At 71.3% G+C, this 57,671-nt stretch carries 47 protein-coding genes (2 of these 47 running past the window's edge); 31 read left to right on the top strand and 16 right to left on the bottom strand.

The window, feature by feature from the left end:
- A protein-coding gene (locus ACFYW9_RS25810; protein WP_389154929.1) for an MMPL family transporter crosses the window boundary here: on the top strand, positions 1-2,117 show its 3' portion. It extends 298 nt beyond the left edge of the window; the window shows 2,117 of its 2,415 coding nt (coding positions 299-2,415); the start codon falls outside the window, past its left edge; its stop codon occupies positions 2,115-2,117.
- 58 nt (positions 2,118-2,175) lie between these two features.
- Here the strand turns inward: ACFYW9_RS25810 and ACFYW9_RS25815 are convergent, their stop codons facing one another.
- From ACFYW9_RS25815 to ACFYW9_RS25830, 4 genes are all read right to left on the bottom strand, one after another.
- Positions 2,176-3,009 carry a TetR/AcrR family transcriptional regulator gene (locus tag ACFYW9_RS25815; RefSeq protein ID WP_389154784.1) on the bottom strand — a complete coding sequence of 278 codons (834 nt, stop codon included), beginning with the start codon at positions 3,007-3,009 and terminating at the stop codon, positions 2,176-2,178.
- 9 nt (positions 3,010-3,018) lie between these two features.
- Positions 3,019-3,546 carry a thiol-disulfide oxidoreductase DCC family protein gene (locus tag ACFYW9_RS25820; protein ID WP_389154787.1) on the bottom strand — a complete coding sequence of 176 codons (528 nt, stop codon included), beginning with the start codon at positions 3,544-3,546 and terminating at the stop codon, positions 3,019-3,021.
- A gap of 5 nt (positions 3,547-3,551) precedes the next feature.
- The gene (locus ACFYW9_RS25825; RefSeq protein WP_351868483.1) at positions 3,552-3,959 is read right to left on the bottom strand and encodes a hypothetical protein; all 408 of its coding nucleotides are present in this window, start codon (positions 3,957-3,959) and stop codon (positions 3,552-3,554) included.
- 171 nt (positions 3,960-4,130) lie between these two features.
- Positions 4,131-4,556 (bottom strand): VOC family protein, encoded by a 426-nt coding sequence (locus ACFYW9_RS25830; protein WP_389154791.1) that lies wholly within the window; start codon positions 4,554-4,556, stop codon positions 4,131-4,133.
- A gap of 157 nt (positions 4,557-4,713) precedes the next feature.
- Between ACFYW9_RS25830 and ACFYW9_RS25835 the strand changes: the two genes are divergently transcribed.
- Positions 4,714-5,106 (top strand): hypothetical protein, encoded by a 393-nt coding sequence (locus ACFYW9_RS25835; RefSeq protein WP_389154794.1) that lies wholly within the window; start codon positions 4,714-4,716, stop codon positions 5,104-5,106.
- Positions 5,103-7,568 carry a DUF4132 domain-containing protein gene (locus ACFYW9_RS25840; protein ID WP_389154797.1) on the top strand — a complete coding sequence of 822 codons (2,466 nt, stop codon included), beginning with the start codon at positions 5,103-5,105 and terminating at the stop codon, positions 7,566-7,568. Before ACFYW9_RS25835 ends, ACFYW9_RS25840 begins: the two co-directional genes overlap by 4 nt.
- Here ACFYW9_RS25840 and ACFYW9_RS25845 read toward each other — a convergent pair whose 3' ends face one another.
- The 6 genes from ACFYW9_RS25845 to ACFYW9_RS25870 form a co-directional block, all read right to left on the bottom strand.
- Positions 7,569-8,180: a Uma2 family endonuclease gene (locus tag ACFYW9_RS25845; RefSeq protein ID WP_389154800.1), complete on the bottom strand. Its 612-nt coding sequence runs from the start codon at positions 8,178-8,180 to the stop codon at positions 7,569-7,571.
- A 154-nt stretch (positions 8,181-8,334) separates the two neighbouring features.
- Positions 8,335-9,114 (bottom strand): succinate dehydrogenase iron-sulfur subunit, encoded by a 780-nt coding sequence (locus ACFYW9_RS25850; RefSeq protein WP_351868494.1) that lies wholly within the window; start codon positions 9,112-9,114, stop codon positions 8,335-8,337.
- A complete protein-coding gene (sdhA, locus tag ACFYW9_RS25855; RefSeq protein WP_351868497.1) occupies positions 9,114-10,868 on the bottom strand; it encodes a succinate dehydrogenase flavoprotein subunit in 1,755 nt (584 codons plus the stop codon). The genes ACFYW9_RS25850 and sdhA overlap by 1 nt, the downstream gene beginning before the upstream one ends.
- A gap of 23 nt (positions 10,869-10,891) precedes the next feature.
- Entirely contained in the window at positions 10,892-11,383 is a 492-nt protein-coding gene (locus ACFYW9_RS25860; protein WP_329301336.1) for a succinate dehydrogenase hydrophobic membrane anchor subunit, read from the bottom strand.
- Positions 11,384-11,388: 5 nt separating this feature from the next.
- On the bottom strand, positions 11,389-11,769 hold the full coding sequence (gene sdhC, locus ACFYW9_RS25865) for a succinate dehydrogenase, cytochrome b556 subunit (RefSeq protein WP_103550164.1): 381 nt from the start codon (positions 11,767-11,769) through the stop codon (positions 11,389-11,391).
- Between the two features lie 148 nt (positions 11,770-11,917).
- Entirely contained in the window at positions 11,918-12,508 is a 591-nt protein-coding gene (locus tag ACFYW9_RS25870; RefSeq protein ID WP_389154932.1) for a 2-oxo-4-hydroxy-4-carboxy-5-ureidoimidazoline decarboxylase, read from the bottom strand.
- 409 nt (positions 12,509-12,917) lie between these two features.
- Between ACFYW9_RS25870 and ACFYW9_RS25875 the strand changes: the two genes are divergently transcribed.
- The 8 genes from ACFYW9_RS25875 to ACFYW9_RS25910 all read left to right on the top strand — a co-directional run bounded on the left by ACFYW9_RS25875 (position 12,918) and on the right by ACFYW9_RS25910 (position 21,041).
- Complete coding sequence (locus tag ACFYW9_RS25875) at positions 12,918-14,549, top strand: glycoside hydrolase family 20 protein (RefSeq protein ID WP_389154806.1); 1,632 nt, start codon at positions 12,918-12,920, stop codon at positions 14,547-14,549.
- Between the two features lie 173 nt (positions 14,550-14,722).
- Entirely contained in the window at positions 14,723-15,520 is a 798-nt protein-coding gene (locus ACFYW9_RS25880; protein ID WP_389154809.1) for a DUF4328 domain-containing protein, read from the top strand.
- Between the two features lie 179 nt (positions 15,521-15,699).
- Positions 15,700-16,272, top strand: a complete 573-nt coding sequence (locus ACFYW9_RS25885) for a hypothetical protein (RefSeq protein WP_328448990.1) — start codon at positions 15,700-15,702, stop codon at positions 16,270-16,272.
- A 176-nt stretch (positions 16,273-16,448) separates the two neighbouring features.
- Positions 16,449-16,829 carry a hypothetical protein gene (locus ACFYW9_RS25890; protein WP_328448988.1) on the top strand — a complete coding sequence of 127 codons (381 nt, stop codon included), beginning with the start codon at positions 16,449-16,451 and terminating at the stop codon, positions 16,827-16,829.
- Between the two features lie 196 nt (positions 16,830-17,025).
- A complete protein-coding gene (locus ACFYW9_RS25895; RefSeq protein ID WP_351868510.1) occupies positions 17,026-17,643 on the top strand; it encodes an RNA polymerase sigma factor in 618 nt (205 codons plus the stop codon).
- Between the two features lie 291 nt (positions 17,644-17,934).
- On the top strand, positions 17,935-18,744 hold the full coding sequence (locus ACFYW9_RS25900) for a hypothetical protein (protein ID WP_389154814.1): 810 nt from the start codon (positions 17,935-17,937) through the stop codon (positions 18,742-18,744).
- A 546-nt stretch (positions 18,745-19,290) separates the two neighbouring features.
- A complete protein-coding gene (locus tag ACFYW9_RS25905; RefSeq protein WP_326785903.1) occupies positions 19,291-19,953 on the top strand; it encodes an RNA polymerase sigma factor in 663 nt (220 codons plus the stop codon).
- Positions 19,953-21,041 carry a hypothetical protein gene (locus tag ACFYW9_RS25910; RefSeq protein WP_389154817.1) on the top strand — a complete coding sequence of 363 codons (1,089 nt, stop codon included), beginning with the start codon at positions 19,953-19,955 and terminating at the stop codon, positions 21,039-21,041. Before ACFYW9_RS25905 ends, ACFYW9_RS25910 begins: the two co-directional genes overlap by 1 nt.
- Before the next feature lie 420 nt (positions 21,042-21,461).
- Here ACFYW9_RS25910 and ACFYW9_RS25915 read toward each other — a convergent pair whose 3' ends face one another.
- Positions 21,462-22,343 (bottom strand): L,D-transpeptidase family protein, encoded by an 882-nt coding sequence (locus tag ACFYW9_RS25915; RefSeq protein WP_389154821.1) that lies wholly within the window; start codon positions 22,341-22,343, stop codon positions 21,462-21,464.
- Positions 22,344-22,629: 286 nt separating this feature from the next.
- Here ACFYW9_RS25915 and ACFYW9_RS25920 point away from each other — a divergent pair, with 286 nt between their 5' ends.
- Positions 22,630-24,210 (top strand): methylmalonyl-CoA mutase, encoded by a 1,581-nt coding sequence (locus ACFYW9_RS25920; RefSeq protein ID WP_389154823.1) that lies wholly within the window; start codon positions 22,630-22,632, stop codon positions 24,208-24,210.
- A 191-nt stretch (positions 24,211-24,401) separates the two neighbouring features.
- Positions 24,402-25,052, top strand: a complete 651-nt coding sequence (gene leuE, locus ACFYW9_RS25925) for a leucine efflux protein LeuE (protein ID WP_351868525.1) — start codon at positions 24,402-24,404, stop codon at positions 25,050-25,052.
- A gap of 22 nt (positions 25,053-25,074) precedes the next feature.
- Here leuE and ACFYW9_RS25930 read toward each other — a convergent pair whose 3' ends face one another.
- Positions 25,075-26,496 carry an FAD-dependent oxidoreductase gene (locus tag ACFYW9_RS25930; protein ID WP_389154935.1) on the bottom strand — a complete coding sequence of 474 codons (1,422 nt, stop codon included), beginning with the start codon at positions 26,494-26,496 and terminating at the stop codon, positions 25,075-25,077.
- 62 nt (positions 26,497-26,558) lie between these two features.
- Here ACFYW9_RS25930 and ACFYW9_RS25935 point away from each other — a divergent pair, with 62 nt between their 5' ends.
- On the top strand, positions 26,559-27,218 hold the full coding sequence (locus ACFYW9_RS25935) for a TetR/AcrR family transcriptional regulator C-terminal domain-containing protein (RefSeq protein WP_351868531.1): 660 nt from the start codon (positions 26,559-26,561) through the stop codon (positions 27,216-27,218).
- 40 nt (positions 27,219-27,258) lie between these two features.
- Here the strand turns inward: ACFYW9_RS25935 and ACFYW9_RS25940 are convergent, their stop codons facing one another.
- The 4 genes from ACFYW9_RS25940 to ACFYW9_RS25955 form a co-directional block, all read right to left on the bottom strand.
- Entirely contained in the window at positions 27,259-28,170 is a 912-nt protein-coding gene (locus tag ACFYW9_RS25940) for a class I SAM-dependent methyltransferase (protein ID WP_389154828.1), read from the bottom strand.
- A 430-nt stretch (positions 28,171-28,600) separates the two neighbouring features.
- Positions 28,601-29,764: an acyltransferase family protein gene (locus ACFYW9_RS25945; RefSeq protein ID WP_389154831.1), complete on the bottom strand. Its 1,164-nt coding sequence runs from the start codon at positions 29,762-29,764 to the stop codon at positions 28,601-28,603.
- Between the two features lie 242 nt (positions 29,765-30,006).
- Positions 30,007-31,341 carry an alpha-2,8-polysialyltransferase family protein gene (locus tag ACFYW9_RS25950; protein ID WP_389154834.1) on the bottom strand — a complete coding sequence of 445 codons (1,335 nt, stop codon included), beginning with the start codon at positions 31,339-31,341 and terminating at the stop codon, positions 30,007-30,009.
- The gene (locus tag ACFYW9_RS25955; protein WP_351868541.1) at positions 31,338-32,318 is read right to left on the bottom strand and encodes a glycosyltransferase family 2 protein; all 981 of its coding nucleotides are present in this window, start codon (positions 32,316-32,318) and stop codon (positions 31,338-31,340) included. The genes ACFYW9_RS25950 and ACFYW9_RS25955 overlap by 4 nt, the downstream gene beginning before the upstream one ends.
- Positions 32,319-32,516: 198 nt before the next feature.
- Between ACFYW9_RS25955 and ACFYW9_RS25960 the strand changes: the two genes are divergently transcribed.
- The 17 genes from ACFYW9_RS25960 to ACFYW9_RS26040 form a co-directional block, all read left to right on the top strand.
- Positions 32,517-33,851, top strand: coding sequence for a DUF6716 putative glycosyltransferase (locus ACFYW9_RS25960; RefSeq protein ID WP_389154838.1), 1,335 nt, complete (start codon positions 32,517-32,519; stop codon positions 33,849-33,851).
- A 76-nt stretch (positions 33,852-33,927) separates the two neighbouring features.
- Positions 33,928-35,235 (top strand): cytidylyltransferase domain-containing protein, encoded by a 1,308-nt coding sequence (locus ACFYW9_RS25965; RefSeq protein ID WP_389154841.1) that lies wholly within the window; start codon positions 33,928-33,930, stop codon positions 35,233-35,235.
- Between the two features lie 13 nt (positions 35,236-35,248).
- Positions 35,249-36,184 carry an N-acetylneuraminate synthase family protein gene (locus ACFYW9_RS25970; protein WP_351128175.1) on the top strand — a complete coding sequence of 312 codons (936 nt, stop codon included), beginning with the start codon at positions 35,249-35,251 and terminating at the stop codon, positions 36,182-36,184.
- 38 nt (positions 36,185-36,222) lie between these two features.
- Positions 36,223-37,302, top strand: a complete 1,080-nt coding sequence (locus tag ACFYW9_RS25975; protein WP_328671067.1) for a hypothetical protein — start codon at positions 36,223-36,225, stop codon at positions 37,300-37,302.
- A gap of 477 nt (positions 37,303-37,779) precedes the next feature.
- Entirely contained in the window at positions 37,780-38,766 is a 987-nt protein-coding gene (gene pstC / locus ACFYW9_RS25980; RefSeq protein ID WP_389154846.1) for a phosphate ABC transporter permease subunit PstC, read from the top strand.
- Between the two features lies 1 nt (position 38,767).
- Complete coding sequence (gene pstA, locus ACFYW9_RS25985; protein WP_389154849.1) at positions 38,768-40,063, top strand: phosphate ABC transporter permease PstA; 1,296 nt, start codon at positions 38,768-38,770, stop codon at positions 40,061-40,063.
- Positions 40,063-41,826: a phosphate ABC transporter substrate-binding protein PstS gene (pstS, locus tag ACFYW9_RS25990; protein ID WP_389154852.1), complete on the top strand. Its 1,764-nt coding sequence runs from the start codon at positions 40,063-40,065 to the stop codon at positions 41,824-41,826. The genes pstA and pstS overlap by 1 nt, the downstream gene beginning before the upstream one ends.
- Positions 41,823-44,567, top strand: coding sequence for a hypothetical protein (locus ACFYW9_RS25995; RefSeq protein ID WP_389154855.1), 2,745 nt, complete (start codon positions 41,823-41,825; stop codon positions 44,565-44,567). The genes pstS and ACFYW9_RS25995 overlap by 4 nt, the downstream gene beginning before the upstream one ends.
- A 137-nt stretch (positions 44,568-44,704) precedes the next feature.
- Positions 44,705-46,699: an Ig-like domain repeat protein gene (locus ACFYW9_RS26000; RefSeq protein WP_389154858.1), complete on the top strand. Its 1,995-nt coding sequence runs from the start codon at positions 44,705-44,707 to the stop codon at positions 46,697-46,699.
- Positions 46,700-46,819: 120 nt separating this feature from the next.
- Positions 46,820-47,728 carry a sortase gene (locus ACFYW9_RS26005; RefSeq protein WP_389154861.1) on the top strand — a complete coding sequence of 303 codons (909 nt, stop codon included), beginning with the start codon at positions 46,820-46,822 and terminating at the stop codon, positions 47,726-47,728.
- A 260-nt stretch (positions 47,729-47,988) separates the two neighbouring features.
- Positions 47,989-48,771 (top strand): phosphate ABC transporter ATP-binding protein PstB, encoded by a 783-nt coding sequence (pstB, locus tag ACFYW9_RS26010; RefSeq protein ID WP_351868656.1) that lies wholly within the window; start codon positions 47,989-47,991, stop codon positions 48,769-48,771.
- A 579-nt stretch (positions 48,772-49,350) separates the two neighbouring features.
- Positions 49,351-50,574 (top strand): M20 family metallopeptidase, encoded by a 1,224-nt coding sequence (locus ACFYW9_RS26015; protein WP_351868570.1) that lies wholly within the window; start codon positions 49,351-49,353, stop codon positions 50,572-50,574.
- Positions 50,575-50,913: 339 nt separating this feature from the next.
- A complete protein-coding gene (locus ACFYW9_RS26020; RefSeq protein WP_389154865.1) occupies positions 50,914-51,969 on the top strand; it encodes a BMP family protein in 1,056 nt (351 codons plus the stop codon).
- 351 nt (positions 51,970-52,320) lie between these two features.
- Positions 52,321-53,373 (top strand): BMP family ABC transporter substrate-binding protein, encoded by a 1,053-nt coding sequence (locus ACFYW9_RS26025; protein WP_351868575.1) that lies wholly within the window; start codon positions 52,321-52,323, stop codon positions 53,371-53,373.
- 243 nt (positions 53,374-53,616) lie between these two features.
- Positions 53,617-55,308, top strand: coding sequence for an ABC transporter ATP-binding protein (locus ACFYW9_RS26030; RefSeq protein ID WP_389154938.1), 1,692 nt, complete (start codon positions 53,617-53,619; stop codon positions 55,306-55,308).
- Positions 55,308-56,432: an ABC transporter permease gene (locus tag ACFYW9_RS26035; protein ID WP_389154869.1), complete on the top strand. Its 1,125-nt coding sequence runs from the start codon at positions 55,308-55,310 to the stop codon at positions 56,430-56,432. The genes ACFYW9_RS26030 and ACFYW9_RS26035 overlap by 1 nt, the downstream gene beginning before the upstream one ends.
- A protein-coding gene (locus tag ACFYW9_RS26040; protein ID WP_351868580.1) for an ABC transporter permease crosses the window boundary here: on the top strand, positions 56,429-57,671 show its 5' portion. It continues 23 nt past the right edge of the window; the window shows 1,243 of its 1,266 coding nt (coding positions 1-1,243); the start codon lies at positions 56,429-56,431; the stop codon falls past the right edge of the window. The genes ACFYW9_RS26035 and ACFYW9_RS26040 overlap by 4 nt, the downstream gene beginning before the upstream one ends.

A 57,671-nucleotide genomic window follows, 5' to 3' on the forward strand; every position in this document is an offset into this window, starting at 1 on the left:
TCGCGGGTCCCTACCAGGGTGAGCGGGGCGCCGCGCAGATCAGCCGGGACGGCACGATCGCGTACGCCCAGATCACCTTCGCCGAACAGGCGAACGCCGTACCCAAGGAACTGGTGCAGGACGTCGTCGACACCGCGCAGGGTGCCGAACGGGCCGGACTCCAGGTGGAGTTGGGCGGACAGGCGATCCAGCGGGTCCAGGAGCCGCCCACCGGGCTCGCCGAGATGGTCGGCATCCTGGCCGCGGCCCTCGTGCTCTTCCTCGCCTTCGGTTCCCTCTTCGCCATGCTGCTGCCGATCGGCATCGCGGTCTTCGGGGTCGGTACGGGGCTGTTCTCCACGCAGTTGCTCAGCCACACCACGGACATCCCGGACCTGGCCCCGCTGCTGGCCACCCTGATCGGCCTCGGCGTCGGCATCGACTACGCGCTGTTCATCGTCACCCGGCACCGGCGCGGGCTCCTGCGGGGCCTGGAGTCCGAGGAGTCGGCGGTCGTCGCCCTCAACACCTCGGGCCGGGCGGTGCTGTTCGCGGGCGGCACGGTGTGCATCGCGCTCGCGGGCATGCTGGTGACGAACCTGCGTTTCCTGGACGGCGTGGTCATCGGCACGTCCCTGACCGTCGTGTTCAGCGTGCTCGCCGCCACCACACTGCTGCCCGCCCTCCTCGGCCTCCTCGGCACCCGGGTGCTCAGCCGCCGCCAGCGGCGCGAACTGGCGGAGCGGGGCCCGGAACCGGAGCGGGCGAGCGGGGCCGCGGCCCGCTGGTCGATGAGCGTGCAGCGCCGCCCCCGTACGATCGCGGTCCTCGCGCTGGCCGTGATGGCGGTCCTCGCCCTCCCCGTCCTGTCGCTGCACCTCGGCGCCACCGACCAGGGCAACGACGACGGCACGACGACGACCAGGCAGGCCTACGACCTGCTCGCCGAGGGCTTCGGACCCGGCTTCAACGGCCCCTTGCAGGTGGTCGTGACCGGCGGTGACACCGACGCCCTGGCGAAGAGCATCGGCGGCACGCCCGGGGTGGCCGCGGTCGCCGCGCTGCCGCCCGCCAACGGCGTGACGGTGATCCAGGTGGTGCCGACGACCTCACCGCAGTCGGTGAAGACCGACGACCTCATCGACACCCTGCGGGACCGGGTGATCCCGGACGCCGGGGCGAGCGCCCACGTCGGCGGCGTGACCGCCGTGTCGAAGGACTTCGCCACGATCACCGGCGACCGGCTGCCCTGGTTCATCGCCACGATCATCGGCCTCGGCTTCCTGCTCCTGCTGATCGCCTTCCGCTCCCTGGTGGTCCCGCTGACGGCCGCCCTGATGAACCTGATCGCGGCCGCCGCGTCCTTCGGCGTCCTGGTCGCGGTCTTCCAGTGGGGCTGGGGCCTGGAACTGCTGGGTCTCGGCAAGGAGGGTCCGATCAACGCCTTCCTGCCCGTCATCATGCTCTCGCTGCTGTTCGGCCTCTCCATGGACTACCAGGTGTTCCTGGTGAGCCGTATGCACGAGGAATGGGTGCACACCAAGGACAACGCGCGCGCGGTGCGGGTCGGGCTGGCGGAGACCGGCCGGGTCATCAACTCGGCCGCCCTGATCATGGTGTGCGTCTTCCTCGCCTTCGTCCTGAGCGGTGACGCGGGAGCGGCGATGGCGGGCGTCGGCCTCGCGGCCGCGGTCGCCCTGGACGCCTTCATCCTCCGTACGGCCCTGGTCCCCGCCGCGATGCACCTGCTCGGCAACTCCAACTGGTGGCTGCCCGCGGCCCTGGACAAGCGGCTGCCGCATCTGGCGGTGGAGCCCGCCGAGGAGCCGTCCGGTGACGCGGCTCCGGTCCGGGGCGGGGCCTCGGCCGTGCACGGGTTCGTCCGTGACGCGGAGGGCGAGGCGGTCGACGGGGCGGTCCTCACGCTGCTGTCCAAGGGAGGCCGCCAGCTGGACCGGGTGACCTCGCTGGCCGACGGTTCCTACATCGTCTCGGTCCCAGCCCCGGGGACGTATCTGCTGTCGGCGACGGCCCGTTCGTACGGGACGCGGGCACACCACGTCGTCGTCACGGACGAGCCGCTGGTGCACGACGTGGAGCTGGTCCAGGGAGAGGTGGACGCCGACGCGGTCAACTGAGACCGCCGGACGCCGGAGCTTCCCCGGCGCGGGGGGCGTCCGCCTCGGCGGGCGCCCCTCAGTCCGTTTCCCCCGCCGGGTCGGCCGGGCCCCGGTCCGTCTTTTTCGCCGGGTCGGGCAGCGCCTTCGTCATCCCCGGCAGGAAGTCCGTGAACAGCTCGTGCACCTCGTGGACGAGGGGCCGCAGCAGACGGAAGCGGGCCAGTGAGACGCCGCGCGCCGTCAGACGCGCCCCGCGCTCGGCGAGCCGGTAGCTGCGCTCGCGGCTCTCGGTACGGTCGAAGACCCAGTACAGGACGAGCCCCATCTGGGAGAGCCACATCAGCTCGGGCAGCACCTCGCGCAGTTCCTCCGGCACCTTGGTCTTCGCCCCGGCCAGCACTTCCTTGTGGACGCTGATGGCCTCCGCGCGCGCGTGCTCCGACTCGGGGGAGAAGGGGCTGAGCGGACTGTCCGGGTCGGCGGCGTTCTTGAAGAACTGCACGGCGAACTCGTGGTACGGCGTGGCGATGTCCAGCCACACCTTCAGGACACCGCCCAGCCGGGCCTCCAGGTCCGTCTCGCGGTCCAGCACATCCCGGACCGCCTCCCGGTGTTCGGCGGCGATCCGGTCGTAGAAGCCCTGGATCAGGTGTTCCTTGCCGGCGAAGTAGTAGTACGCGTTGCCGACGGAGACCCCGGCCTCCTGGGCGATGGCGCGCATCGTCGTCTTGTCGTACCCCCGTTCCTGGAAGAGCCGCATCGCGGTCTCCAGGATCAGGGCCCGGGTCTGTTCGCTCTTCGCCGGGCTCTTCGCCTCCTTCCCCGGGGACCTGGCGGGTTCGGAGGCCGCGGTGGGCTCGTCGGGCTCGGAGGACCCGATGGGGCCGGGGCTGTCTGTCGGTGCTGGCACGGGACGAGCCTAACGAGTGGGAACGGCCGGGCATTCGCCGCTGTCGCAGGCGGGTGGCTCGAAGGTCCATCCGGCGGTCGGGTCGTAGCTCCATCCGTCGCCCCACTGGTACGCGCCGCCGCCCCATCGCGGCCGGGACGTCCGGGACGCCTGCGCCTCGCGCCACTTGGCGGCGGCGAGGGTCGCGCCCCTGGCCAGCCTCGCCCCCGTGGGAGTGCTCAGCCGATGGGCCAGCGCCCGGTACTCGCGCAGCGCCCACAGGGTGACGATCCAGGCGGCGGTTCCCTGGTAGACCTGCCCGGCGTCACCCACGACGGTGATCTCGTCCAGGGTGGCGCGGTGGTCGAGCCGTGGGTGGCTCCGGGCGGCCTCCTCCGAACCGGCCGGCACGAACCGCAGCGGTACGAGCTGCGCCTGCCCGGCGAGCCAGTTCTTCAGGAAGGCGCACAGCGAGCAGTTCGCGTCGTAGAGGACGGTGAGCCCGAGGACCGGGACGCGTGCCGCGTCCCGGTCCCGGGTGGCCGATGCGCCGGTCACCGGTCTCACGCCCCGGCCGCGGGGGCGGCCCAGTCCGTCGGCCGCACCGGCGGAGTCTGCTCGCGCTCCATGACACCCCGCCGCCGGATCTTGTTGAGGGCGTAGACGTTGCCCAGGTGCATGACGCCGAGCACCAGCAGGACGACCCCCAGCTTCGTCGACAGGGCCTCGAAGATCTCGCGGGCGTCGGTGATCTCGTCGCTCTGGTGCAGATAGAGCGCGACGAAGCCCAGGTTGACGAGGTAGAAGCCCACCACCAGCAGGTGGTTGACGGCGTCGGCGAGCTTCTCGTCGCCGTGCAGGACGTCCGACAGGAAGATCCGTCCGTTGTGGCTCAGCGTGCGCGCCACCCAGACCGTCAGCGCGATGCTGACCAGCAGGTAGATGACGTAAGCGACGACTGTGAGGTCCATGTCCCCACCCCTTCTTGAACGCGTTCAAAACGCTGTCTGGGATGAATGTAGACCTCTTTTTGAACGTGTTCAAGTCGTATCGGGAATGGGTGCCGGAGGGCTCGGGCCGCACCGCCTCCGCACGGCGGCCGGGGGCGGGACGCGAAGAGGTGCTCCGGGTGTCGCCCCCCGCTAGCGCCGGGCCCCGCGGGCGAGTTCGGGCCGCTTGGTGTAGTCCGTCAGCCCGATGACATTGCCCCAGGGGTCCGCGAACTCGACCGTCCAGCCGGTGGCGCCGGAGAAGGGCCCGTCGAGGGTCGCGACGTCCGCGGCGGCCAGCGAGCGGGCCGCCGCGCGGGCGTCCGGCACCTCCAGCCACAGCCGCGGCGACGCCCACGGCGGAGGCCGGTGGCTCAGCTCCTCGTCCAGCCGCAGCAGCACCCCGGGCGTCTCCTTGCCCACCTTCAGCACCGCGATCCCGGCCTCGTCCAGCCGGAACGCCGGCGGAAACCCGGCGCGCTCGTAGAAACCCACGGCCTCGCCGAGATCCCCGACGGACAGCAGCACGTTGTCGAGCCCGAGCAGCTCGGGCATTCCCTGTGACACGTCATCTGACATGTCATCAGGTTAGGAGCGCGCCACGCCGGGACGCCGAAGGGCTGACCGCGGGCCGAACGTGTGATCACCCGTTGAGGCGAAGCGCCGTCCGGTCCCTCCGGGCCGCCGGATCGGGGACGGCGACCGATTGTCAGTGGGGGCTCGTACTGTCGTCCGCATGGGAATGGTGATGTTCGTCGACGAGACGACCAGTGGGAGCCGGGGCGCCGGCTGGGGGCTCGAGATCGCCGAGGAGCGGCTCGCGGTGCGCGAGCTGATCCGGCGGCGGGTCTTCCAGGAGGTCGCCGAGTACAACGCGGACACGCCGGAGGTGTTCCAGGGGCTCGTGCAGCCCGAGAACACCGAGCGGGTGCTGAACGGCTACGCGCTGCGCACGCCCCGCCGGATCGACCCGGAGGCCCAGACCGGGCTGGCGCTCAGGGCCTTCGCCGGGAACGGCTTCCTGGTGCTCGTGGGGGAGCGTCAGGTGACCGACCTCGACGAGGAGATCGAGCTGGTCCCGGGCACCGAGGTCACCTTCCTCAAGCTCGTCGCGCTGGTGGGGGGATGACGATGGGCGGCACCGGACGGTGGGGGCAGCGGATCCGTGAGCGGGTGGCCGAGGGCAACATGGGAGAGCTCGCCACCGAGCTCCTCAAGATCGCCGTGGCCAACAGGAACCACTGGGGCGGGGGTTGGGACGAGGTTCTCGACGCGCTGCGGCCGCTGTCCGCCGAGCAGCGGACCAGGCTGTCCGGCGCGCTGGTGGAACGCTATGACTCGGTCGGCGGGAAACCCGCCGCGCAGATCAACGTGCTGACCCTGGTCGGCGTCGTCTCCCGCGGTCTTCCCGGGGACCCGCTCGCCGCCGAGCGGCTGCGGCACCTCGACGGACTCGGCCGGCAGTACTACTACGGGTACGGGGTGCGCATGGACGTACTGGCCGAGGCCGAGCTGGCGGCCGGCCGCCGGCTGGCCCCCGCTGTCGTCGCGGTGTTCCGCCGCGCGGGCGTGGACGCCTACCGTCCCGATCACGTCGTGGAGTTGATGAGGAAGGTCACGGAGCCCGTCCTCAACGTCGGTGAGGAATGGGCCGAGCAGGCCATGGAGGACGGCTCCGGCCCCGGCTGGCAGGCACTGCTCACCCACCTGACGACCGCCACCGCCTCCAAGCCCTCCGCCAGGTGGGACAAGCGGGCCCGCCTCCTCGTCGAACCCCTGGGCGCCGACAGCGTCCGCGCCGCCGCGGTGTCCTGGCTCGCCCTCGTCGGCCGCCCCCGGACGTTCCCGCTGGACGGCCAGGTCCACGGCTCGGACATGAACGACGTCTACGACCCCTGCAACGCCGACGCCCTGCGCGGCCTCGCCTGGCTGGTCTCCCTGCTGCCGCCCCACCCCGACACCGCACGCGCCCTCGGCGCACTCGTCGAGACCTCCCTGAAGAAGGTCGCCGGACTCGGCCCGCGCAATCCGAAGGTCGCCAACGCCGCCGTGTTCGCGCTGTCCCGCCTCGGCGGCGAGTCCGCCCTCGCCGAACTGGCCAGGCTCGCCACCCGGGTGACGTACAAGATCACGGCGAGGCTCCTCGACGGCGCGCTTCAGGACCGGGCCACCGCCCTCGGTCTGAGCCGGGAGGAGATCGAGGAACTGGCCGTCCCGGCGTACGGGCTCACCGAGGTCGGCCGGGCGCGTCACACCCTCGGTGAGATCACCGCGCTTGTCGAGGTCCAGGGCTCACGCGCCGCGCTGAACTGGCGCAACGCGAGCGGCAAGGCCGTCAAGAGCGTGCCCGCCGCCGTACGGCGCGACCACGCCGAGGAGCTCAAGGAGCTCAAGGCGGCCGTCAAGGACATCGACAGGATGCTCTCGGCGCAGACCGAGCGCCTGGACCGGCAGTTCCTCGGCCGGCGCACCTGGGCGTACGACACCTGGCGCGAGCGCTACCTCGACCACCCCCTCGTCGGCACCCTCGCCCGCCGCCTCCTGTGGACGGTCGACGGCACGCCGGTCGGGTTCGCGAACGGCGAGCTGTCCACCCTGGCCGACGCCCCGGTGACGTCGGGCCAGGAGGTCACCCTCTGGCACCCGGCCGGCCGCGAGCCCGCCGAGGTCGTCGCCTGGCGGGACTGGCTGGAGCGGCACGAGATCACCCAGCCCTTCAAACAGGCCCACCGCGAGGTCTACCTCCTCACCGACGCCGAGCGCTCGACGGGCACGTACTCGAACCGGTTCGCCGCGCACATCGTGCGCCAGCACCAGTTCAACTCCCTGGCCGCCGCCAGGGGCTGGCGCAACAAGCTCCGCCTCTGCGTCGACGACGAGGCACCCCCGGCCACCCGGGAACTGCCCCGGTGGGGGCTGCGCGCCGAGTACTGGATCACCGGTGACGGCGAGTACGGCGAGGACACCACCGAGTCCGGCAGCTATCTGCGGCTGCGCACCGACCAGGTGCGCTTCTACCCGATCGGCGCCCCGCAGAACTCGGCGCACTGCTGGGGCGGCGAGTACCGCATGCGGCTGGGCTCCGACGAGGACCCCGTCGAGCCCCTGCCGCTCACCGGGATACCGCCGCTCGTCCTGTCCGAAGTCCTGCGCGACGTCGACCTGTTCGTCGGAGTCTCCAGCGTCGGCAACGACCCGACCTGGCAGGACGGCGGCCCCGGCGGCCGCTTCCAGGAGTACTGGGCGTCGTACGGCTTCGGCGAACTGACCGAGACCGCGCAGACCCGACGCGCCCTGCTCGACCGGCTGATCCCCCGGCTGGCGATATCCGACCGTTGCACCCTGGAGGGCCGCTTCCTGCACGTGAAGGGCGAGCGCCACACGTACAAGATCCACCTGGGCTCCGGCAACATCCTGATGAGCCCGAACGACCAGTACCTGTGCATCGTCCCGAAGTCCGCCGCGGGAAGCCTTCTGACCGGCTATCTCCCCTTCGAGGGGGACCGGATGCTGGCGGTGATCCTCAGCAAGGCGATGCTGCTCGCGGACGACCTGCGGATCACGGATCCGACGATCCTGAGTCAGCTGTGATCAGGAAGCCGGCTCGTGGCCGCCCGCTGCGAGGATCTCGGCCACGTCGAGGGTCACCTTGGCGCCGAGGGAGTCGGGGAGAGTGACGATTTCGCCGGGGGCGTGGACGCGGTGATTGCCGTATCCGCCCTCGGCCGGGTCGGTGAGCACGTGGAGGCGCTGGTGCTTGCGGTCGACGATGACGTACACGGGCACGTCGGCGCCGGCGTACGCGGAGACCTTGGTGCGCAGATCGGACTGGTAGTTGCTGGACGTGACTTCCAGGACGAGGCGGAAGCAGATGGGGTCGTAGCAGTTGTTCTCGACGAGGTGCTCTTGGAAGTCGGCGTCCACCAGAGCAAGGTCCGGGACGGCGTAGTCCTCCGCGCCGGACGGCAGCCAGAGCCCGATGCCCTGGAGCACCTGTGACTCCGCTCCGTGCAATCCGGCTGCCAGGAACGGGAGCATGAGGTTGGTCAGCGCACTGGCGTGGGCACCGTCCGGCGGCGGGGACACGAGGATCTGGCCTCCGATGATCTCGACGCGGTAGCCCGGGTTGCGGTCCATGAGACGGTTCGCCTCCGCGATCAGCGGACGGTCGTCGTGGGGCCGCTCGACGGATGCTGCGGACATCGCGTGCCTCCTGTGGGCTGGTGTCGAGAGCATCATCGTAGGCCGGGCGGACCGCACGTGTCCGTTTCATGCCGCGTCACTGATCGTGGCCCGACACGCCGAAGGGCCCCGCTCCCAGGAGGAGCGGGGCCCTTCGGACACAGCGGAACGGCCGTCAGAAGCGGCGCGTGATCAGCGCGCGCTTGACTTCCTGGATCGCCTTGGTGACCTCGATACCGCGCGGGCAGGCGTCCGTGCAGTTGAACGTCGTGCGGCAGCGCCACACACCGTCCTTGTCGTTGAGGATCTCCAGGCGCTGCTCCCCGGCCTCGTCACGCGAGTCGAAGATGAAGCGGTGGGCGTTCACGATGGCGGCCGGACCGAAGTACTGGCCGTCGTTCCAGAACACCGGGCAGGACGACGTGCACGCCGCGCACAGGATGCACTTGGTGGTGTCGTCGAACCGCTCGCGGTCCTCGGCCGACTGCAGACGCTCGCGCGTCGGCTCGTTGGTCTCCTTCGTGATGAGGAAGGGCATCACGTCGCGGTACGCCTGGAAGAACGGGTCCATGTCGACCACGAGGTCCTTCAGCACCGTCAGGCCCTTGATGGCCTCGACCGTGATCGGCTTCGCGGGGTTGAGGTCCTTGATCAGCGTCTTGCAGGCCAGACGGTTCTTGCCGTTGATCCGCATGGCGTCCGAGCCGCAGATGCCGTGGGCGCAGGAGCGGCGGAAGGTGAGCGTGCCGTCCTGGTCCCACTTGATCTTGTGCAGCGCGTCGAGGACACGCTCCTTGGGGTCGATCTGGAGCTGGAAGTCTTCCCAGACCGACTCCGCCGAGACCTCCGGGTTGAACCGGCGGATGCGGAACGTGGCGGTGATGTAGGGGGAGTCGGCGAAACCGGGCTCGGGTGTGCCGGCCGCGTCCGCCTTGTCCAGAGTGGGAGTAGCCATCAGTACTTACGCTCCATCGGCTGGTAGCGGGTCTGGACGACCGGCTTGTAGTCGAGACGGATGGACTCGGTGCCGTCGTCGCCGACCTCGCGGTACGCCATGGTGTGGCGCATGAAGTTGACGTCGTCGCGGTTCGGGTAGTCCTCGCGGTAGTGACCGCCGCGGGACTCCTTGCGGGCGAGCGCGGACACGGCCATGACCTCGGCCAGGTCGAGCAGGTTGCCCAGCTCGATGGCCTCGAGGAGGTCCGTGTTGAACCGCTTGCCCTTGTCCTGGACCGAGACGTTGAGGTAACGCTCGCGCAGCTCCGCGATCTTCTCGACCGCCGTCTTGATCGTCTGCTCGGTGCGGAACACCATCACGTTGGCGTCCATGCACTCCTGGAGCTCACGGCGGATGTCGGCGACCCGCTCGGTGCCCGTGGAGTTGCGCAGGCGCTCGACCTGGGACACGACCTGGGAGGCCGGGTCCTCGGGCAGTTCGAGGTAGCCGGCCTTCGCCGAGTACTCCGCGGCCGCGATGCCGGCCCGGCGCCCGAAGACGTTGATGTCCAGCAGCGAGTTCGTGCCGAGACGGTTGGCGCCGTGCACGGAGACACAGGCGACCTCACCGGCGGCGTACAGGCCCGGAACGACGGTGGTGTTGTCCGAGAGGACCTCACCCTGGACGTTCGTCGGGATGCCGCCCATGGCGTAGTGCGCGGTGGGCTGGATCGGGATCGGGTCCGTGTAGGGCTCGATGCCGAGGTAGGTGCGCGCGAACTCCGTGATGTCGGGCAGCTTGGCGTCCAGCTGCTCCGGCGGGAGGTGCGTGAGGTCGAGGTAGACGTGGTCGCCCTCGGGACCGCAGCCGCGGCCCTCACGGATCTCCGTGTAGATGGAGCGCGAGACGACGTCACGGGACGCGAGGTCCTTCATGACCGGCGCGTACTTCTCCATGAAGCGCTCGCCGTCCTTGTTGCGGAGGATGCCGCCCTCACCGCGGGCGCCCTCCGTCAGCAGGATGCCCATGCGCCAGATGCCGGTCGGGTGGAACTGGAAGAACTCCATGTCCTCCAGCGGCAGCCCGCGACGGTAGACGGCCGCCTGGCCGTCACCCGTCAGGGTGTGCGCGTTGGAGGTCACCTTGAAGAACTTGCCGGTGCCGCCGGACGCGTAGATCACGGCCTTCGCCTGGAAGACGTGGATCTCGCCGGTCGCGAGCTCGTAGGCGACGACGCCCGCCGAGTGCTTGACGCCGTCGACCTCGACGATCAGCTGGTCGAGGACGTAGAACTCGTTGAAGAACTCCACGCCCTCCTTCACGCAGTTCTGGTACAGCGTCTGGAGGATCATGTGACCGGTGCGGTCCGCGGCGTAGCAGGACCGGCGGACCGGGGCCTCGCCGTGGTTGCGGGAGTGACCGCCGAAGCGGCGCTGGTCGATCGTCCCGTCGGGCGTCCGGTTGAACGGGAGGCCCATCTTCTCCAGGTCGAGGACCGCGTCGATGGCCTCCTTCGCCAGGATCTCGGCGGCGTCCTGGTCGACCAGGTAGTCACCGCCCTTGACCGTGTCGAAGGTGTGCCACTCCCAGTTGTCCTCCTCCACGTTGGCGAGCGCGGCGGCCATGCCGCCCTGCGCGGCGCCCGTGTGGGAGCGGGTGGGGTAGAGCTTCGTCAGCACGGCGGTGCGGCTGCGCTTCGTCGACTCGATGGCGGCGCGCATGCCGGCGCCGCCGGCGCCGACGATGACGGTGTCGTACTTGTGGATCTTCATGAGTGGTTGCCTCAGCCCCGTGCCTAGCGGATGTTCGGGTCGAAGGTGAAGATCACCAGCGTGCCCAGCAGGATCGTGAACACCGTGGCGGTGTACAGCAGGCCCTTCAGCCACAGGCGCGTGTTGGCGCGCTCCGCGTAGTCGTTGATGACGGTACGCAGGCCGTTGGAGCCGTGCAGCATGGCCAGCCACAGCATCGCGAGGTCCCAGGTCTGCCACCACGGGCTCGCCCAGCGGCCGGCCACGAAGGCGAAGCCGATCTTGGAGACGCCGCCGTCGAGGACGAGCTGGATCAGCAGGTGGCCGAGGACCAGGACGACCAGGACGATGCCGGACAGGCGCATGAAGAGCCAGCCGTACATCTCGAAGTTGCCGCGGGTCGACTTCGGGGTCTTCTTGGTGCGCTTGCGCGGCGCCTCGATGAACGGGGCCGGGTTGTCGACGCTGTAGGCCGAGTAGTCTCCGGCGCCCTCCACGGGGCCGATGCCGGAAGCGGCGGTGTCAGTAGTGGACATCTGCGTCAGCTCCCGAATACTTCGCGGAATGCGTGACCGAGGACGGGGTAGAGCGCCCCGAACATCAGCACGACCCAGATACCGACGACGGACCAGAGCATCTGCTTCTGATAGCGCGGGCCCTTGGACCAGAAGTCGACGGCGATGACACGCAGGCCGTTGAGCGCGTGGAAGAGGATGGCGGCCACGAGGCCGTACTCCAGCAGCGCGACGATCGGCGTCTTGTACGTGGCTACGACCTTGTCGTAGGCCTCGGGGGAGACACGGACGAGAGCGGTGTCCAGCACGTGTACGAACAGGAAGAAGAAGATGAGGACGCCGGTGACTCGATGAGCCACCCAGGACCACATTCCTTCCCGGCCGCGGTACAGCGTTCCAGCCGGCACGGAAGAACCCTCCGGGAGCGGGGATTGGGGCCGCGCCGGCTTCTCTGTCGGTCGGGCCCGGCCGGGTACGGTCCACCGGCCCCGGCCATCGTAGCGACGTGTTGTCGGAACGCTTGCAGCGGGCCTATCAATGTGATCAAACTGGCAATCAATCAGGCACGTTCGGGCTATTCCGGGCGCCGGACATCGGCGATTCGCGTCGGTGGGCGAACTGACGGACGAGTCGGGTCAGCCGGCCGCGGGCCAGTCTGCGCAGCTCGTCGGCGGTGATGACCCGCTCCTCCTCCGGGTCGTTCGCCAGGCGTGACCGGATTCCGACGAGCACCTGGTCGAGAGCCTCCCCCGGAGTGAATTCGTCCAGACAGATGACGAACACATGCCCGAATCTGCTCTCGTACGCGGCGTGCGCGGCGCTCAGCGCGGTGTGGGCGGCGGAGTACGCGCCCTCCGGCAGCGGTGTGAGCGATTCGCCGGCCAGGGCTTCCGCCAGGTCGGCGGGGGTCAGGTCGTACGCCGCCTCGTCGGCCGCGGCCAGCAGCGCGCCGAGGTCCGGGTACGGGCGGTGGTCGGCCAGACGGTGGACCCAGCGCAGGCTGCGGCAGCAGGTGAGCAGGGCGCGGGTGACCTCTCCGGCGGGTGCGGAGTTGAACCCGTCGAGGCGGACCGGGGACGGAACCGCGCTCTTCTGCTCGGGGAGGGCGACCTGGCCGGGGAGGCGTGGGAGACGGTGCGACGTCAGCGTGGGTCCTCGGCGTGGGGGTGGGACGCGCGACGTCCGGTGAGCGTGACGTGCGTGCGATACGTGTGTTTCGGCAGGGGCGTAAGTGAAAGCTGTGCTGCTCACGCTATCGAGGTGTGTCCAGACCTGTCCGACGGATGCCCGGATTTCACCCGCACGGGAGAGTTTCGGAGCGTGCGGTGGACGGTTGCGGTGACGGTCGGGGCAGAGTTTGCGGCGGGAGCGGGGAGCGGGGAGCGGGGAGCCGGTCCGGTGAGGTGTTCCGAAGGGGCGGAAGAGGTGGACACCTCGCGGGGGGAGTACACCTGAAGGGGATACGGCCCGGTGACGGGCCGTGGAGTGGGCGCCGCGAAGCGGGCGCTGTGACGCGAGCGCCGCGAAGCGGGCGCGGTGAGACGAGGGTGGCGGAGTGAGTGGTGGCAGGCGGCGCGCGCCGCGGCGGCGGGCAGGACGGGACGGGCGGGCCAAACTCGTCGCGAGCGGTCTGGCGGTCGCCGGTGTCGTCGCGGTGGCCGTGGCGGTCTGGCCCGACGGGGGCGGGGGGCCGGCCGGAGCGAAGGTGCCGTCCGGTGACCGGTCGGGGGCCGTGTCCGCCGCCAGCCCCTCGCCGACCCGGAGCTACCCCCTCTCCACGGCGCCTCGTACCATCCCCGCCGTACGTGAGCACACCGCGGCCCGCGGTCCCGGCTGGCGCCCGGCCTCCGGTGCCCGGGTGGTCGTGAACGACGAGAACCTCGCCGACGAGGGCAAACTGCTCGCCGGCGAGCTCAAGCTGACGTACGCGGGGCGGACCGCCGCCAGGGCCGGCGACGTGCGGCTCGGCCTCGACAAGGGGAACGCGGGCCCGGAGTCGTACACCCTCACCGTCGAGAACGGCCGGGTCACCGTCACCGGGCCCGCCGAGGCCGGGGTCTTCTACGGCACGCGCACCCTCAAGCAGGAGGTGCACGGCGGCGGTACGGCGCCGGAGGGCGTCGTACGCGACCGGCCCGCGAAGCCGGTCCGCGGGTTCATGCTCGACATCGCGCGCAAGCACTTCACGGCGGCCTGGATCGAGGACCGGGTGCGCGAGCTCGGGGACCTGAAGTACAACCAGCTCGGCCTGCACTTCTCCGACGACCAGGGCTTCCGCATCCAGTCCGACACGCACCCCGAGATCGTGTCGCGGCAGCATCTGACGAAGGCGGAGGTGCGCCGGATCGTCGCCCTCGCGAAGAGCAGGCACATCACCGTCGTGCCCGAGATCGACTCGCCGGGCCACCTCGGCGCGGTCATCGCGGCGCACCCCGACCTCCAGCTCCGCAACGTCTCGGGCGTTCCCGTTCGCGGCGCCGTCGACATCTCCGAGCCCGCCGCGGCGGAGATCGTCGACGACCTGCTCGACGAGTACGCGGGTCTGTTCCCCGGCACCGACTGGCACCTCGGCGGCGACGAGTACCAGGCCCTGACGGTGGCGAACCCGGCGGCGTCCTTCCCGCAGCTGGTCACCGCGGCCAGGAACAGGTACGGGGCGGGCGCGGGCGTCACCGACCTCACGACCGGCTGGCTGAACGACCGCGCCAAGGTGGTCCAGGGGCACGGCCGGACGGCGCGGGCCTGGAACGACGGCTTCTTCCGCGGGGGCACCGTCCAGGCCGACGGCAGCCTCCGGGTGGCGTACTGGACCGGCAAGGAGATCGGGGCCCGGCAGCCGGTGGAGTACCTGAGCACGGGCCGCAAGGTCGTCAACTACAACGACGAGTACCTGTACTACGTCCTCGGCGAACCCCAGACCTTCGTCTACCCGACCGGGCAGCGCATCTACGAGCAGTGGACCCCCCTCGTCCTGCGCGGAACCACCCCGGTCCCCGCGAAGTACGACCCCCAGATCCTCGGCGGCTCCTTCGCCGTCTGGTGCGACCTCGCGAACTCCCAGACCCAGGACCAGGTCGCGGCGGGCATCCGCATGCCGCTCCGCGCCCTGACCCAGAAACTGTGGGACCCCCGTACCCCGTCCCTCTCCTGGACCCGGTTCAGGACACTGGCGGACCAGCTGGGCTGAGCGGGTCACCGGCGACCGGCGCGGTCGGAACGGGTCTGGACGCGGTGACGTGCGGATCCGTATCTTCCGTACTTCTGTTCGCGTGCCTGTTCGCATGCCGGGCGTGACCCCGGGGAGGGGCGCGCCCGGCTTTCCGTGCCGCCGCCGCGGCGCCGTGCATCCGGGGGGATCTCATGACCATGCCGTCAACGCCGCAGCCCGCGCCGGAGGGGCCCGTCTCCGCGCGGCCCCGGGCACGAGCCGCGACCTCGGGGCCTCCCACGCCCTCGCGGCGTCCCCTGCCCCCGCTGCCCCCGCTCCCGTCGCCGCACGGCCCCGCCTCGCTGCGCTCGCCGGTCGCCCTCGGAAGGGCCACCGCGGCGCTGCTCGGCCTGGTGATCGCGGCCGACCTCGGCGGCCTCTGGGCGGACCGCGCGGTGTACGAGGCGACGCGCGTCCTCGTCGGCGGTGTGTCCGACGTCGTCGTCCGGCAGCGCATCGATCACGCGGCCTCGCTCGACACCCTCGCCGTGCGTGCGTACGGGATCGCCCTCGTCGCGGCCGTCGTCGTGTACCTGGTCTGGTTCCGGCGGGTCCGCGTGAACGCCGAGGTCTTCAGCCCCTACGGGCACACCATGTCCCGTGCCTGGGCGAGCTGGTGCTGGTTCGTTCCCTTGGTGCAGCTGTGGTTCCCTCGCCGGATCATGGGAGAGATCTGGGACGCGAGCCGCCCCGCGGGTGCCCGGAACCGGCACGCGCTCCTCAACGCCTGGTGGACGTTCTGGGGGCTCAGGCTGCTGACCGCCCGGCTCTCCTCCGTCGCGGTCGGCGGGGCCGAAACCGCCGAGGAGATACAGAACGCCGCCGTCCGGGCCGCGATCGCCGACGGCGTCGACATCGTGGCCGCCGCCCTCGCCATCGTCGTCGTGCTCAAGCTGACCTGGATGCAGGACCGTAAGGCGCAGGCCGACCCGGTCGCGGTCGAGGGCTGACGCGCGCAGAATGTATGCCGGTTCCGGTGCGAGTGTTTGGCCGAAAACCTGTTCATTCGGCTCCTCGACCGGCAAGGTGGGCTCGCACTGTGACACTCCTGGTCCGTTGCACGCAGTAAGGGGAAGTGCGGGCTCCGTAAGGCAAGGGCGCCCTGTCGAGGCATTTCGAGGGAGTCGTGATGAGTCTGGTGGAACTGATCGCTCGGGCCGACGAGCGAGGTCTGGCAGCCAGTGGTCTGGCTTGTTTGGATCGGTGTGTACCGCTGCTCGGCGGTGACGACGACGTCCTGCGGCCCCTGTGGGCCAGCCTGGCGGAGGCGGACACCTGGGCCGAGTGGGGAACGCGCCTGGAGGAGGCGCGCGCCAAGCTGGACACGGAGGACCCCGAGCCGGCCGTGACCGACGAGGACCACGCCGCCGAACTCGCCCGCGGGATGCTCGAAGCGGTCCCCGCGAAGCCCTCCGAGGACGAGCTGCGGGCCTGGTCCGACGCCTGCTCGGTCGCGGCGCTCCAGGTGCACCGGTTCCTCGACCACGCCGACGACGCCGAGGCGTGCGTGACGGCACGCCGTGAGGGGCGCACCGAGGGAATGTCCCCGCTCGTCGCCGCCGAACTGCGCCGCCAGGTCTCCGTCCTGGAACTGCTCGCCGAGCACGGCAAGGGCGGACTGAGGTTCGCGCTGGACGCGTCGACGGAGGGGCGACGCGTCCTGCGCGCGGTGGTCTCGCGCAGGGCACGCGGACGGGCTTAGTCCCGGGACGAACGCGCGAGGGTGCGCCGGAGGCGGTATGGCTCCGGCGCACCCCAAACCTTGTTCCTGAGGGGTTTGTGTGATCGTTCCGGGGTGGAGATGGCGGTCCTGGGCCGGTGTCGCGAACCCCGGCCCGAACGCGTGACGAATCCGGCCGCCGTCGCGCTCTATCGGGTGTGAACGCAACTCAAGCAACGCGGCCCTCGGCTGCGACGAAGCCCGTTCGCTGGGCGGCCGACACGGTCGCGGTCATGCGCGAGGGCGCCCGGCTGCGCCTCGACTACTCGGCACAGAGCCTGTGGCGCGTGGACCGCGTGATCGACGAGATACGCCGGGACGGCGCCCCGTACGCCGCCGTCGAGAGCGTGCTGCGCGGATTCGGGGCGTACGCCGGTGAGGTGGTCGCCCGTCACGGCGGCGCCGAGTGGTGGGAGACCGGCGGCGAGCACTGGCTCCGTACGCCCGACGGACGACTGTGGGACCCGATCGAGGAGGCCCGCCGCTGCTACGCGGGCGACGGCTCCCTGCGCCTGCTGTGCCGCGAGGCCACCCGCTGAGGGGTGCCCGGGGTCCCGTCGGCCGGGCGGCGAGGGCCCGCGGTGTCCGGCCGCCGGTGCCCGGCCGGTCCGGGCGGAACGCCTGACGGGCTGTGACATTTCCGTGGGGCCCGACGCTGATGACCATGAGGGTGTCGGCGCGGACGGCCGCGCCGGCAGGCACATTCGGGCGAACTCGGTGCGAACGAGGACAGTGTTGGGCCAGGGAGGGGAACCCCGCCGCGCGCGGCCTTACGACGCGGAACTGGGCGTGGCCGTGGCACGGGCGCAGGAGGGGGACGAGGTCGCTTTCGCGGCCGCGTACCGGATCGTGCAGCCCGGACTGCTGGGCTACCTGCGCGGCATCGTCGGCGACGACGCCGAGGACGTGGCGTCCGACGCCTGGCTGGAGATAGCCCGGGACCTGGGACGTTTCCGGGGAGACGGCGCGGGGTTCCGCGGCTGGACCGCGACCATCGCCCGGCACCGGGCGCTGGACCATCTGCGGCGGCTGCGGGTACGGCCACGGGGAACCGCCCTGGAGCAGGACGCGCTGGACCTGCCGGGCAGGCACAGCACGCAGGACGAGGCGCTGGAGAGCCTGTCCACCGAGTACGCCCTCGAACTGCTCGCGGGGCTGCCGCGCGACCAGGCCGAGGCCGTGCTCCTGAGGGTGGTCGTCGGCCTCGACGGGCCGGCCGCGGCGCGGGTGCTCGGCAAGCGGCCCGGCGCGGTGCGCACCTCCGCCCACCGGGGTCTGAAGCGGCTCGCGCGCCAGCTCGGCGTCGCGGGTGTGACGGATGGGGAGTCCCGGACGCTGGGGGAGTCGGGATGAGCAGTACGTCCGGAACGGCCGGCACCGCGCCGTCGTCCGGAACCGAGTCGTCGTACGGCGGAAGGAAGTCGACCGGTGTACGGATGGTGCACGGCGGACGGGCGTCGCGCGGAGGACGGCTGCCGTACGGCGCCGGGCCGCGGTCCGCGGCCGGGGCGCCGGACGGGGTGTCGTCCCGCGGGCGCGGGACGTCGTGCGGAGCACGGGTGCCGTACGGCGTGGAGCGCGGAGCGGAGTCCTGGTACGGCGAGGGGTTGCAGGGCGCAGCGGCAGTTGGAGAGGGAACCGGACGTGGAACCGCACAGGGAACCGGACGCGCAACCGGGCATGGGTGAACGGCACGTCGGCGACGGCGCGGCCTTCGGACCTCGCGTCGCTCCTCCGGCGGACCCCGGCGGCGGAGCGAGCCCACTGGAGGGGCTCCTCGCCGCGGCGGTGCGCGGCCGGGCGGACGACAGGGAGGCGCGGACGCGGGCCGTGGCCGCCTTCCGCGCCGCGCGGGACGCCGGCGCGCACGCCGTGCGCACCCGGCGGCGGGACGACTGGCGCCCCAAGGAGCAGGGGCGGCCGAGCCGTTCGCTGCGAGCCGTGTTCGCCGTACTGCTGGCCGGTCTGACGCTGGGCGGCGTCGCCGTCGCGGCCATCGGACCGATGTCCCACGACGACGCCGGGCAGCGGGACCGGGCCGTGGCCCGTCCCTCGGCCGGCGTCCCCGACCGGTTCCCGGAGGCCGCGGCGCCGGTCGGTCCCGGTGCTCCCGGTGCCTTCGCCCCCGGCGGCTCCGTGAGCCGTCCGCCGCGGGACCGGGACACGGAGGCCCACTGCCGTGCGTACGCGTCGGTGAAGGGCAGGGGCGACGCCCTGGGCGCTCGGGCCTGGCAGCGGCTTGTCGCGGCCGCCGGCGGTGAGGACAGGGTCGAGGCGTTCTGCGCCGAACAACTGGCCGCGCGCGCCGGGACGAAGGGCGCGCGGGGGACGGGGAGCGCGGAGAACGCCGAGGACGCGGGGAAGTCCGGCAAGTCCGGGAAGCCGGACGGGACGTCGGCTCCGCGGAGCCCGGCCGCGACACCGAAGCCGGCGAAGACCAGGAGCGGGCGGTAGGCGCGGAGCGGCCGAGACAGGCGGGGCGGGCGGGGCCGGAAGGCCACCGGGCCGGGCGCCGAGGGCTTCGGCGGGGCGGGGCGGCCGCGAGGGCGACGGGCGCGTCCGCCGGGTGGCGGCAGGCGTTCCCGCCGATGGCAACGGCCGGGGCCGCCACCCCCCACAGGAGAGGCCCCGACCGTCGCGCGGCACGGGCCGCGCGGCGACCCGTACTCTCTACAGCGCCGTGACTGCGTTTTGTGTCACACCTCGCACGGTCACCGCGTAGTTGCAGGTTGTACGAACATGGACGGGGAGCTGTTTCAGGCCGTAACGTGCCTTTCGCGCCGGTGCGGGGAGAGGACGACCGCAACCACGAGGGACCTGGGACCACGACCGTGTGGGCTCGGGAACCACGACCACGTGGGGCCTGGGACCAGAACCGCGTGGGGCAGCAGACCACCACCACGCGGACCTGAGACCACAACCGTCCATCGAGGAACGCACGACGGCGAGAACCCGGTCCGCGAGAGCGGCACCGGTCGAGGCGCAAAGAGGGGCGCGGGGGTGCTGGGGGACGACGCGGAGCTGACCGCCGCGGTACTTGCCGCACAGGACGGGGACGAGACCGCGTTCCGGACTGTGTACCGAGCTGTGCACCCACGCCTGCTCGGATACGTTCGAACGCTGGTCGGTGAGCCGGACGCGGAGGACGTCACGTCCGAGGCCTGGCTCCAGATCGCCCGTGACCTGGACCGCTTCAGCGGGGACGCGGACCGATTCCGCGGCTGGGCGGCGAGGATCGCCCGCAACCGCGCGCTGGACCACATACGGATGCGCGGACGCCGGCCCGCGATAGGCGGCGACGAGACCGAGCTGACCGGCAAGGCGGCCGACTCCGACACCGCGACCGAGGCCATGGAGGCGCTGTCCACCGGCAGCACCCTCTCGCTCATCGCCCAGCTCCCGCAGGACCAGGCGGAGGCCGTCGTCCTGCGTGTCGTGGTCGGCCTCGACGCCAAGTCGGCCGCCGAGACCCTGGGCAAGCGCCCCGGAGCCGTTCGGACGGCCGCGCACCGGGGTCTGAAACGGCTCGCGGAGCTGCTCGGCACCGATCCGGAATCCGTCGGCGCGCTCGACGCCGTTCCCCCGCAACGAGGTTCCCGCACCCGTGCGGTGACGTCCGCCGGTGTGACGCATACGCGTTCGCGGGCGCAGAAGGACATGTGATGGCCGACGAGCAGTACAGGTGGCTGGACCGGGACGCCGCGGAGCGTCTGCTGAACGGGGAGCCGCCGAAAGCCGTCGACCCCGGCACGCGTGAGCAGGTGGACCGCCTCGCCGCGGCCCTTGGCGCACTCACCGCCGGACCCGAGCCGACCAGCGACGAACTCCCGGGCGAGGCGGCCGCGTTGGCCGCGTTCCGCAAGGCGCGCGCGGACGGCGACGGCGCCGCCGCGCAGCTCGGCCACCGCCGCGCGCGCTCCGGCGCGCACGCCGCGGACGCCGGTCTCGTACGGATCGGACGCCCCGCCGCGCACGGACGCCGGACGCGCTGGGGACGGCCCACCCGGTTCGGGCTCGCCGCGGTGCTGGCCGTCGGGATGCTCGGCGGGGTCGCCGTCGCGGCCGGAACCGGAGTCCTGCCGACCCCGTTCACCCGTGAACACCCGGGCCCGGCGGCGACGGTCACGGCGGTACGGACCCCGGACCGTCCGCTCGCCTCGCCCTCACCCTCGCCGTCACCCGGGGTCTCCGGCGGGAACGGCGCCGTGGTGCCGGTGCCTGACGGTCCGTCGGGCACGCCGTCCGAGGCCGCCTCCTCGCCCGCGGGATCCGGCTACGCGAGTGGTCTGCCACGTCCCGACGACACCGGGAACGCCGACCGCACCCGCGAATGGTGGTCCCGGACGCGTTCGTACTGCCGTGACATCCTCGACGGCAAGGACCTCGGCGCGGACCGCAGACGCGTCCTGGAGCATGTGGCGGGCGGCGGCGCCCGGGTGAGGCTGTACTGCTCGGGCGTCCTCGGCCGCGGATCGGGCGGAGGCGCCGGCGGCGACGGTTCGGACGACGGCGGCGAGCAGGGGTCGGGGCACGACTCCGGCCAGGGCGATCAGGGGGACTCGGGCGGCGGTGACGACGACGGCCACCACATAGGGTCGGGCGGCAACCATCCCCGGGACAACGGTGTCAGCGCCCCGTCCGTACGGCGTCCGGGACTGACCCCGCTCCTGCCGGCCGCTCCGACGCGGCCCCCGCTGCCGAGCGCGACGCCGAGGACGACGCCCGGCACGTCGGCCGGCACGTCTTCGTGAACGGCCGTTCCCGCAGGCACTGATCGGGCGACGGACTTCCCGGCCGGCACCCGCTGGCGTGTCGTCAGCCCTGTCGCCGACACGCTGCCGCGCCGTCAGCTCCGCGGCGGACGCCCCGTCACGCTGCCGGCCCCCTCCGGCCCGGCATGCCGTCACGCTGTCAGCTCTCCGGCTCGACACGCCCCGACATGCCCCGGAACCTCTCTGACCTGCGCTTTCGTGTTTCGTTGAAAATTTTATTGGCTGGGTGTGACGTTTTCGGCCGCCGCGACGCAGTACGTGATGAGCCGACTGGTCATCGGCCGTAGCACGGAGCCGGGGTTCCCCCCGTACCCATGGCTCTGTGCAACTGGCGCGGGCGGGACACGTTCCCCCGGTCCCGCCCGCGCCCCACTCCCTCTCCCCTCGCGCAGGGGCCCGTCACCAGTAGACGACGACCTTGTCGCCCGTGCGGACCTGCGCGAACAGCGCCGCCACCTTGCCCTCGTCCCGCACGTTGACGCAGCCGTGCGAGGCGCCGTAGTAGCCGCGGGCCGCGAAGTCCGAGGAATAGTGCACCGCTTGGCCACCGCTGAAGAACATCGCGTACGGCATCGACGTGTGGTAGATCGTCGACACGTGGTGGCGCGACTTGAAGGAGACGCTGAACACCCCTTCGCGGGTGGGCGTGTACTGCGAGCCGAACCGGACGTCCATCTCCGAGACCGTCCTGCCGTCGATCATCCACCGCAGGGTGCGGCTCGTCTTGCTGACGCACAGCACACGGCCCTTCATGCAGCGCGGGTCGGGCTTCGCGGCCGGCTGCCCGCCGTAGGGATACAGCTCCCAGGCGGCCGGTTCGTGCGTCATCCTCCGCAGCCGCTGCCAGGTCACGGCGTCCAGATCACCGGTGCGCGGCAGCCCCCGCTTGCCCTGGAACCCCTTCACGGCCGCGACCGTCCGGGCGTCGTACGTCCCCGTCGGCGGGGTGATCAGCCAGGCGACCTGGTGCAGCCGGGCCTGCGCCCCGCGGACGTCGTCGCCCCGGTCGCCCCGGGACCAGAGGACCTTGGCCGGCTCGGCGGCGGGCCGGTCCCCGTCCTTCCCCCCGCCCGTGGAGCCGGACGTGCCGTCCTCGCCCTTCGAGGGGGAGGCGGGCTTGCCGTCGTCCTTCCCCCTCGCACCGGGAGGCGAGCCGGCCGAACCGTCGACCCTCACCGGCGGCTTCTTCCCCTCCGCGTCCACCGCGTGCGCCGTGCAGCCGCTCACCACGGCGAACACCGCGAGCGCGGCCAGCGATCTCTTCAAGCCGGTCGTACGCATCCGTACCCCTGTTCCACCCGTCCTGTCGTACACGTCAGGCCCCCGTCCCGCCGTCGTGTCACCTGAGATGCTCCCCGCGGGTGACCGGTTGCGAACTGGGCGGCATGTTGGAAGAGAACCACGGAACGAGCCGCCGTACGGCGGAAGGACGGCGGGAAACGAGCTCGCGGACGAGTACCTGGGCGACGTCCCGGCGCGGGTCCCTCCACCAGGTGCGTCCCGGCCACTACAGTCCGTCGCCGAGGTCGTATTCCTGTCATCGGGCCACTCCACGGGAGGCACAGCAATGACGCGCGAATCCGAGTCCGGACTGCCCATCGAACCGCTCTACGGCCCCGAGGCCCTGGACGGCTGGGACCCGGCCGAGAAACTCGGCGCGCCCGGCGGGTACCCCTTCACCCGCGGCGTGTACCCGTCGATGTACACGGGCCGCCCGTGGACCATGCGCCAGTACGCGGGATTCGGTACGGCCGTGGAGTCCAACGCCCGCTACCGGCAGCTCATCGCCCACGGCACGGCGGGCCTGTCGGTCGCCTTCGACCTGCCCACCCAGATGGGCCACGACTCCGACGCCCCGCTCGCGCACGGCGAGGTCGGCAAGGTCGGTGTGGCCGTCGACTCGGTCGACGACATGCGTGTCCTGTTCGACGGGATCCCGCTGGACAAGGTCTCCACCTCGATGACGATCAACGCGCCCGCCGCGCTGCTGCTGCTCATGTACCAGCTCGTCGGCGAGGAACAGGGCGTCCCCGCGGACCGGTTGACGGGCACGGTCCAGAACGACGTCCTCAAGGAGTACATCGCCCGCGGCACGTACATCTTCCCGCCCAAGCCGTCCCTGCGGCTGATCGCGGACATCTTCAAGTACTGCGGGGCCGAGATCCCGAAGTGGAACACGATCTCGATCTCGGGCTACCACATGGCCGAGGCGGGGGCCTCTCCCGCACAGGAGATCGCGTTCACGCTCGCCGACGGCATCGAGTACGTCCGTACGGCCGTCGCCGCCGGCATGGACGTCGACGACTTCGCCCCCCGCCTCTCCTTCTTCTTCGTCGCCCGTACGACGATCCTGGAGGAGGTCGCCAAGTTCCGTGCCGCCAGGCGCATCTGGGCCCGGGTGATGCGGGACGAGTTCGGCGCGAAGAACCCCAAGTCGCTGATGCTGCGCTTCCACACCCAGACGGCGGGCGTCCAGCTCACCGCGCAGCAGCCCGAGGTGAACCTCGTCCGGGTCGCGGTCCAGGGCCTCGCCGCGGTCCTCGGCGGCACCCAGTCGCTGCACACCAACTCCTTCGACGAGGCCATCGCGCTGCCCACCGACAAGTCCGCGCGACTGGCCCTGCGCACCCAGCAGGTGCTGGCCTACGAGACGGACGTGACGGCGACGGTCGATCCCTTCGCTGGCTCGTACGTCATCGAGAGCATGACCGACGACGTCGAGGCGGCGGCCGTCGATCTCATGACGCGGGTCGAGGACCTGGGCGGCGCCGTCGGGGCCATCGAGCACGGCTTCCAGAAGGGCGAGATCGAGCGCTCCGCCTACCGGGTCGCCCAGGAGACCGACTCCGGCGAGCGCGTGGTGGTCGGCGTCAACCGCTTCCAGCTCGACGCGGAGGAGCCGTACGAACCGCTGCGCGTCGACCCGGCCATCGAGGCACAGCAGGCCGAACGCCTCGCCCGGCTCCGCGCCGAGCGCGACCAGGAGGCCGTCGACACCGCCCTCGCCGCCCTGAAGAAGGCCGCCGAGGGCACGGACAACGTCCTGTACCCGATGAAGGACGCCCTGCGCGCCCGCGCGACGGTCGGCGAGGTCTGCAACGCCCTGCGCGAGATCTGGGGCACGTACGTACCGTCGGACGCCTTCTGACCTGGGTATTTCCTTCGTGCGGATGAACGGGGACGGAAGCGGCGCCCGAGCGTTCCGAGCGGGGCCGGAGCGTTCCGGTCCCCGAATCCGCCGGCGTCGCTCCCGACCCCTCCGTGGACACGTTCCTCTACGGTGACTGACCGGCGAGACGCCCCTGCCCGCTGTCGTGACCGCGTGCGACACTCGCTCTCATGCTTGGTGTCATCGATCTCCCCACCTATCTCGCGGGTCTTGTCCTGATCGTCCTCCTGCCGGGGCCGAACTCGCTGTACGTGCTGTCCGTCGCCGCCCGCAAGGGCATCCGTACGGGGTATACCGCCGCCGCCGGTGTGTGGTGCGGGGACACCGTGCTGATGACACTGTCCGCCGCCGGTGTGGCGTCGCTGCTCCAGACGAACGCGGTGCTGTTCAGCATCGTGAAGTACGCCGGTGCGGGATATCTGACCTGGCTGGCGGTCGGGATGCTGCGCGCCGCGCGGGCGATGTGGCAGGCCCGGCGGGAGCCGGTCGCCGAGAGCGCGGAGACCGAGGCGGCGGCGGGGGAGCGGCCGTTCCGGCGGGCGCTGGTGATCAGCCTGTTCAACCCGAAGGCGATCCTGTTCTTCGTCGCCTTCTTCGTCCAGTTCGTCGACCCCGCCTATGCCTACCCGGCCCTGTCGTTCGTCGTGCTCGGCGCCTTCGCCCAGCTCGCGAGCGTCCTCTACCTGACCGCGCTGATATTCGGCGGTACGCGCCTCGCGGCCGCCTTCCGCCGGCGCAAGCGCCTCTCCGCGGGTGCCACGACGGCCGCCGGCGCCCTCTTCCTCGGCTTCGCGGTCAAGCTCACGCTCGCCAGCGCCTAGGACCTGTCCGGTCGGGGACCGGTCAGCCGGCGCTCAGTCCCACCCGGGCCGCGTACTCCTCCAGGTCCCGCGCGTCGGTGCCCGCCCAGCCCACGTACCCGTCGGGGCGGACGAGGAAGACCCCGGTCCCGTACGGCTCGTACGACCCGATCCGCGCGGTGCGGACACCGGGGAGCACCGGTGTCCCCGCGTCCGTGCCGACCGTCAGCAGGGTCCAGTGCGGTCCCCGGAACACGTCGAAGAGGCGTACGCCGTCCACGGTTCCGTCGGGGGCGCGGTCGCCCGCCCGAAGGGCCTCGTCCGACAGGCCCGTACGGGTCTCCACCGCGAGGTAGGAGTCGCGGTAGCCGAGCCCGAGCTGCCGGGTCGCACCGCCGCGGCGGGCCTCGCCGCGGTGGATCCGGGTGGACAGGCCGAGCATGTCGGCGGCGACGGGGAGCCGCTCCTCCTCGTAGGTGTCGAGGAGGGACGCGGGAGCCTCGCCGCGCAGGACCGCGCCGAGCTTCCAGCCCAGGTTGTAGGCGTCCTGGACGCTGGTGTTGAGCCCCTGTCCGCCGGCCGGTGAGTGGATGTGCGCCGCGTCCCCGGCGAGGAGGACCCGCCCGGCGCGGAAACGCTCCGCCAGCGCCGTGCGCGGCCGGAAGTCCGAGGCCCAGCGCACCTCGGTCACGGCCTCGGGCGCGAGGTGGGACCGCGAGGCGACGGTCTTGCGGATGCCGTCGAGGGACAGGTCGACGTCCGCGCCCTCCGGGAACTGCGCCACGACCTGGAAGTCCTCCGTACCGGCGAGCGGGCAGATCGCCAGGAAGCCGCCGGTGTCCTCACGCGGCGGGAAGACGTGCCAGTTGTCGCGGTCCAGCCCGGTGATCCGTACGTCCGCGACGAGCATCGGGTGCGGGTCGACGGCCTCTCCGTCCATGGCGATCCCGAGCGCGCGCCGTACGGCTGAGCGGCCACCGTCGGCGGCGACGACGTACCGCGCGCGGACCGGCGCTCCGGAGGCGAACCCCACGGTCACGCCGTTCTCGTCCTGGGCGGCCGTGACGACCTCACGGCCGAAGGCGACCCGGCCCCCGAGCTCCTGAAGCCGCGCGAAGAGGATCTCCTGCGTACGCCACTGCGGCACCATCCACGGCGCGTTGTACGGCGAGTCGTCGCTCGGCTCGGCCGGGTCGAACATCTGGTGCTCGCCCACGCGTTCGCCGTCCTGCCAGATCATCCCGACCGGGTAGCCGCCGCCCGCCGCGTGGATCGCGTCGAGGACGCCGAGGTCGTCGAAGACCTCCATCGTGCGGGGCTGGATCCCCTTGCCGCGGGAGCCGGGGAACAGTCCGTCGGCCCGCTCGACGACGAGCGCGTCCACTCCGTGGCGGGCGAGATCGGCGCCGAGGGCGAGACCGGTCGGGCCGGCGCCGACGACGAGTACGTCCACGTTCACGACCATCTCCTTAACGTTGTTAAGTTCCATGCGACGAGCATGCCCTTAACGGCGTTAAACTGTCAAGCGTGGTTACCCAGAGACCCCAGCGGTCCCCCAGGCTGGACAAGAAGCAGGTCGTCGAGACCGCCCTGCGGCTGCTCAACGAGACGGGCCTCGACGGCCTGACCCTGCGGGCCATCGCCAAGGAGCTGAACGTCCAGGCGCCGGCGCTCTACTGGCACTTCAAGAACAAGCAGGAACTGCTCGACGAGATGGCCACGGAGATGTACCGGCGGATGGTCGACACCCCCGGAGCGGCGGAGGACGACGGCTGGCGGGAGCGGCTGCTCGCCGCCAACCGGGGGCTGCGCGCCGCCCTGCTGAGCTACCGCGACGGCGCCAAGGTCTTCAGCGGTTCACGCTTCACGGGCACGCTGCACGCCGTCGAGATGGAGCGGACGCTGACGCTCTTCACCCGGGCGGGATTCACCCTGTCGCAGGCGGTGCGCGCGACCTCCACCGCGTACGCGTACACGATCGGCTTCGTCACCGAGGAGCAGGGCGTCCAGCCGCTGCCGGGCGAGCGCCGCGAGGGGTACGACATGGACGAACGCGCCCGCCGCATGGCCGACTTCCCCCTGTCGGCCGCGGCGGGCGCGGAGATCTTCGAGGACTACGAGCGGCACTTCGAGGAAGGGCTCGGCCTGATCGTCGCGGGCATCGGGGCCCGCTACGAAATCGGCTGAGCCGGCGTCACCGCGACCCGCCGGGCAACCGCGCCGCCGCTCACCGGGAGGCGCGGGCGCCGCGGATCGCGCGGGTGAGGACCGGCGGCAGCAGGTCGGCGGCGATCCGCTTGGTGCGGCGGCGCCATGTGACCGGACGATGGGAGGCCGGCTCCCTCCCGGTGCTCGTCCCGTCGCCGTCGGCCTCCCCGGTGTGGTGCCGCGAGAACGGGAACGGCGGCGCCTCCATGTTCTTGCTCTTGAGACGGACGATCGGGTGCCCTGCCGCCTGCTGGACGCTCAGGTGGCAGTCCTGCCGCCCGCGCACCATGCCGAGCAGCTCCTCCTGGACGGCCGCGGGGTCCCCCCAGGTCCCGTAGAGCTTCTGGGTGCTCAGGCATATGGGGCGCAGCCCCCGGTTGAGTACGGCCTCCCACGCGGCTATGGAGACGCCCGGTGTGTGCTCCGAGCGGAAGTCGTCCAGGACGACGATGCCGTCGGGCCGCAGGAGGTCGTGGGCGGCGCCGATGTCCCCGTACACGTGCTCGTACAGGTGCGAGGCGTCGATGTGGACGAACCGGCAGGAGCGGGGCTCGACTTCGTCCGGCACCCGCGAGCTGGGGCCCGGCAGGACGCGGGGCAGCTCGTCGTGGAAGGAGAGGTAGTTCTCCTCGAAGGCCCGCTGGGTGAGCGTGCTGTACGACTTCGTCGACTCCGCCCGGTTGGCGCCGTCGGGAGCGTCGCCTTCGAAGAGGTCGCACACGGTGTACCCCTCTCCGGGCCGCCGGTGGTGCCCGAGCAGGATCGCGCTCTTGCCCATGTACACGCCGACTTCGAGGAGGTCGCCCCGGACGCCGGCGGCCTTCTGCCGTTCCAGGAACCACGTGAACAGCATCTGATCGAGAACGGGAAACCACCCGGGGACGTCGTCGAGTCGGCGGGGTGGTCGTTTCGTTTCCTGTGCGGCAGTCATGAGGAGAGATCGCTCCTTTGCGCTGACGGGCGGAAAGGCGACCCCGGTCTGTGAGGCGCCTGTGGTTCAGTCGTGAACTGTCCAGCATCTGCCCGAAGGGCCCTGGGCAAACCCGGGCCCGAATGAACTGCGGGCCAATTTCAGGTTGAGCGGGACCGGCACGGGACCGGGTCGGGTCCGGGTCGGGCGGCGGCTCGTACAGGTCCAGGTTGAGCGGAGATCGGTACGGGCGCATGTCGTCCCTCCTCCCGGCGGAGCGTCGGAGGAAGAAGGCCCACCGGATCCCCGCTCCGAGACCGTGGAGATGACGGCCGCCCCCGGTCATGGGTGACCGGGGGCGGCTGCGTTCGGGGTGCGGGCGGTTTTCGGCCGGGGACGGGCGCCGGACGTTCGGCTGTCACGGGCGCGTCGGCGGCCGCCGGAGGGCCGGCTACGGGCGAGGCCTGGCCAGCGCCGTGCGGAGCTTCGGGGTGAGCCGGTTCTCCACGAACCGGTTGAGCAGCCAGGCGAGCAGCAGCATCGTGGCGACCGTGGCCAGGAAGGTTCCGTACGACGGGAAGTGCAGGGTCTGGTGGTAGGCCTTGATGGCGACCCAGCCGAGATGCTCGTGGACCAGGTAGAACGGGTACGTCAGCGCGCCGGCGACCGTCAGCCAGCGCCAGTTCGCCCAGCGCAGCCAGCCCAGCGCGATCGCCGCGACGGCGACGTAGCCGAAGGTGACGACGAGGACGATGACGTAGGCCGAGCGGGTGGAGAAGAACGCCGGGTTCGGGGCGTGCCACAGGTCCTGGACCGCCTCGTGCTGGCCGATCAGCCAGCTCACGCCGACGATGCCCCAGGCGTACGCGTCACGCCGGTCGCGGTGGACGAGGTAGAGGCCGACGCCGCCGATGAAGTACGGGGCGTACTCCGGCATCAGGACCATGTTGAGCAGCGGCTCGTTCACGCCCTGGGCGATGGCCGCGGCCAGGGTCCAGCCGGCGCAGAACAGGATCACGCGCTGCCGGTTCGCCCCCGGCAGCACGATGCACAGCGCGAAGAGGGCGTAGAAGCGGACCTCCGCCCACAGGGTCCAGCACACGCCGAGCACCCGGTCGACGCCCAGCGGCTGCTGGAGCATGGTGAGGTTGACCAGCGCGTCGCTCGGGGAGACCGTCTTGTACGCGACCACGGGCAGGGCGAACACGGCCGTCACGATGATGATCGCGGCCCAGTACGCGGGCAGCAGCCGCGAGGCGCGGGACGCGAAGAAGGAGCGCAGCGACCTGCCCCAGCCGCTCATGCAGATGACGAACCCGCTGATCACGAAGAAGACCTGCACGCCCAGGCAGCCGTAGGCGAACAGATGGTGCAGCGTGGGGAACTGATGGCTGGGCGAAGTGCCCCAGGCCTGAACCACCTCGCCGTCCCGGCCGCCGTAGTGGTACCCCGCGACCATCAGGGCCGCGACGAGCCGGAGCCCGTCGAGGGCGCGCAGCCGGTTCTCCCGGGGCGCCGGGGGCCTGGGCGCGGCAGTCGTCTCGGCAGGTGGCAGGACGGTACGGACCACGGTGCCGTTCAACGTCCCGCGGGCCTCCTCGGGCGTGTCGATCACAAGGTTCCCCTCAATGGGACTCAGCTGGCCCACAGCACGTTAGTCCGATAGTCGGGGATACTTACGGTCTGGCGAGGCCGGTTCGTCGTCCCGCCCACGGGAGTTCATCTCTGTGATGCCCCCGCGTTGAGGACTCTTCCGAATCATGGCAAATCGCCCTCGTCCGTGAAGGCCCGGAAAAGGGGCGGGGCCCGGTCGTGTTCGACCGGGCCCCGCCCCTGTGTCCCGCGTGGGAAGCGGCTCTAGCGGCCCACCGCCCGCCTCAGCGAGCGCGCCCTCCGGGCGACCCGGCGCACGGTCGCGTTGCGCGGGATGAAGGCGAGCTGGGCCGGGACCGCGCCGGGCAGCGCCAGCGAGGTCAGGCGCTTGCGCTTGAAGTAGCGCCAGGTGCCCTCGGTGAGCTGGTGCGTCAGATAGCTCTCGGCCGCCGGACGCAGGTCCGGGTAGATCTTCGGCTGCATCGCGAAGCCGACGGCTCTGAGGAGTCTCGTCAGGTCCTCCACGCCCATGTCGGGGCGCTGCCCGGTGACCGCCGCGCCGTCCGCCAGGTCGGGCAGCAGCGCGTCGACGATGGTCACCGGGACGCGGTTGCTGTTCTCGTAGGGGGTGAGCCGGTCCAGCAGCGGGCCGGTCCCGACGCGGGCGACCGGCAGGCCGTACAGGGCGGACGCCGTGAGCAGCGCCGTGGAGAAGCAGCCGACGACCAGCGCGGGACGCATCCGCTGGTAGAGCACCTCGGCGAGCACCGGGGTGTCGAGGACGGTGAGGTCCGCGCCCAGCTTCTCGGCCTCCTTCTCCAGCAGCCGCGACCAGCGTGCCGGGGCCGAGGGGTGCGGCTTGAACACCACGCGGGTGTGGCCGAGCGCGAGGGCCCCCTTCAGCATCCGTACGTGGAGCTGCTCCTCCTCCTCGGCGGTGAGGATCTCCAGCGCGGAGAGGTACTGGCCGAGCAGCAGCGCCGGCTCGTCGATCGACGGCAGTTCGTCACCGGTGTCGACGAGTTCGGCGAGCACCTTCACGAACGCGTCCGTGGGCACGATCTGCGGTTCGACGTCGAACTCGGTGAGCAGCAGCGGCTTCAGACCGGGGACCAGGTCCAGATGGAGGAGGCGGGTCACCCGCGTGCCGACCAGCGGGTCGATCTTGTTGCGGGTGGGGCCGTAGCTCATCAGGCCGTCGGCGTACACCGTGACCGGCGCGCCCATGAAGATCTGGGAGACGCCGAGCGCCGGGTTGACCTGGATCGACTCCACGGCCAGTTCGACGTCGTCGTCGCCGAGGTTCCAGGCGAGCCGCAGATGCCGCTCCCACAGGGGGACGTCGTCCGGACGCGGAGCCCAGCCGCCCGGGTGGAACGGAGAGATGGTCTCGTTCCACGAGATGACGTCGTCGAAGCGGCCGCGCAGCCGCTCGAAGCCGGGCATCTCGTCCACCGCGGACGTCGTCTCCGGCGTCGCCGTGTTGTTGGAGACGAGGAGGATGCGCCGGTCGGCGGGCCCGAAGCTGTCGGTGTCGAGGGCCGCGGCGAGCGTGGCCGTGCCGTACAGCGTGGACGCCATGAAGATCTGGGTGGTCACGCGGCCACCCCCGTGGCGGGCGCGGGCCGTCGGCGCAGCCGGCGCAGCCGGGTGGCGCGCTGGACGTCCATCGAGTCGAGGGCCTCGTCGAGCACGGCCTGGGGCATTCGGCGCAGCGCGACGGCACTCATGGACTTCAGTTTCCGTGCCACTGCCGGCTCGAACCTTTCGATGGATCCCAGGTGGTGGGAAATAATCGCGCAATAGGTGCGCACGGCCTTGGGCAGGAGCTTTTCCGCGTCCCGGTCCTCGGCTGTTTCCGCCACGACCTGGTCGAACGCACGAATGAAATCGAGTTGGCGCACGTCCCCGATCTGGGTGAGGGAGGAGGCGACGCCACGCCGGTAGAACACGCCGAGCAGGCCCACCGTGGCGAAGGATTCCGCCTCCCGGTGCAGCTTCCAGATCCACGGCCGGTCCTCGGCCGTGCGCAGCCCGTCGGTGAAGTGGAGCAGGCCCCGGTCGACCAGCCGGCGGTGGTAGATGCCCGCCCAGGCGTAGGCGTAGTCGACGGAGGTGGAGCGGTCGGAGGGAAGGATGGCGTCGCGGGGGTCCATGACGACTCCGCGGCGGCCGTGCGGAACACGGTGGACGCTGCGGGCCCGCGCGGTGCACTGGACATGGTCCGTACGGACGAAGTCACAGCCCAGGTCCTCGATGGAGGAGACGAGTTGTTCGTAGTAACCGGGGGCGATCCAGTCGTCCCCGTCGAGGAACGTGAGGTACTCGCCACGCGCTGCGTCGATCCCGGTGTTGCGGGCGGTGGCCAGTCCTCCGTTCTTCTCGTGTCTGACATACACCGCACCCGGGAGCTCGCGCTCGGCGCGCGCGAGGATGTCCGGTGTCTCGTCGCGCGAGCAGTCGTCGACGAGAATGAATTCGAAATCCTGCCGCGCGTTGGCACGCAGGCTCTTCAGGGTGTCGGGCGCGTATTGCTGCACGTTGTAGAACGGCACGATGACGGAGAGCTTGACCACCCCTGTGACGTTAGGGGGCGGCCCGGCATTCGTCTTTACCGTTGGTGAGATGCAAGGTGAACGACGCGTGGCGGTACCGTGAACCACGTCGTTTTCTCAGCCGTTCCCTGGCTGATTCCCCATTCGTCGACGCGCTGTTAACCGTTTGTTGTATTCAGGTTGGGCCGTTCCTCGGAATGGCTTCCTAGCGTCTAGGACGTGCCAGCAAGTACCTCGAAGTCGCTGCGAGTGGCCGTCCTCGCGGATTCCGACACCCGGTGGAAGTGGGGATCGCTCACCGCGAACCGCGTCTCCCCCGCAGGATCGGACATCCGCCTCGACGGATTCCTCCTGCGCGGCCGTGCCACCCCGACCGCCCGCCAGCTCGAAGAGGTCGGCGTCCGAGCGGACTCCCTCCGCGAGGTCACCGCCCTCGAGTTCCTGCGCGAGCTGGGCAAGGAGGACGACGTCTACGACGTGGTCGTCCTCGCCCTGGTCGGCGGTGCCGTCCAGGCGGTCCTGCACGGTCTGTCCCGCGCCTGGGACGGACGGGCGAAGCGGCCCCTGGTCGTCACCGGCTATGTCGGCGTCGTCTACGAGAAGCTCGCCGACGGGCTGCTCCTGCGGCACGGCGCGGACCTCGTCCTCGCCAACTCCCGCCAGGACGCGGACCGCTTCCGGGCCGTGTACGAGGGGGTCGGAGCGGACGCCGGGTCGGTGACCGAGGTCGCGCTGCCCTTCCTCGGCGGGGCCGCGTACGCGGAGCACGACCCGTCCGCGCGGCCGGGACGGCCCTACACGGTCGTCTTCGCCGCCCAGCCCTCCGTGCCGGAGAGCCGCAAGGACCGTACGTACCTGCTGGACCGGCTCATCGGCCACGCGCGGCTGCACCCGGACCGCGAGGTCCTGCTCAAGCTGCGCTCCAAGCCGGGCGAACACACCACGCACATCGAGGAGCTGCCGTACCAGAAACTGGTGCAGAAGGCGGATCCGCCGGCCAACTTCCGGCTGGTGTACGGGCACATGGGTGACGTCCTCGACCGCACCGACCTGCTCGTCACCATCAGCTCCACCGCCGCCCTGGAATCCCTGCACCGGCGCATCCCCACCGTCGTCCTCAGCGACCTCGGGGTGCGCGAGGCGCTCGGCAACCACCACTTCGTGGGCTCGGGCTGCCTCGCCTCCTGGGACCAGCTCGACGCGGGGCACCGGCCGGTGCCCGACCCGGAGTGGGTGGCCCGGCAGGGCGTCGCCGCGGACGGATCGTACGAGACCGCCTTCGACGCGGCGCGACTGCGCATCACCGGGCTGCTGGCGGCGGACGAGCTGCCGCCCCTCGCTCCCTACTACACCCCCGTCACCGCGCCCGGCTACCTGCCCGGCATCCTCGCCCGCCACCACCTCGGCCCGGACGGCGGCCCGCTGCCCGGTGCCCCGGCTGCGGACCGGGAACCCAGCCCCGTACGGCAGTTCGTGCGCCGGGCCGCCCGCGGCGCCTACCGCCACGGCGTCCAGCGCGTGGCACCGGTGATCCGGCGGATGGGCGAACTGTGAGCGCCCCGACAGCGGGCAGCCCGCGGCCCTCCGCCCCCCACGACTCCCTCGCCTCCCTCGTCAAGGAGAACAGCGCATGACCAACTCCGAAGCGGGCCAGGCCGCGCCGGTGCGCCGCGTGCTCGCGGTGATCCCCGCGCGCGGCGGCTCCAAGGGCGTGCCCGCCAAGAACCTCCTGCCCGTAGGCGGTGTGCCGCTGGTGGCCCGCGCGGTGCGCGAGTGCCGCGCGGCCCGCCTCGTGACGGACGTCGTCGTCTCCACCGACGACCAGGCCATCGCGGCGGCCGCCCGCCAGGCCGGCGCCGAGGTCGTGCTGCGCCCCGCCGCCATCGCCGGGGACACCGCCACCTCCGAGGCCGCCGTCCTGCACGCCATGGACACCCACGAGGCGCTGCACGGCTCCCCGGTCGACGTGGTCCTGCTCGTCCAGTGCACCAGCCCGTTCATCATCCGCGAGGACGTGGACGGGGTCGTGGACGCGATTGTCGAGAACGGCGCGGACACGGCGCTGACCGTGGCCCCCTTCCACGGCTTCGTGTGGCGCGACGGCGACGACGAGCCCACGGCCCCGGTGGCCGCCGGGACCGAGCGCGCGACCGTCGACGGCGGCACCGGCGTCCTGGTCGCGGAGACCGCCGTCAGCGGCGGCTACGGCGTCAACCACGACAAGTCCTTCCGCCCGCGCCGCCAGGACCGCCCCCAGGACCTCCTGGAGACCGGTGCCGTCTACGCCATGGAGGCCGCCGGCTTCCGCGTCGCGAAGTACCGGTTCTTCGGCCGCACCGAACTCGTGCGCACCGACCCGGCCCGCGTGCTGGAGATCGACGACCCGCACGACCTCGCCCGCGCCCGGGCCCTCGCGCCGCTCTTCGACGCGAACCGGCCCGGCACCCTCCCGACCGCCGAAGACATCGACGCGGTCGTCCTCGACTTCGACGGCACCCAGACCGACGACAGGGTGCTGATCGACTCCGACGGACGGGAGTTCGTCTCCGTGCACCGCGGGGACGGACTCGGTATCGCCGCCCTGCGCAAGAGCGGGCTGACGATGCTGATCCTGTCCACGGAACAGAACCCGGTCGTCGCGGCCCGGGCCCGGAAGCTCAAGATTCCGGTCCTGCACGGCATCGACCGGAAAGACCTCGCACTGAAGCAGTGGTGCGAGGAACAGGGCATCGCGCCCGAGCGCGTGCTCTACGTCGGCAACGACGTCAACGACCTCCCCTGCTTCGCCCTCGTGGGCTGGCCGGTGGCGGTCGCGAGCGCCCACGACGTCGTGCGCGGCGCCGCACGCGCGGTCACCACCGTCCCCGGCGGCGACGGCGCGATCCGAGAGATCGCCAGCTGGATCCTCGGCCCTTCTCTCGACTCCCTCGACAAGTAAGGAACGTTTCACCATGAGCAACTCCCGTCTGCGCACCTTCGGTTCGAAGACCGCCGGCCCCGGCCACCCCGTCTACGTCGTCGGCGAGATCGGCATCAACCACAACGGTGAGCTCGAGAACGCCTTCAAGCTCATCGACGCCGCCGCCGAGGCCGGCTGCGACGCCGTCAAGTTCCAGAAGCGCACCCCGGAGATCTGCACCCCGCGCGACCAGTGGGACATCGAGCGCGACACCCCCTGGGGCCGCATGACCTACATCGACTACCGCCACCGCGTGGAGTTCGGCGAGGACGAGTACCGCCAGATCGACGAGTACGCCAAGAGCAAGAACATCGACTGGTTCGCCTCCCCGTGGGACACCGAGGCCGTCGCCTTCCTGGAGAAGTTCGACGTCCCGGCCCACAAGGTCGCCTCCGCCTCGCTGACCGACGACGAGCTGCTCCGCTCGCTGCGCGCCACGGGCCGCACGGTCATCCTCTCCACCGGCATGTCGACGCCGAAGCAGATCCGCCACGCGGTCGAGGTCCTCGGCAGCGACAACATCCTGATGTGCCACGCCACGTCGACCTACCCGGCGCAGGCCGAGGAGCTCAACCTCCGCGTCATCAACACCCTCCAGGCCGAGTACCCGAACGTTCCGATCGGCTACTCCGGCCACGAGACGGGCCTGCAGACCACGCTGGCCGCGGTCGCCCTCGGCGCCACCTTCGTCGAGCGCCACATCACCCTCGACCGCGCGATGTGGGGCTCCGACCAGGCCGCCTCCGTCGAGCCGCAGGGCCTGACCCGCCTCGTCCGCGACATCCGCACCATCGAGGCCTCCCTCGGCGACGGTGTCAAGAAGGTCTACGACTCCGAGCTCGGCCCGATGAAGAAGCTGCGCCGCGTCACGGGCGTCGTCGCCGAGGCCGAGATCGCCGCGGCCGCGGGCGAGCCCGTCTCGGTCTGAACACCCTGAATTCCTTACGACGGGACGGTCGTACGTCGATGAGCCCCCGCGCCGGTTCCGCCGGCTCCACCACTCTCGCCTTCGTCGAGAGTCCGGTACAGCTCCTGAACGTGCTGGAGTGGGCGCACGCACACGCCCACAACGGTGCGGCGCCCGGCGCGGGGCTCACCCTCGTCGTCCTGTCTCCCAACGACCCGATGACCCGCGGTCAGCTCCGCCGGATGGCGGAGCTGGCCCGCGACGAGGGCCACGCGGTCCGCTGGGAGGAGGCGCGCGGCGGCACCACGGCCCCCTTCCACACCATCGGGGGACTGGCGCCGATGCTGCGCCGGGCCCGGCGCATCGTCATGGGGGACCCGTTCTCCCGCTATGTGCAGCTCCTGCTGACCATCACCAGGGCGCGCGACCTGGTCGTGGTCGACGACGGCACGGCGACGATGGAGTTCGTCGCCCAGCTCGCCCGCGGTGAACGCCTGGTGCGCTGGCACCGGCGCGGCGGCCGCCCCGGCCCGCGGGACGTGCTCTTCGCTCCCGTGTCCGCCTCGGCCCGCCGCCGGCTGACGCCCAGCGAGCGCCGTACGGTCGAGGTCTTCTCCTCGATGCCGATCGAATCGGCGCCGGACGGCGTCACGATCACCGCCAACGACTTCTCCTGGACCCGGGCCCGGTTCGGCCCGCCGCGCATCACCAAGAGCGCGGACATGGTCGGCACCTCGCTGGTCGAGACCGGCGTGGTCGACCCGGACCGCTATCTGGACGCCGTCCGCGCGCTCGCCAAGGCGCACGGCGCGACCCGCTACTTCGCGCACCGCCGGGAGAGCTCCGACAAGCTGCACCGGCTGGCCGTCGAGACGGGTCTGGAGATCGTCCGTCCCGACCTGCCGCTCGAACTGATCGCCCGGCGCGGCCCCATAGGCCGGACGATTCTGAGCTTCCCCTCCACGGTCGTGCACACCCTGCCGCTCGCCCTGGCCGGCACCGAGGTGCGCGTCGCGGTCTGCGACATCGACCCGAGCTGGCTGACGGAGAACGCCTCTCCGCGCGCCCAGGGTTTCCTGTCCGGGGTCACCGGGACCGCCCGGGACGTCCACCGTCTCTCGGCGGTATCCACCATCTAGTGCCCCGACAGGGCGAACGTTGCCTGTCGGGGAACCAGTTCAAGCCACACGTACATTCAGGCGTTCAGAGCCCGGCGCACCGCGCCGGGCTCTTCCGTTGGTCCATACCGCGATCTATGCGCATCATCGGGCAGCCCTCCGCCCATCCTCCACGACGAACGCACCGAACAGCCGTGTGCTGTTCACCGGTTCTCCACAACGCACGCGTTGGGGCGACACGATCCGGCCATTGAATCGCAGCGCGCGGTACCGGCCGTCGGTCGCGCGGGGATTCCGTTTCGGAGTGGGGGGCAGCACGTGGCGTCCGCGCAAGAGGAGTCCGACAGACCGGAGTCCGACAGACCGGAGTCCGACAGACCGGAGTCCGGAAGAACCGAGTCCGGGAGATCCGAGTCCGGGGGATCCGAGTCCGGGGGATCCGGGTCCGAGGGATCGACGTCCGGCAGACCGGAGCCGGCCGGGCCGGGGTCCGAGGCGGTGGGCCGCGCGCCTGTTCCCCGGCGGCTCGACGCGGCCCGCGGGCTCGGTGACCGCGTGTTCCGCTACCAGCTCACCGCCACCGGCATCGCCGTCCTGGCCGTCATGGCGGGGGTCGGACTCTTCCTCCTCCTGAGGGCCGGTCAGGCGCTGCGCGCCCGGGGCTTCGCCTTCCTCACCACCGCCGCATGGCAGCCGGACGTCCACAACTTCGGCATCGCGGCCGTCATGACCGGCACCGTCCTGATCGCCCTGGTCGCGGTGTCGATCTCCGTGCCGCTCGCCGTCGGGACCGCCCTGTTCATCACCGACGTGGCCCCGCCCAGACTGCGCCGCACCCTGGTGTCGATGGTCGACCTGATGGCGGCCGTCCCCTCGGTGGTGTACGGGCTGTGGGGGCTGTTCTTCTTCCAGCAGCACGTGATCGGCCTGTCGCGCTGGCTCTCCACCTGGTTCGGCTGGATCCCCCTGTTCCAGGTGGACGGTGCCCAGCCGGGCGAACCGCTCGCGTCGGAAAGCGTCTACACGGCTTCCACCTTCATCGCCGGGATCGTCGTCGCCCTGATGGTCGCGCCGATCCAGTGCTCGGTGATGCGCGAGGTCTTCTCGCAGGCCCCGGCGGGCGAACGCGAGGGCGCCTACGCGCTCGGCGCCACCCGCTGGGGAATGATCCGCGCGGTCGTCCTGCCGTACGGCAAGGGCGGAATCATCGGCGGCACGATGCTGGGGCTCGGCCGGGCGCTCGGCGAGACGATCGCGGTGTACATGATCATCTCGCCGGTCTTCACCATCCAGCTCCACGTCCTGCAGACCGGCTCGAACTCGGTCTCCTCGCTGATCGCCCTGCATTACGGCGACGCCTCCACCTTCGGTATGTCGGCGCTGATGGCGGCCGGCCTGGCGCTGTTCCTGCTCACCCTGGCGGTCAACTTCACCGCCTCCTCCGTGGTGGCCCGCAGCCGCTCCGGCGCGCAGAGCGAGGCATGAGATGACCGTCATCGAGGAAACGTCCCCGTCCGGCGTCCACGACCCCGCGCCGGCGCCCGCGGACATCGCGGTGGAGCCGGCGCGGCACGCGCCGGAGCCCCTCCGGCCGCGCCGCATCGGCGGCGTCAGCCGCTCCGGGGTGCTGGCCCTGTGCGGCGCCGCCGCCTCCGGACTCTGCGCCACCGTCCTGCTGTTCGGCCAACTCGCCCCGTTCTCGGGCACGCTGGGCTTCACCGTCACCGCCTACCTCGTCTTCCTGGCGATCTACGCGGTGCTGACCGGCCTGGAGGAGGACGGCCAGGCCGTACGCGACCGGGTCATGACGGTCGTGCTGTGGACGGCGGCCTCGCTGCTGTTCTCCGGCCTGTTCATGGTCGTCGGCTTCACCGGCTGGCGCGGCAAGGACGCCCTGCCGCACGGCAACTTCTTCACCGAGGACATGCAGGCCTCGGGCCCGCTCGACCCGCTCACCCACGGCGGCATCGCCCACGCGATGCTCGGCACCCTCACCATGATCGCCATCGCCCTCGCGATCACCGTGCCGCTGGGCCTCGCCTGCGCCGTGTACCTGAACCAGATCCCGGGCCGGTTCTCCCGGTTCGTCCGGACGATCGTCGAGGCGATGACCGCGCTGCCCTCGATCGTCGCCGGTCTGATGGTGTACGCCACCTGGATCCTCGGCCTCGGTATGCAGAAGTCCGGCCTCGCGGCCGGCTTCGCGATCAGCGTGATGATGCTGCCGATCGTCATCCGGGCCTCCGACGTGGTGCTGCGTCTGGTGCCGGGCAACCTCACCGAGGCGGCCGAGGCGCTCGGCGCGCCGCGCTGGCGCACGGTGTGGCACGTCGTGCTGCCCACCGCCCGGTCCGGCCTCGCCACCGCCGTCATCCTCGGCACCGCCCGCGGAATCGGCGAGACCTCGCCCGTCCTGCTCACCGCCGGCTTCACGGCCGCGCTCAACGCGGACCCGACCAGCGGGCCGATGGTCTCGCTGCCGCTCGCGGTCTTCAACTTCGTCAAGTCGCCCGAGCCCACGATGATCGCCCGCGGTTTCGGCGCCGCCGCCGTCCTGATGGCCCTCGTCCTGGTGCTGTTCGTCGTCGCCCGGGTGATCGGCGGGCGCGGCCCCGGTCACCAGACCAAGCGCCAGGCCCGCCGTACCGCCCGCGCCTCACGGCAGGACGTACAGCGCTTCGAGGACCTGCACGGGCCCGGCCTGTCCCTGTTCGACGGCCCCGGGGGACCGCCCCCCACGGGAACCGCCCTGTCCGCCCCCGCCACCGGAGAGACCGACTGATGCGCAGCCACCTCCACTCCGCCCTCGGGCGCCTGCGGGCACTCGGGACGTTCGGCGCGCTGCTCGGCGTGATCGCCGCGCTGCTGGCCGGTCCGCTGGCGGCCCCGGCCGCCGCCGACAGCTACACGCCGATATCCGGCGCCGGCTCCACCTGGGCCGAGAACGCCGTCGACGAATGGCGCCGTGCCGTCAACCAGTACGGCATGCGGATCAGCTACGCCGGCACCGGTTCCTCCGACGGCCGCCGTCAGTTCCTCAGCGGCACCGTCGACTTCGCGGTCTCGGACATCCCGTTCCAGACCCACCCGACCGACGGCTCGGCCGCCGAACGGCCCGCGTCCGGCTCGTACGCCTACATGCCGATCGTGGCCGGCGGCACCGTCTTCATGTACCACCTGACCGTCAACGGCAAGCGGGTCACCAACCTGCGGCTGTCCGGCGACGTGGTCACCAAGATCTTCACCGGCGTCATCAAGACCTGGGACGACCCGGTCATCAAGGCCGACAACCCGGGGCTCCAGCTCCCGCACCGCACCATCGTCCCCGTCGTACGCTCCGACGGCTCGGGCTCCACCGCCCAGTTCACGATGTGGATGGCCAACCAGCACAAGTCGCTGTGGCAGGCCTACTGCCGCAAGGTCGGCCGCTCCGGAGCCTGCGGGCAGACCTCGTACTACCCGACCGTCTCCGGCATGATCGCCCAGTCCGGCGACCTCGGCGTCGCGGGCTACGTCGCCCAGAACTACGGCGAGGGCGCGATCGGGTACGTCAACTACTCGTACGCCCTGAACGCGCACTATCCGGTCGCCAAGGTCCTCAACCACGCGGGCTACTACACCGAGCCGACCCCGCAGAACGTCGCGGTCTCGCTGCTCAAGGCGAAGATCAACACCGACAGGAACTCCGCGGACTACCTCACCCAGAAGCTCGACGGTGTCTACAACGACTCCGACAAGCGCAACTACCCGCTGTCCAGCTACTCGTACATGATCCTGCCCCTGAAGGTGCAGGGCACCTTCACCAAGGCCAAGGGCAAGACGCTCGGCGCGTTCTCGTACTACTTCATGTGCCAGGGCCAGCAGCAGGCCCCCTCGCTCGGCTACTCGCCCCTGCCGATCAACCTGGTGAAGGCGGGCTTCGACCAGATCCGCCGTATCCCGGGCGTGCAGGCCCAGAGCATCAACCTCAAGGGCTGCAACAACCCGACCTTCTCCAACGACGGGCACAACAAGCTCGCCGACACCGCTCCCTACCCGGCCGCCTGCGACAAGAAGGGCGCCCCGGCCTGCACGACCGGCAGCGGCGGCGCCAAGGCGGGCGGCGGCACCGGCGGTTCGGGCTCCACGGGCGGCGGCTCCGCCTCGGGCGGTTCCACCAGCGGTGGTTCGGCCGACGGCGGCACCACCGGCGGAAGTACGGGCAGCGGTGGCACAGCCGCGACGGGCGGTACCGGCGGCACCGGCGGCAGCGCCGAACCGGTCGTCGACCCGGACACCGGACAGACCCTGTCGCCCGGCACCGGCGGTGGCTCGGGAACCGGCTCCCCGGGCGGCGGAAGCGGCGGCACCGGCGCGGTGAACGACACCATCGCGCTCGCCCAGCCGGTCTCCGTGGCCGGCAGCCAGGGCTGGACCGGCACCCAGACGCTGATGCTGATCGCGGCCTTCCTGGTCCTCGGGCTCGTCCTGCTGCCCTCCGTGGTGTCCCGGGCGATCGCCGGGCGAGGCGCGGGCAAGGACGCCGGAGAGGGGCGCAAGCGATGAACTCCCGCAGCACAGGACCCCGCACCCCGAGACCCGCGGCCACGAGCCCGCGGACACGCGGGAGAGCACTGCTCCGCGTACGACGGCTGCTCCTGCGCGTCGTCGCCGGAGCCGCCGTGGGCGCCCTCGCCGGCCTCGGCGTGGCCCAGACGGCCGCCCCCGCGTCCGCCGCGGGCAGCGCGGACGCCACCTCCTCGGCCGTCACGGTCTCCGGCCGCGGCGAGTTCGAGGACCTGAGGTTCACCGTCGACCAGACCACCCACCTGACCAGTCAGGCGATCACGGTCTCCTGGTCCGGAGGCACCCCGACCACCTTCGCGGGCACGTCGTTCAACACCGACTTCGTGCAGATCATGCAGTGCTGGGGCGACGACGACGGCACGGTGCCGTCCAACCCGGGCCCCGCGCGCACCCAGTGCCAGTACGGCGCCTCCCCGACCACCGACCGGGGCAGCTGGCCGGGCAACGACTACGACGACACCCGCAAGGTCTTCTACAGCGCCGACCCCACCAACTACGGCCAGGACAACCGGTACGGGGCGGCCAACCCCAACGCCCCGGGCGAGGTGCCCTTCAAGTCCGTCGACGGCACGGTGATCACCTCCGGCACCCAGAACAACGCCTTCTTCAACCGCAACACCACCAACGAGGTCGACTTCGCCCGCACCGGCGCCGACGGCACCGGCAAGGAGTACTTCGAGGTACAGACCGCCAACGAGGCCCCGCACCTGGGCTGCGGTCTGCCGGTCACCGCCAACGGCGGCACCAGGCCCCGCTCCTGCTGGCTGGTCATCGTCCCGCAGGGCCACCTCGACCTGGACGGAGAGCCGTACGCCGACCACAGCCAGGTCAACGCCGGCTCCCCGGTCTCCTCCACCAACTGGCGGAACCGCGTCGCGATCCCGCTCGGGTTCAACCCGGTCGGCACCAACTGCGCGCTCGGCGCGAAGGAACGCGCCACCACCGGCAGCGAGCTCGCCGCCGACGCCATGACCAGCTGGCAGGCGGCCCTGTGCCCGACCGGCACGGTGTACGGCTACACCGAGCTGGGGGAGCCGGACACCCGCGCCCGCCTCACCGCCGACGGCTCATCCGGACTCGCCTTCACCACCCGCGCCCTCGGAGCCGACACGGGGACCACAGCTCCCTCGGACCCGACCGTGTACGCGCCCGTCGCGCTCTCCGGAACGGTCATCGGCTTCACCGTCGAACGCAGACCCAAGGCGGGCGCGCCGGACTCCGTCCGCAGACTCGCGGGCACCAAGGTCGAGTCCGTCGACCTCACCCCGCGGCTGGTCGCCAAGCTGCTCACCGAGTCGTACCGCAACTCGCCCTGGGGGGCGGTGCTCGGCGACAACACGGCCACCGGCTACGGCTGGGCGAGGACCAACCCCGCCGGCCTGGCCGGCGACCCCGAGTTCATCTCCCTCAACCCCGAGTTCGCGGACCTGTCGGTCTCCGAGACCCCGTCCACCGACACCGACCTGATCACCTCGCTCGGGCACAGCGACTCCGCCCGCGCGCTGTGGCAGTGGATCCTCGCCGACAAGGACGCCCGGGGCTTCCTGGCCGGTGACGCCGACGACTGGGGCACCCAGGTCAACCCGTACTACAGCACCACCGCGTCCCGTAACCCGACCGGCATCGCCTTCGACCCCGCGAGCGCCGACGACTACCCCAAGAGCGACCCCTGGTGCGCGATCCCGCCGGGCACCGACGCCACGATCAAGCAGTGCATGACCGACTTCCACCCCTACGTGGAGGACATGCACTCCGGCGCCCTGCACACCCGGCGCGCCGACACCCTCTGGAAGTCCAGCTGGGACGCGCTCGCCAACCCGCCCGCGTTCAAGAGCCCGGGACCCCAGACCGTCGGCTCCCGGTTCGTGATCACGGTCACCGACGCGGCCTCCGCCGCGCGCTACGGCCTGCAGACCGCCCGGCTGCGCAACACCGCCGGCAAGTTCGTGGGCCCCGCCGCGGCGTCCCTGGCCGCGGCGTCCGACGGCGCCACCGGCACCGGAGCCCCCGAGATCACCCCCGCCACGGCCGCCGCGGAGGGCGCCTACCCGCTCGCCCAGCTCGTCTACGCGGCCGTCCGACCCGCCGGGATCGACACAGCCGCCCGCAAGGACTACGCGGCCCTGCTGCGGTACGCCGCGGGTGACGGACAGACCAGCGGCGCCGACCCGGGCCTGCTCCCGGCCGGCTACGCCCCGCTCCCGGCCGCCCTGCGCACCAGGGCGACCGAGGCCGCCGACGCCCTCGTCCACTACACCGCCCCCAGCCCGACGCCCTCGGGCGGCTCGGACACCTCCGGCGGTTCGAACGGCGGCACCACGGGCGGCGGCGACTCCGCCGGCTCCGGCGGCGGAGCGGGCTCCGCCGGCACCGGCGGCTCCACGGGCGGTGACGGCGGCAGCGCCGCCGGCGGCAGCGGCGCCACGCCGAGCGCCGGCGCGAGCACGAAGCCGAGCGCCGCGGCGTCCTACGACGGCGGCAAGGCCGTACAGACCACCGCGCTGGGCACCACGCCCGACGACCCGGCCAACTCCCTGCGGTACGCCGTCCCGGTCGGTGCCGCGCTCGGCGCCTTCGCCGGCATCGGCGCGCCGTTCGCCGGCGGCGGCAGGCTGCGGCTTCCGCTGCGCGTCCCGCTGCCCGGCGGCCGTGGAGTGACCATCCCCGCGTTCACCCTGCCCGAGTGGCTGCGCAGGCGGCTGCCCTCCGGCCGGAGCTGAGCTCGCGGAGCGCGGGCCCGCCGGGCCCGCGCTCCCCACAGACGGCCGTCCGCCCCGAAAGGCAGTCGGGGCGGACGGCCCGTACCACCCTGCCAGATCCTCCCGACGTCACGTCGCACACCCTCTGGAGACTCTCAATGCGCACGATGCGCCTTTCGGCGGCCATGGTCGCCGCCGCCGTGGTGTCCGGCACGCTGGCTCTGGCGAGCCCGGCGTCCGCCGACCCCACCCCCGCGGGCACCTTCCGCAAGCTGGTCGGCGTGGGTTCGGACACCACCCAGGACGTGCTCAACGCCCTCGCCGGTGACACGGTCAACGGCAAGGCCTACGCCGACACCGCCGTGAAGGCGGCGAGCGGCGCGGGCGTCGCCTCCTACGACGCGATCGAGCCCGGCACCGGCTCCACCACCTCGAACATCCAGACCCGCGCGGGCGGCCCGACCTTCCAGCGCCCCAACGGCTCCGGCAAGGGCCGCCTCGCCCTCAGCATGTCGCTGACCGGCGACAAGTTCCCCGACAGCTCGGGCGTCTCCATCAAGGGCCAGGTCGACTTCGCCCGCTCCTCCAGCGGCCCGAGCACCTCCGGCACCGCCTTCACCTACATCCCGTTCGCGCGTGACGCGGTCGGCGTCGCGGTCCACGGATCGGCCCTGAACACGCTGACCGTCGACCAGCTCCACGACATCTACTCGGGCACGCTGACCGAGGTGAACGGCCAGACCGTGCACCCGAAGATCCCGCAGAGCGGCTCCGGCACCCGCAAGTTCTTCCTCGGCGCCATCGGCCTCACCGACGCCACGCTCTCCCCGAACGTCGCGACCGTCCAGGAGAACCAGGCCAACGGCGCCCTCGACGCGGACGGCACGCTCGTCCCGTTCTCGGTGGGCAGCTGGATCGCCCAGAACAACGGCGTCTCCCCGGACTTCAGCACCACCGCGGCCGCCGCCGGCGCCCGCCTGGCCGCCGTGCAGCTGCCCGGTGACGAGGGCGCCACCACCCCGGTCGCCACCGTGAACGGCAAGCTCGCCCCGGTCGGCGCCTACTACGAGAACGCCACCTTCGGCCGCGACGTCTACAACGTCGTCCCGACCCGGGCGATCGACCCGGCCGGCATCTTCTTCGACAAGGACCTCTACGACGTCTTCGTCACCAGCGGCACCCACGAGGCGGCCCTCGCCTCCGACGCCGCCGAGGGCGTCATCGCCAAGTTCGGCTTCGTGAACGAGTCCTACAACGGCTCGGTCAACCCGGCCAGGCACGCCAAGCTGGGCGGCCTGGAGGAGTCCGGCGTCGACGCCTCCACCCCGGCCGCGCCGGCCCTGAGCGGCACCCGCGGCGACGGGAGCGTCAGGCTGAACTGGACCGCCCCGTCCGCCACCGGCCTCCCGGTCACCGACTACCGCGTGACGCTGACCGGTTCGGACGGCGCCGTCGTGGCCGTCAAGGACCTCCCGGCCGGCACCCTGACGTACACCTTCGGCGGTCTGGCCCTCGGCCGCTACACGGCCACGGTCTCCGCCGCCAACCTCAACGGCAACGGTGCCGCCGCCACCTGGACCGGCGACATCAAGTACACGACCGCCCTGAAGGCGACGACCGCGACGACCGCGTACGGCAAGACCCCGAAGGTCGCCGTCACGGTCACCGGCACGCACGGTGTCGTCCCGACCGGCACGGTCACCGTGAAGGAGGGCACCACCACCCTCGGCACGGGCACCCTGGACAGCACCGGCAAGGTCTCCGTCAGCCTCTCCAGCCACCTCAAGGTCGCCAAGCACGGCCTCACGGTGTCGTACGCGGGCAACAGCAAGCTGCTGACGTCCAACGGGACCGTCTCGCTGACCGTCTCGAAGGCGGCCCCGAGCGTCACCACCACGGCGCCGGCCTCGATCAGCCACCTCTCGCAGGCCAAGGTCACCGTCAAGGTCACCGCGACCGGCACCACGCCGGCCGGCACGGTCCGCATCTACGAGGGCTCGCGCGTCATCGCCACCGGCACCCTGAGCGGCGGCAAGGTGACGATCAAGCTGCCGAAGCTGTCCCGCGGCACGCACACCCTGCACGCCTGGTACGTGGGTTCCACCACCGTGAACTCGAAGAACGGCGCCAACTTCAAGATCAAGTCCACCTGATCCACGGCTTGCCGAGCACCACAGGCAGTACCCCGCCGGGGGCGCCCAGCGCGGCGTTCCCCGGCGGGACCCCTTCCCGCCCCACCCGCTCCATGAGTTGAGTGAAGGAGACGCGCAGCCGTGACGGTCGCCGTACAGACCACGCTCGCAACACCCGCGCCGCGGCCGGTCGTCCGGAGCGTCACCGCCGTCCGGCACCTCGCCCGCGGCGGCCTGCTCACCCTCGCGGCTCTGCTGCTCGGCCTCACCGCGCAGCTCCTGTTCGTCAGCGGTCTCCAGGAACGAACGGCGCAGCACACCGCGTACGACTCCCTGCGCGCCCAGCTGGCCCTGGGCACCGCCCCGGTGGCCCAGACCGACCAGCAGGGCGACCTGCTCGCCCCCGGTACCCCGGTCGCGATCGTCGACATCCCCGCCCTGCACGTGCGTGAGGTGGTCCTGGAGGGCACCGACTCCGGCGTCATGACCGACGGCCCCGGCCACCGCAGGGACACCCCGATGCCGGGGCAGGCCGGCACCAGCGTGCTGATGGGCCGCGCCGCCGCGTACGGCGCTCCCTTCGGACACCTCGACGAACTCGCCGCCGGCGACACGTTCAGCGTGACCACCGGCCAGGGCAAGGCGAAGTACCGGGTCTTCGGCGTCCGGCGCGCCGGTGACCCGGCGCCCGCCCCGCTCGACGCGGGCAAGGGCCGCATGGTCCTCCTCACGGCCACCGGGCCGGACTTCATGCCCGGCGGAGTGCTGCGCGTCGACGCCGAGCTGGTCTCCGCACCCGCGCAGACCCCCGCCGCGGTCATCCGCTCCGGCACGCTCCCCGAGTCCGAACAGCCGCTGGCCAGGCCCGGCGGAGTGCCGTGGCCGCTGGTGATGTGGCTCCAGGCGCTGATCGCCGTGGCGGTCGCCGCGGTGTGGGCCTGGCACCGCTGGGGCCGCCACCAGACCTGGATCGTGTTCGCCCCGGTCGGCGCCGTTCTCGGCCTCCAGGTCGCGACCCGCGTCACCGAACTGCTGCCGAACCTGATGTGACACCGCCGACCGGCCCCACCCCCGTGACCCAGCCGAGCCCGACCCGATCCCGCCATGAGGTGCCCGACGTGACCGATGCGACCGCCGCGCGTGACAACGCCGCGACCGAGACCGCCCCGACCGGCAGTGTGCCGGCCGCCATCGCCGGGACCGGCCGTGCGCCGGCCGGCGCGACCGCCGTGATCGACCCGGGGGCCGCCGCGGCCGACACCGTCGCGCTGCCGCCCGTCCCGTCGGACAGGACGTTCCCGGCCCGGCCCGTGGCCGCCCCCGCCGAGCTCGACGCGCGCGAGGTGTCGGCCTGGTTCGGCAGCCACCTGGTGCTGGAGCGCGTGTCCCTCACGATGCCCGCCGGACAGGTCACCGCCCTGATCGGCCCCTCCGGCTGCGGCAAGTCGACCTTCCTGCGCACCCTCAACCGGATGCACGAGCTGATCCCCTCCGCCGCGATGGCCGGCGAGGTGCTCTTCGAGGGCGAGGACATCTACGCCCCCGAGCGCCGGCTGACCGAGGCCCGGCGCCGGATCGGCATGGTCTTCCAGAAGCCGAACCCGTTCCCGGCCATGTCGATCTACGACAACGTGGTCGCGGGCCTGCGTCTGACCGGCACCCGCGCGGGCCGCCGGGAGAAGGACGAGCTGGTCGAGGAGAGCCTGGCCCGGGCCGGCCTGTGGAAAGAGGTCCGGGACCGGCTGCGGCAGCCCGGCGGCGCGCTCTCCGGAGGCCAGCAGCAGCGTCTGTGCATCGCCCGCGCTCTCGCCGTACGGCCCCGGGTCCTGCTGATGGACGAGCCGTGCTCGGCGCTCGACCCGACGTCCACCCGTCGCGTCGAGGAGACCATCCACGAACTCGCCGGCGAGGTGACCGTCGTGATCGTCACCCACAACATGCAGCAGGCGGCCCGCGTCTCGCAGCAGTGCGCCTTCTTCCTCGCCGAACAGGGCACCCCGGGCGGCATCGTCGAGCACGGCCCCACCACCGACATCTTCGGCACCCCGAAGGACCGGCGCACCGCGGACTACGTGGCAGGCCGCTTCGGCTGAGCCGCCCGCCCGCCCGCCCGTCCGCCCGCACCGAACCCGTCCGCGCCGACCCCGCCCGCACCGGGCCGCCGTCCCGACCACGCCCGCGCAGGCCCGCCCGCGCCGCCCCACGCGCGCCGAGGCGGGCCCGCCCCCCGGGCGGGCCGGCGCGGCTCCCGCACCCCCGTGCCGGGAGCGTGAACGGTCCCGCCCGGCCCGGGCCCGTGGCGTCCGCCCGGCACCGGCGCCGACACGCCGGGCCTCATGACGGAACGTGACCCGAAAATGGCCGGAGACGGCGACCTCGCCGGGATCCGGGCGCGTCGGTGTGAGACCGTGGAGACCATGAAGGGGAACGATCCCGGTAACCCCGGGCCTTCTCCGGTGCACATCGGCGGACGCCGCCGACGAGTCGGATCACAGCCGGTCACCGCACCCGTTCAAGATCCAAACGCCCGAAGAGCCGGGCGAGTGTACCCATCCTCGTAGCCGACCATGCGCCGCGCGGCCAGATTTTCTTCCCCTAACGGGCTGAACTTTTGTTGATCGTGGGTTAGTTGGCCGCCCGATCGTCCTACCCTTCAAAGGGTGAACCAACTGATGTCCCGAGAGTCCGAGGCCGATCTCCCCGGGGAGCCGCTGCTCCCGGGCGCGCTGCCCGAGGCACTGCGCGCCGAACTCGTCGCGTTCCGTCGCGACTTGCACATGCACCCGGAGCTCGGCAACCAGGAGTTCCGCACCACCGCGGCGATCAAGGCACGCCTGGAGCAGGCGGGCCTGAAGCCGCGGGTCCTCTCCATCGGCACGGGACTCATCTGTGACATCGGGGACGCGGACGACGTACGCCCCATGCTGGCGCTGCGCGCCGACATCGACGCGCTGCCCATCCCGGACACGAAGAGTGACTGCGCGTACCGCTCGACCGTGCCCGACCGCGCCCACGCCTGCGGCCACGACATCCACACGACGGTCGTGCTCGGCGCCGGTCTCGTCCTCGCCGACCTGCACGCCCGGGGCCTGCTGCCCCGGCGTGTCCGGCTGATCTTCCAGCCCGCGGAGGAGGTGCTGCCCGGCGGTGCCCCGGACGCGATCGAGTCGGGCGTGCTCGAAGGCGTCGGGCGGATCGTCGGCGTGCACTGCGACCCGAAGGTCGACGCGGGGCGCATCGGACTGCGCCACGGCGCCATCACCTCGGCGTGCGACCGGCTCGAAGTCGCACTCGACGGCGCCGGCGGCCACACCGCGCGCCCCCACCTCACCACCGACCTCGTCACCGCCGCCGCGCGGGTCGTGACCGACGTGCCGGCGCTCGTCGCCCGGCGCGTGGACGCCCGCAGCGGGCTCGCGGTGACCTGGGGACGCATCGAGTCGGGGCACGCCTGCAACGTGATCCCCCAGCACGCCGAACTGTCCGGGACGATCCGCTGCCTGGACCTCGACGCCTGGCGGGCCGCCCCCGACCTCGTGCACGCGGCCATCGACGAGATCGCGAACCTCTACCGCGCCAAGTCCGAGATCAACTACATCCGGGGCGTCCCGCCGGTCGTCAACGACCCGGCCGTCACCGAACTGCTCCGCGAGGCCATGACCGCCCGGCGCGGCGCGCACTCCATCGAGGACACCGAGCAGAGCCTCGGCGGCGAGGACTTCTCCTGGTACCTGGAGCACGTGCCCGGCGCGATGGCCCGGCTCGGCGTGCGACGTCCCGGCGACCGGACCACCCGCGATCTGCACCGGGGCGACTTCGACGCCGACGAGCACGCGATCACGGTCGGCGTCGAGATGTTCACCGCCGCGGCCCTCCTCGACCAGTCGCTGACCTAGGGCGTGAGGGCGGCGGGACACGGCTGGGTGACTCCGGTCGCGTCCCCCGCTCCCCGGCAGTAGCGTGGTCGGCAGTTCTTCGACAACAGTCACTCCGTGATGCGGTGACCATCCGCTCCGTCACAGGGGGTCCGTTCTGCGGAATCGCCCCGTGACGGCCGTGGTGGGCACTGCGTCCCCGAACACGGCTTTCGGCCGCGTGGTTCACAAGGACGTAACCGGCCACCGGCACGAATGGATAACGGCCAGGCGGAACCCCGTTCCCTGGACGGTCTACGCGCGTTAATGTGCGCCGAACTCAGCACCCACTGCGGGGCTTTGGAGAATGGGGAACTTCAGATGCGTCGGATAGCCAACCTGACCCGAATCGCGGTGGGGGTCGCGTCGCTCGCACTCGCCGCCACCGCCTGCGGCGGGACCAGCAGCGACAGCAACAGCAGCAGCAGCAGCGAGAGCGGCGGGGACAAGGGCCTCGCCATCGCGTACGACGTCGGCGGCAAGGGTGACCAGTCCTTCAACGACGCCGCGTTCTCCGGCCTGGAGAAGGCGAAGAAGGAGTTCGGCTACCAGACGGCCGACGTCGAGCCCACCGACAACGAGACGGACGCCGACAAGCAGCAGCGTCTGGAGTCGCTCGCCAAGCAGGGCTACAACCCGGTCATCGGCATCGGCTTCGCCTACGGCCCCGCGCTGGAGAAGGCGGCCGTGAAGTTCCCGAAGACCACCTTCGGCATCGTGGACTCGGTCGTCGAGGGCAAGAACGTGGCCTCCCTGGTCTTCGCCGAGCAGGAGTCCTCGTACCTCGCCGGTGTCGCCGCCGCCAAGGCCACCAAGAGCAACACCGTCGGCTTCATCGGCGGTGTGGACGTTCCGCTGATCCACAAGTTCGAGGCCGGCTACACGCAGGGCGTCAAGGACACCAAGCCCGGCGTGAAGGTCCTCTCGCAGTACCTGACGCAGACCGCCGCCGAGGGTGGCTTCTCCAGCCCCGACAAGGGCAAGGCCGCCGCCGAGGGCCAGATCGAGAAGGGCGCGGACGTCCTGTACGCCGCGGCCGGTCTCTCCGGCCAGGGTGTCATCGAGGCCGCCTCCGCGGCGGGCGTGTGGGCGATCGGCGTCGACTCCGACCAGTACAAGCAGGAAGCGCTGGCCAAGTACAAGGACAAGATCCTGACCTCCGCGCTCAAGGACGTCGGCGGCTCGGTCTACGCGCTGTCCAAGTCGGTCCACGACGGCAAGCCGCTGAACGGCACGCAGACCTTCGACCTCAAGGTCAACGGTGTCGGCCTCGCCGACAGCAACCCGAAGATGGCGGAGATCGCCGGTCTCACCGCCGCTGTGGACAAGGCCAAGGCGGCCATCGTCGACGGCAGCATCAAGGTCAAGACCTCGTAGTCAAGACCTCGTAGTCGTGTGAGCGGCGGCGACCGCGGCGGGCCCTGCCCGCCTCCGGACCGTCTCTTCCCGCCCGGGCGGGCGGCCGACACGATCGAAGTACAGCGGAACGGGCGGGCACCCCAGGTGCCCGCCCGTTCCGCTGTCCGCTCCCAGGCCACTCGCGAGGTCACCCTCCGCCACTTCTCCTTCGCGATCGGCGTGTCCCGGGCCCGTGGGCACGTGGCGTCGAGCACAGCCGGATAACAAGGTGGACAGAAGGGGTTTTCTAGTTGGTCTACGCGCGTTAATCTGCGGCGAAGCCAGCGCCGAAGCTGAACCGTACGGCGCTGTACGACAGGAGCACATGTAATGCGCCGGGTTACCCGCATCGCGCTCGCAGGCACTGCGACCGCCTCTCTCGCCCTCGCTCTGTCCGCCTGCGGCGGCACCTCGACCTCCTCGGACTCCTCGGACTCCAAGGGCGGCAACAAGGGCCTCGCCATCGCGTACGACGTCGGCGGCAAGGGCGACCAGTCCTTCAACGACGCCGCGTTCGAGGGTCTGAAGAAGGCGAAGGGCGAGTTCAAGTACGAGACCGCCGACGTCGAGCCCACCGACGGTGAGACGGACGCGGACAAGACCCAGCGTCTGGTCTCCCTGGCCAAGCAGGGCTTCAACCCGGTCATCGGCATCGGTTACGCCTACGGCCCGGCCGTCAAGGCCGCCGCGGAGAAGTTCCCGAACACCACCTTCGGCATCGTCGACGACTCCACCGTCGAGGCGAAGAACGTCGCGGACCTGGTCTTCTCGGAGCAGGAGGCCTCGTACCTGGCCGGCGTCGCCGCCGCCAAGGCCACCAAGACCAACACCGTCGGCTTCGTGGGCGGCGTGGACGTTCCGCTGATCCACAAGTTCGAGGCGGGCTTCGAGCAGGGCGTCAAGGACACCAAGCCCGGCGTCAAGGTCCTCTCGCAGTACCTCACCCAGACGGCCCAGGAGGGTGGCTTCTCCAGCCCCGACAAGGGCAAGACGGCCGCCGAGGGCCAGATCGAGAAGAAGGCCGACGTCGTCTACGCCGCGGCCGGTCTGTCCGGTCAGGGTGTCATCGAGGCCGCCTCCGCCAAGAAGGTCCTGGCGATCGGCGTCGACTCGGACCAGTACCTCCAGGAGGCGCTGGCCAAGTACAAGGACTCGATCCTGACCTCCGCGACCAAGGATGTCGCCAAGGCGGTCTACAACCTGGCGAAGTCGGTCGAGGACGGCAAGCCCGAGAGCGGTATCGTTCGGGGCGATCTGAAGTCCGGTGAGGTCGGCCTGGCCGACTCCAACCCGGCCTACAAGAGCAACACCGCGATCCAGGACGCCGTCAAGGCCGCCCAGGAGAAGATCATCAGCGGTGCGATCAAGGTCAAGACCAGCTGACGAGCAGTACCTCAGGAGCAGCCAATGCGGTCCCGGGGAAGTTCGGGCAAGTCTTCGTGCCGGCCGGCACGGGGAGGCGCCCGTTCTGCCCCGGAGCCGCTTGGTAACCGCGGGGTTACGTCCGCTCAACGGGATACGAGGAGTCTTGCTCCACGTATCCCGTTCTCGCGGCCTGTGGCCCCTTTCGTTGCCGTAGGGGCGCTACGCGCGTAGACGACCCCCTTTCCCTCAGGAGAGTGCGCCATCAACGCGTCCAGCAGCCCTCCGGCCGACGCGGTCAACGGTCAGGCGACCGCCGTCGAACTCGCCGGGATCACGAAGCGATTCCCCGGCGTCGTGGCCAACCACGACATCCACCTCAGCGTCCGCAAGGGCACCGTGCACGCCCTCGTCGGCGAGAACGGCGCCGGCAAGTCGACGCTGATGAAGATTCTCTACGGCATGCAGAAGCCGGACGAGGGCACCATCGCCGTCGACGGCGAACAGGTCACCTTCTCGTCGCCGGGCGACGCCATCGCCCGCGGCATCGGCATGGTCCACCAGCACTTCATGCTGGCCGACAACCTCACCGTCCTGGAGAACGTCACCCTCGGCAGCGAGAAGCTGTACGGGATCGGCGCCAAGGCCCGCCGCAAGATCGTGGAGATCTCCGACCGCTACGGCCTCGGGGTCCGCCCCGACGTCCTGGTCGAGGAGCTCGGCGTCGCCGAACGGCAGCGCGTGGAGATCCTCAAGGTCCTCTACCGCGGTGCCCGCATCCTGATCCTGGACGAGCCCACCGCCGTCCTGGTGCCGCAGGAGGTCGACGCGCTCTTCGACAACCTGCGCGAACTCAAGGCCGAGGGCCTGTCGGTCATCTTCATCTCGCACAAGCTGGGCGAGGTCCTCTCCGTCGCCGACGACATCACGGTCATCCGGCGCGGTACGACGGTCGGCACCGCCGTGCCGTCCGAGACGACCCCGCGTCAGCTCGCCGAGCTGATGGTCGGCAGCGAACTGCCCACGCCCGAGACCTCCGAGTCGACCGTCACCGACCGGGCCGTGATCGAGGTCGAGGACCTGACGGTCTTCGCCAAGGGCTCGGTGTCGATGGGCAAGGGCTCGGCGGCCCTGCTCATGGACCAGGTGGAGCGCGGCGAAGTACGGCTCGTGCTCGACCACGTCTCCTTCACCATCCACGCCGGTGAGGTGATGGGCATCGCGGGTGTCGAGGGCAACGGCCAGACCGAGCTCATCGACGCGCTGATCGGCCTGAAGGCCGCCGACGCCGGTGTCATCCGCTTCGCGGGCGACGACATCACCGGGCTGTCCACGCGCAAGCGCCGCGAGAACGGCATCGGCTACATCCCCGAGGACCGCCACCGCCACGGCCTCCTCCTGGAAGCCCCCCTCTGGGAGAACCGCATCCTCGGCCATGTCACCGAGACGCCCAACGCCAAGGGCATCTGGATCGACATCAAGGGCGCCCAGCAGGACACCCGCCGCATCGTCGAGGAATACGACGTGCGCACCCCCGGCATCGACGTCACCGCGGCCTCCCTGTCCGGCGGCAACCAGCAGAAGCTGATCGTCGGCCGCGAGATGAGCCACAAGCCCAAGTTCCTGATCGCCGCCCACCCCACCCGTGGTGTGGACGTCGGCGCGCAGGCGCAGATCTGGGACCAGATCCGCGCGGCGCGCCGCGAAGGACTCGCCGTCCTGCTGATCTCCGCGGACCTGGACGAGCTCATCGGCCTGTCCGACACGCTCCGGGTGATCTACAACGGCAAGCTGGTCGCGGACGCGGACCCGGCCACCATCACCCCGGAGGAACTCGGCTCGGCCATGACCGGTGCCGCCTCCGGACACCTGGAGAACGAGGAGCTCGCCGAAGCGGCCGAGCTCGAAGAGCCCGCCGAGAACCCGGCGGACGCCCCGGAAGACGAGGCCCGCTGATGAAGAAGTTCGACAAGGAGCGCCTGCTCCTCGGGGTGGCCGGACCGGTCATCGCGCTCGTCGTCGCCGTGGCGCTGACCTCGATCGTGCTGCTCGCCTCGGGCAAGAACCCGATCGAGCCGTACACGATCATGTTCCAGCAGGCGACGTACTCCGACATCCAGGTCCTGATCATCAACCAGGCCTCGCTGTACTACATCGCGGCGCTGGCGGTGGCCATCGGCTTCCGGATGAACCTGTTCAACATCGGTGTCGACGGCCAGTACCAGCTCGCCGCCATGATGGCCGCGATCGTCGGCGCGCACGTCGCGCTGCCGGCCGTGCTCCAGGTCCCGCTGCTGATGGTGACCGCCATCTGCACCGGCGCGTTCTGGGCCGGTATCGCCGGTGTCCTCAAGGTCACCCGCGGGGTCAGCGAGGTCGTCGCGACGATCATGCTGAACGCGATCGCGACCTCCGTCATCGCCTACCTGTGGCTGCCCGACGTCTTCGGCGTCAAGCTCGGCAACAACAACACCACCGGCGAGATGCACAAGTCCGGCTGGATCCCCGGCTTCAGCATGGGCGACGCGGGCGAGATCTACGGCCTGGTCATTCTCGCCGTGGTCCTCGGCATCGGCTACTGGATCGTCCTCAACCGCACCCGCTTCGGCTTCGACCTGCGCGCCTCCGGCGCCTCCGAGTCCGCCGCCGCGGCCAGTGGTGTCGACCCCAAGCGCATGGTGCTCACCGCGATGCTGCTCTCCGGCGGCATCGCCGGTCTCGCGGGTCTGCCGATCCTGCTCGGCGACACCCACACGTACAGCCTGAACTTCCCGACCGGCATCGGCTTCCTCGGTATCGGTATCGCGCTGCTCGGCCGCAACAGCCCCGTCGGCATCGCCTTCGCGGCCCTGCTGTGGGCCTGGCTGGAGAAGGCCTCGCCCGAACTCGACTTCCACGGGTACGACAAGGAGATCGCGGTCATCATGCAGGGCCTGATCGTGATCTCGGTCGTCGTCTCCTACGAGGCCGTGCGCGAGTGGGGTCTGCGCCGCCAGCAGCGCCGCGTCGGCGCCGAACTCGCCGCGGGCAACGTCCTCGGCGGAACCGACAACACCGAGAAGGAGGTGGCGGGCCGATGACCACCGCGACCGACGTCAACCAGCCCACGCTTCAGCCCGGGGCTCCCAAGGGCCGCCGGATGTCGCTCTCCGTCCTCCTGCTGGTGATCGCGGGCGCCCTGGCGCTGACCTCGATCGTCCGCATCATCACCGGCGCGGACGGCATCACCAACGTCAGCCAGATGTCGACCGCGCTCGAACTGGCCGTCCCGATCGGCCTGGCCGGTCTCGGCGGTCTGTGGGCCGAGCGCTCCGGCGTCGTCAACATCGGCCTCGAAGGCATGATGATCCTCGGCACCTGGTTCGGCGCCTGGGCCGGTTACCAGTGGGGTCCGTGGACCGGCATCCTGGTCGGCATCATCGGCGGCGCCGTCGGCGGTCTGCTGCACGCGATCATCACGGTCACCTTCAACGTCAACCACATCGTCTCCGGTGTGGCCATCAACATCCTCGCGCTCGGCGTCACCCGTTACCTCTCCCCGCTCGCCTTCGTGGGCCACCCGGGCGGCTCGGCCAAGCAGTCCCCGCCGGTCGAGTCGCTCGGCCAGTTCACCGTGCCAGGGCTCTCCGACTGGCTCACCACCCTGAACTCCAAGGGCTGGTTCTTCGTCTCGGACATCGCGGGTCTGCTCGGCGGTCTGGTCACCGACGTCTCCTGGCTGACCCTGATCGCCATCGCGCTGATCCCCGCCACCTGGTGGATCCTGTGGCGCACCCCGTTCGGCCTGCGCCTGCGGTCCTGCGGCGAGAACCCGGTCGCGTCCGAGTCGCTCGGCGTGAACGTCTACAAGTACAAGTACATCGCCGTGATCATCTCCGGCGGTCTGGCCGGCCTCGGCGGTGTCTTCCTCTCCATCGTCGCCAACCCCTTCTACCTGGAGGGCCAGACCGCCGGCCGCGGTTACATCGGTCTCGCGGCGATGATCTTCGGCAACTGGATGCCCGGCGGGCTCGCCCTGGGCGCGGTCCTGTTCGGCTACACCGACAGCCTCAACCTGCGCGGCGGCTCCGAGAACGTCCACGCCCTGCTGCTGCTCGGCGCCATCCTGCTCGTGATCGGCGCGATCTGGCTCGCGGTCAAGAAGAAGTACGTGTCCGCCGTCATCACCCTGGTCATCGGCGGCCTCGTGTTCCTCTGGTACGCCACGACCAACGAGGTGCCCAGCCAGATCGTCTCCGCCACGCCGTACGTCATCACCCTTCTCGTCCTGTCCCTGTCGGCGCAGCGCCTGCGCATGCCGAAGGCGGACGGCCTGCCGT

The organism is Streptomyces sp. NPDC002698, assembly GCF_042888945.1.
Classification (GTDB): domain Bacteria; phylum Actinomycetota; class Actinomycetes; order Streptomycetales; family Streptomycetaceae; genus Streptomyces.

Excerpts from the sequence above, each read along its gene's own strand:
- ACFYW9_RS25845 (WP_389154800.1), bottom strand. The coding sequence starts at position 8,180 with ATGTCCGCAGCATCCGTCGAGCGGCCCCACGACGACCGTCCGCTGATC.
- ACFYW9_RS25850 (WP_351868494.1), bottom strand. The coding sequence starts at position 9,114 with ATGGCTACTCCCACTCTGGACAAGGCGGACGCGGCCGGCACACCCGAG.
- ACFYW9_RS25995 (WP_389154855.1), top strand. The coding sequence starts at position 41,823 with ATGAACTCCCGCAGCACAGGACCCCGCACCCCGAGACCCGCGGCCACG.
- pstA (WP_389154849.1), top strand. The coding sequence starts at position 38,768 with ATGACCGTCATCGAGGAAACGTCCCCGTCCGGCGTCCACGACCCCGCG.
- ACFYW9_RS25920 (WP_389154823.1), top strand. The coding sequence starts at position 22,630 with ATGACGCGCGAATCCGAGTCCGGACTGCCCATCGAACCGCTCTACGGC.
- ACFYW9_RS25930 (WP_389154935.1), bottom strand. The coding sequence starts at position 26,496 with ATGGTCGTGAACGTGGACGTACTCGTCGTCGGCGCCGGCCCGACCGGT.
- ACFYW9_RS25830 (WP_389154791.1), bottom strand. The coding sequence starts at position 4,556 with ATGTCAGATGACGTGTCACAGGGAATGCCCGAGCTGCTCGGGCTCGAC.
- ACFYW9_RS25840 (WP_389154797.1), top strand. The coding sequence starts at position 5,103 with ATGACGATGGGCGGCACCGGACGGTGGGGGCAGCGGATCCGTGAGCGG.
- ACFYW9_RS26025 (WP_351868575.1), top strand. The coding sequence starts at position 52,321 with ATGCGCCGGGTTACCCGCATCGCGCTCGCAGGCACTGCGACCGCCTCT.
- ACFYW9_RS25885 (WP_328448990.1), top strand. The coding sequence starts at position 15,700 with ATGAGTCTGGTGGAACTGATCGCTCGGGCCGACGAGCGAGGTCTGGCA.
- ACFYW9_RS25825 (WP_351868483.1), bottom strand. The coding sequence starts at position 3,959 with ATGGACCTCACAGTCGTCGCTTACGTCATCTACCTGCTGGTCAGCATC.
- ACFYW9_RS25965 (WP_389154841.1), top strand. The coding sequence starts at position 33,928 with ATGACCAACTCCGAAGCGGGCCAGGCCGCGCCGGTGCGCCGCGTGCTC.
- pstS (WP_389154852.1), top strand. The coding sequence starts at position 40,063 with ATGCGCAGCCACCTCCACTCCGCCCTCGGGCGCCTGCGGGCACTCGGG.
- ACFYW9_RS26020 (WP_389154865.1), top strand. The coding sequence starts at position 50,914 with ATGCGTCGGATAGCCAACCTGACCCGAATCGCGGTGGGGGTCGCGTCG.
- ACFYW9_RS25860 (WP_329301336.1), bottom strand. The coding sequence starts at position 11,383 with ATGTCCACTACTGACACCGCCGCTTCCGGCATCGGCCCCGTGGAGGGC.
- ACFYW9_RS26035 (WP_389154869.1), top strand. The coding sequence starts at position 55,308 with ATGAAGAAGTTCGACAAGGAGCGCCTGCTCCTCGGGGTGGCCGGACCG.
- ACFYW9_RS25940 (WP_389154828.1), bottom strand. The coding sequence starts at position 28,170 with ATGACTGCCGCACAGGAAACGAAACGACCACCCCGCCGACTCGACGAC.
- ACFYW9_RS25880 (WP_389154809.1), top strand. The coding sequence starts at position 14,723 with ATGACCATGCCGTCAACGCCGCAGCCCGCGCCGGAGGGGCCCGTCTCC.
- sdhA (WP_351868497.1), bottom strand. The coding sequence starts at position 10,868 with ATGAAGATCCACAAGTACGACACCGTCATCGTCGGCGCCGGCGGCGCC.
- leuE (WP_351868525.1), top strand. The coding sequence starts at position 24,402 with ATGCTTGGTGTCATCGATCTCCCCACCTATCTCGCGGGTCTTGTCCTG.
- ACFYW9_RS25970 (WP_351128175.1), top strand. The coding sequence starts at position 35,249 with ATGAGCAACTCCCGTCTGCGCACCTTCGGTTCGAAGACCGCCGGCCCC.
- ACFYW9_RS25915 (WP_389154821.1), bottom strand. The coding sequence starts at position 22,343 with ATGCGTACGACCGGCTTGAAGAGATCGCTGGCCGCGCTCGCGGTGTTC.
- ACFYW9_RS26000 (WP_389154858.1), top strand. The coding sequence starts at position 44,705 with ATGCGCACGATGCGCCTTTCGGCGGCCATGGTCGCCGCCGCCGTGGTG.
- ACFYW9_RS26015 (WP_351868570.1), top strand. The coding sequence starts at position 49,351 with ATGTCCCGAGAGTCCGAGGCCGATCTCCCCGGGGAGCCGCTGCTCCCG.
- ACFYW9_RS25975 (WP_328671067.1), top strand. The coding sequence starts at position 36,223 with ATGAGCCCCCGCGCCGGTTCCGCCGGCTCCACCACTCTCGCCTTCGTC.
- ACFYW9_RS25910 (WP_389154817.1), top strand. The coding sequence starts at position 19,953 with ATGGCCGACGAGCAGTACAGGTGGCTGGACCGGGACGCCGCGGAGCGT.
- ACFYW9_RS25835 (WP_389154794.1), top strand. The coding sequence starts at position 4,714 with ATGGGAATGGTGATGTTCGTCGACGAGACGACCAGTGGGAGCCGGGGC.